This window comes from Marisediminitalea sp., assembly GCF_984433645.1.
Window position 1 is genome coordinate 1 of sequence record NZ_CFIDRX010000001.1, and the last position, 57,671, is coordinate 57,671.

Genomic DNA, 57,671 nt, shown 5'->3' on the forward strand with positions numbered 1-57,671 from the left:
TTATCGAATACAGTGCGGCTGCTTCCAGCGCCTGTTCATGTGTAAGTGGCGGAAGCAACTGCACTAATCGGCTAGCCAGCAGGCTTTTACCTGTCCCAGCGGGCCCTACCATCAGAAGATTATGCTTTCCGGCTGCGGCAATAGTGAGTGCGCGCTTAGCTTGTTGCTGACCAATAATGTCATCCCATTTGGGGGACACGCGCGTAAAAGCGACGTCGCACTGTGCAATACTAACCTGAAGAGGCTTTTGTTTGCTGAAATGCAGGAACGCCTGCATCAGCGACTCAACCGCAATATATTTCAGGCCATCAACAAGCTGGATGTTGTCGCGGTTGCCTTCAGGTAACAACATCAATTGCTCGTCTTCGGCGCAGCGCATAGCGGCGGGCAGCAGGCCCGATACGGTGCGCAGCTGGCCGTTTAACCCTAGTTCGCCGATGACTTCGTAGTTGTCTACGGCTTGCTGGGGCAATAATCCAAGGGCAATCAGTAATCCCAAAGCGATAGCCAGGTCATAGCGGCCGCCGGTTTTGGGAATGTCGGCGGGCGCGAGATTAACCGTAATGCGCCGCCCGGGAAATTCAAAGCCGCAGTTTATCAGTGCACTGCGCACGCGTTCGCGCGCTTCCTGAACCGCTGTTTCGGCGAGGCCGACGAGCTTAAACGACGGCAAACCGTTCGACAGGTGCACTTCCACTTTGATACGTGGAGAGTCAATGCCCGTTGCGGCGCGGGTGTACACTATACCTAACCCCATAGGGTATGTTCCTGTTAAAGCCGTTAGTCCATATGCGCAGTGTAAAATGCTCTGCATGGTGAACCTACTGCGCCAAAGGCCAGTTATTCGTGTTTGCGAGCGTTTCAACATAACGCTTTGACACACCGACAGTTAGCCTTCGACATCAGTATAAAATTGCGTCGCCCGGCCTGATTTGGCTTGATCATGCACGTCGATCCGTGATATTTCTTACGCCTCGCAGCAATTGTGTTCCTTAGCCAGACGCCTTTGTTGCCTTCAGCCAATACTTTCCGAACTCGCGTCACCTCGCCAATGCATTGCACCCTGATTCGGTGCTTGTAACGTATTTGCGTGCTCCAAAAACAATTTATTCGCGCACCTTGCCGACTTTACACAGAAATTGTGTGAAAAACGGCTTATCGCATTGGGTCAATTGCTGTGCTCATGTATCATTTGACGCGGTATTAATTTGAGCGGTTTGCCCCGTGCAGACTGCGCTTACAGAGTGAAGACAACACTCGTATTTTTTTAAGGAAACGTCATGGCTAAGCAACTTGCTGAACTTATTTGGTTTAACGGTAAACTCATTCCGTGGAAAGAAGCTACTGTGCATGTAATGTCACATGCAATCCACTACGGCTCATCGGTATTTGAAGGTATTCGTGCCTACAACACGCCGGATCAGGGTACCTGTGTTTTCCGCCTGAACGAGCACAACCAACGTCTGTTTGATTCAGCAAAAATCTATCGCATGACGATTCCGTTTACCCTTGATGAAATCAATCAGGCGACCATCGACACAATTGCTAAGAACAACCTGAAGTCTGCCTATATCCGTCCTATCGCGTTTTATGGCGATATTGGTATGGGTTTGCAGGTGCCATTTGGTCAGGAAACTGAAGTCACTATCGCGGCGTTTGAGTGGGGTGCGTACCTGGGTGAAGAAGCACTGAAAAACGGTGTGAACGCGGGTATCTCTTCATGGAACCGTTTGGCAGCCAACACCATGCCTACTGGTGCGAAAGCCGGTGGTAACTACCTGTCTTCGCAGCTGATTTCAATGGAAGCGCGTCGTCACGGCTACGGTGAAGGTATTGCACTGGACCGCAACGGTTACATCAGTGAAGGTGCGGGTGAAAATATCTTTGTTATCCGCAATGGCGTGATCAGCACCACACCTAAAACAGCGGCTATTTTGCCGGGTATCACGCGTGACACCGTGATCACACTGGCGAAAGATCTGGGTTATGAAATCCGCGAAGAAAACATTCCGCGTGAAGCCATGTACCTGGCCGACGAAATCTTAATGTGCGGTACAGCCGCGGAAGTGACCCCTGTGAGCAGTGTAGACGGCATCACAGTGGGCAAAGGCGGTCGTGGGCCAATCACGAAAGAAATCCAGGACATGTTCTTTGGTCTGTTCAACGGAACTACCGAAGACAAATGGAACTGGTTAACACCGGTTTATAAATAATTACCCCAACGGGACGAAACGCTATGCCTAAATTACGATCTGCAACCACAACTCAAGGCCGCAACATGGCGGGTGCGCGCGCGCTTTGGCGTGCTACCGGCATGAAAGATGGAGACTTTGGTAAGCCTATTATTGCCATTGCGAACTCTTTCACTCAGTTTGTGCCTGGCCACGTTCACCTTAAAGACATGGGTCAACTGGTCGCTCGCAGTGTCGAAGCTGCCGGGGGCGTTGCAAAAGAATTTAATACTATTGCGGTCGATGACGGTATCGCAATGGGGCATAGCGGTATGCTTTACAGCCTGCCGTCCCGTGAAATTATTGCTGACTCGGTTGAGTACATGGTAAATGCCCACTGCGCAGATGCGATTGTGTGTATTTCTAACTGCGACAAGATCACCCCGGGAATGCTAATGGCGTCAATGCGCCTGAATATTCCGGTGGTGTTTGTGTCGGGTGGTCCCATGGAAGCCGGTAAAACCAAGCTGTCAGATCAGCTAATCAAACTGGATCTGGTCGATGCCATGGTGGCGGCAGCCGACGACAAAGTGTCTGACGCCGATACCGACGAAATTGAACGCTCTGCGTGCCCTACCTGTGGTTCATGTTCAGGTATGTTTACCGCCAATTCCATGAACTGCTTAACGGAAGCGCTGGGCTTGTCACTACCGGGCAATGGCTCAATGCTGGCCACGCACGCTGATCGTGAGCAACTGTTCAAGAAAGCCGGTGAGCTGGTAGTGGAACTGTGTGAGCGTTGGTATAAAAACGACGACGCCAGTGCGTTGCCGCGCAACATTGCGAATTTCAGCGCGTTTGAAAATGCCATGAGCCTGGACATTGCCATGGGCGGCTCTACCAATACCATTCTGCACTTACTGGCTGCAGCAATGGAAGGCGAAGTGCCATTCACGATGGACGACATTGATCGCTTGTCTCGAAAAGTACCGCACTTGTGTAAAGTGGCCCCTTCAACGCAGAAGTACCACATGGAAGATGTTCACCGTGCCGGTGGCGTACTGGGTATTTTGGGTGAACTGAATAAAGCGGGCTTATTGCACGGCGACTGTTCTCACGTGTTAGGTAAAACTATTAGTGAAGTGATCAGTGACTGGGATATAACGAACCCTGAAAACGCCGATGCGATTAAGTTTTATCGCGCAGGTCCAGCGGGTATCCGCACTACCAAAGCGTTTAGTCAGGATTGCCGTTGGGATGAGGCTGACGCCGATCGCAGTGAAGGCTGTATTCGTGATTTAGAACACGCTTACAGTAAAGACGGTGGACTGGCTGTACTGTATGGCAACCTGGCAGAAAATGGCTGTATCGTGAAAACGGCGGGGGTCGATGAGTCCATTCTGAAATTCACCGGTCGCGCGCGTATTTTTGAAAGTCAGGACGATGCGGTTGCCGGTATTCTGAATGATCAAATTGAAGCGGGTGATGCGGTCATCATTCGCTACGAAGGGCCGAAGGGTGGCCCGGGTATGCAGGAAATGCTGTATCCCACTTCCTACTTAAAGTCTAAGGGCTTAGGTAAAGCTTGTGCGTTGATCACCGATGGCCGTTTCTCTGGCGGTACGTCAGGCCTATCGATTGGCCACTGTTCGCCGGAAGCAGCGAGTGGCGGAGGTATTGGTTTGGTGCAAGAAGGCGATACCATTGAAATTGATATCCCTAATCGCACTATCAACATTGCCATTACCGATGTTGAGCTGGATGCGCGAAGAGCCGCAATGGAAGCCAGCGAGCGTCCATGGCGCCCTGTGAGCCGTCAGCGTGAAGTGTCCCTGTCGCTGAAAACCTTTGCTATGTTAGCCACCAGTGCCGATAAAGGCGCAGTGCGCGACCCGTCGAAACTGGAAGATCTATGACCGTCAGTGATATCGACTATCTGAAAAAGATCCTGCTGGCACCGGTATACGATGTCGCGGTAAACAGCGACCTGGTGTTGTTGTCGCGATTAACCGCCGAGCTGGGCAACGAGGTATTCCTGAAGCGGGAAGATCAGCAACCAGTTAAGTCGTTTAAATTGCGCGGTGCTTATAATCGTATCGCCAATTTAACCGAAGCGCAGTTGAACGCCGGCGTGGTAGCGGCCTCCGCAGGTAACCATGCCCAGGGCGTTGCGTACTCGGCGAACATGAAAGGCGTTAAGGCAACGATTGTCATGCCGGAAACTACACCGGATATTAAAATTGAGGCGGTGCGCCGTTTTGGTGGTCAGCACGTTAATATCGTACTGCACGGTACTAACTTCGACACCGCCAGCCAACATGCTCGTACGCTTAGTGCTGAGCATGGCTACACGCTTATCCCGCCTTTCGATGACCCGGATGTGATAGCGGGACAGGGCACAGTTGCCAGAGAGTTGCTTGAGCAAAACCCTAACATCGATACCTTGTTTATCGCTGTTGGTGGTGGTGGTCTGGCAGCCGGCATTGCGGTGTACCTGAAGCAACTAAAACCAGACATTAAATTGATTGCGGTCGAGTCAGAAGAGTCGGCGTGTTTTGCTGCAGCAAAAGCAGCAGGCGAGCCGGTCAGTTTACCTACGGTGGGTATTTTTGCCGACGGTGTCGCGGTAAAACTCATGGGCAGCGAAACCTTCCGCCTGTGTAATCAGTACATCGACGAAGTGATGACGGTCACCAATGACGAAATCTGTGCGGCGATCAAAGATATTTTTGATGACACCCGTGTGATTGCAGAACCTGCTGGCGCAATGTCGATTGCAGCTATTCGCAAATACGTGAATGAGCACAATATTTCCGGCCAGAAGCTGGGCGGTATCCTGTGTGGTGCTAATACTAATTTCCATACGCTGCGTTATGTGTCAGAACGGTGTGAATTAGGTGAACAAAAAGAAGCGGTGTTTGCGGTGAAAATCCCGGAACGCCAGGGCGCGTTCAAGCAGTTCTGCGAATACCTGGGCGGCCGCACGATCACAGAATTCAACTACCGATATGCCAGCGAAACGGAGGCTCATATTTTTGTGGGTATTAAGTTGCGCGGTGGCCGCAAAGAATTCGAAGCACTTTCTGCTGACTTAACCAGCAAGGGCTACGAGTGTTTTGATCTGTCAGACAACGAACTGGCAAAACTGCACGTACGTCACATGGTGGGTGGTCGTCCGCCAACGATTCTGAACGAGGTTGTATTCAGCTTTGAGTTCCCGGAATACCCTGGTGCCCTGCTTAACTTCCTGAATACGCTGGGTGAGCGCTGGAACATTACCTTGTTCCATTATCGCAATCACGGTGCGGCTGAAGGCTTGGTGTTAGCAGGATTCGATATTCCACCAGAGAGCCGCGAAGCGTTCGACGAACATGTTGCGGCACTCAACTACGAGTATCAGGACGTCACCGCTAACCCAGCATACCGGTTTTTCTTGTCTGAGCCTGAGAAAGCATAATCAGGACGGGCCTGGTAAATCATACGCCTATCTTTATTACCGAACAGTGAAGTATTGCTTCCTGTTCGGTAACTTCAATCAACATTCACGCTGCTTATAGTCAACTTAAATCACATCTGTTCATTTCTGAAACAAACTTATTATTAGTTTTGACAACTTTGTTAAATACGTAAAAATATTGCTATATTTAATTGTATTACAAATTGTTCAAGGACAGGTATGGGGCGCGGTTGTAATAGCGGTTGTATTAAAGGAATCAGTAAGTTACCTGGCATAGGCCTGGCTATGCTGTGTTGGTGCTTGTTAACAGCTTGCGGTTCGTCCGACAAACACACGGTCAGTTCCACCGATGACGAGGTACTGATATTTGCGTCCTTTCGCGGTAATGGTCAGGACGGTCTGCATCTGGCTGTGAGCGAAGATGGCCTGAATTGGCAGGCTCTCAATCAGGACGAAAGCGTCCTGACGCCCACGGTTGGCACGAAACTGATGCGCGATCCTGTCATTATTCAAGGCCCGGATGAACAGTACCATATGGTATGGACCTCAGGGTGGGAAGACCCAGGCATTGGTATTGCGCATTCTGCTGATTTGAAAAACTGGAGTGAGCAACAATTCTTGCCTGTTATGGCGGATTTCCCGTCGGCAAAGAACGCCTGGGCACCTGAAATATTCTACGACGAGCCAACCCAACGTTATTGGATCTACTGGGCTTCAACGCTGCCTGGTCAATATCCCGATACAGAAAAACAGGCAGACAAAGGTTGGGATCATCGCATTTACGCAACCAGCACCAAAGACTTCAAAACCTATACCCCTACCCAGCTGTTTTATGAACCCGGTTTTAATGTGATTGATGCGGCAATTGTGCGAGCCAACGATGAGTACGTCATGGTCGCGAAAGAAGAAACCCGGTACCCGCCAGCGAAGAATCTGTTTGTGACCCGAGCCGATGGCATAGAACGTCCATGGCAACCCCGCTCTGCGCCTTTTACCCCGGACGGCGTATGGGTGGAAGGGCCTGCCATTGTGTTCTGGCAGGGCTGGTTTTACGTGTACTTCGACCAATACATTGATCATAGCTTTGGTGTCATGCGAACTCAGGATTTTTCAGAGTGGGAGAACCTGACACCTCAACTCAACTTGCCAACGGGTACCCGTCACGGATCCGTGCTGGCGGTACCCCGACGTTTGGTGAACAACCTGTAACCCCACAGGTGCGCTTTCAGTTTGTTTCAAATACGGGACATTTTTTTGATATGTGGAGCTTAACGCCGTGACGGTATTTGAGGGTTTTCGCCCGGGTGTTAAGGTTTTTACATCTTGTTAATTAGGGTTTTACATGATGTGGCGAAAACCGCTTCAATTTTCAGCTTCTTTGGTCGCAATTGTCAGCAGTCTTACGGCATGCAGCACGGGAACCAAAGCGCCTTCTGAGCTAACAATGAATTACAATGCCGCTGAGTTGCAGGCTATGTGTTTGCCGGCGTCGGGTGATACGCCTCTGGCATGCCATTTTCCGGAATTGGGGACTGACAATGCGCCACTCCACTACGCATTTAAAATTACCCACAGCAACGTGAACGATTTATCGGTGTACGCGGAATCACGTCGTCTAATGTTCGATAGTGAACTTAGCGGTGCAGCAGTGAACCGTGGGTCACAGGTACTTAGCTTTACAGTCAACACGCGCCAGCCTGACGGTCAGCCTATCCAGCATGACACCTACGAAGGCTTGCCGGGTGCCACGTTGTGGCTACCCAATGGACTGGATGGCATCGAAAACATTGAGGTTACTCCGGTCACCCCCATTCAGCAGGTGTTTGTAATTGGTGATTCTACGGTGTGTGACCAAAACCCTCAGTGGGACAAGCCTGCCATGAATCGCTTTAGCGGTTGGGGACAAGTACTGCCAGCGTATTTCAACGACACGGTATCGATTGTTAATTATGCCGATTCTGGTGAAGGCACTGAAGCGTTCAATACCCTTGATGGCGAGTTACTCAAGCCAATTGCTAATCAGCTAACCCGCAACGATGTGGTACTGATACAGCTGGGTCACAACGACAAGAAAACACCCCAAAACGTGTATGAGCAGCGCCTTGAAGACCTTATACACTTCATTCGTTCAAGGGATGCGCAGCCGATACTGATTTCGCCAATGATCCGCAATCATGGGATTGCCCTGGAAAAACAGCATCAGTGGCCTCAACTGGATATTCCCGCCGCGCTGGCTGGTATAGCGAAGCGTGAAAATGTGCCCTACATCGATTTGCTTACCCTGTCCAACCGCTGGGCAGCGCCACTGGGTCAGGCGAAGGCGCAGGCCTATTTCGTTTCCAAAGACCGCACGCATACCAACGAAGCAGGTGCGCGGGTGTTTGCTGATCTAATCATTGATGCAATTAAGCAACAGGACTTACCGCTTGCGCAGGCGTTGCGCTAGAGCGGCAGGAAAAAGGACAACAATCATTATGAAGTCAATGTTAATTAAGGCGCTGTTTCTGCCTTTGTTATTCATCAGTGGCGTAAGCGTGGCAAAAGAACACGCAGAACTGAAGCCTGCCACTATTTTCATCGCGGGAGACTCCACAGCCGCAAGCTATAGCAACGCCGATCATCAGGGTTGGGGTGAACCCTTTAAAGCTTACTTTGATAGCAAAACGGTAACGGTGGATAACCGCGCTCGTGGCGGACGAAGTACGCGTACGTTCATGGCGGAAGGCTTGTGGCAGGCGTTGATTGACGACGTGCGCGCAGGAGATGTGGTAATTATTCAATTTGGCCATAACGATGGCAGTCCGGTAAACGACAACCGCCGTGCGCGAGGCACGCTGCCTGGTATTGGTGACGACTTCGTTGATATCGTTAATCAGCTAACAGGTAAGCAGGAACGTGTATTCTCTTTTGGTCATTACATTCGTCAAATGGTGGCTGAAGTACAGGCGAAACAAGCGACACCCGTGTTAGCGTCTCTGACAGTGCGAAACCTGTGGCAGGGTCACAGAATTGAGCGTGGCTCGGGCCAGTACGGGTATTGGACATATCAATTGGCCTGGGAACTGGGTACACCCTTTATCGATTTAACCAATGCAGCTGCAGACGAACTGGAGTTACTCGGTAAAACGGCAGCCGCGGCATTGTATCCCAAAGATCATACTCACTATCACAATGAGGGTGCTGACTTGCACGCCCGTTTGGTCGTGGCCGCACTCAAAGGCATGCGCCCTACCCTGGCAGACGACTTGTATTCAGACAAAGGCAGGGCGGTTAATGCCTATGACTGGACGTTTGTACGCTTGCCTGTAGTACCTGATGCCCGTCGCCGCAGCGTATTTATGGTCGGGGATTCCACCGTGCGCAACGGCTGGGGTGATGGTCGCGATGGCCAATGGGGCTGGGGCGATTTTGTTGCCGACTGGCTGGGTCATCCGCCTGTTAATTTTGTAAATCGCGCGGTCGGTGGGTTGTCCAGCCGCACCTTCATTACCCAGGGGCATTGGCAACGGGCCCTGAATATGATGAATCCCGGCGACATCGTGTTAATTCAGTTTGGTCACAACGACGCAGGGGCTTTAAATGACGATAGTCGCGCCCGCGGCACAATTAAAGGCATTGGTCACGAGCAGCAAACCATCGACAACATGCTGACGGGCCAACGCGAAACCGTGTATTCCTACGGTGCTTACCTACGCAAAATGGTTGGAGAAGCCCGAGCCAGAGGCGTTATCCCGGTTATTTGCTCTCCGGTTCCCCGCAAGGTTTGGGTGGACGATAGCAAGCGCATTGCAAGGGCTGAAAACAGCTATCCCCAATGGGCTGCGCAGGTAGCCCGACAAAGTCAGACTCCATTCATTGATTTACATGCGCTGGTTGCAGCGCGCTATGACGAACTCGGTCCGGAAGCAGTGGATGAAATGTTTGGCGATGCACGCACACATACCAGCAAAGCCGGGGCGATAGACACGGCTGGCATTGTTGCGCGTCAACTGGCGCCCATGCTTGGCCTTGATGTAGTAGAGGCTGTATCGGTGGAGGCAAAATGAGTCAGATCAATATTGGGGTGCGCGCCCATGACTACGGCCAAGGCAGCGTGAAAGAGATTGCTGAGCGCATTGGCCAATTCCCGGTTAACTGTGTGCAGTTGGCACTGCCAAAATCATTTCCGTTCATTTTAGAGCAGCCCGGTCAAATCAGTCCGGGGTTCGGCAACTATGTTCGTGATGTGTTCGCCGAGCAGGACATTAATATTGCCGTACTGGGGTGCTATATCAACCCTATTCATCCTGACCCGGTAGAGCGCGAGTTGTCTCTTCAACGTTTTGAAGAACATCTCCAGTTTGCGCGGGACTTTGGTTGCGCCATCGTTGGCACCGAAACCGGTTCGCGCAATGCTGATTGCACCTATCATCCTGACAATCACACCCAGGCCGCATTCGACGAATTGGTCGTTAGCGTAAAGCGTCTGGCAAGCGTTGCTGAGCGTCATGGCGTCTTTGTCGGCATCGAAGGCGTAGCGCACCACCACACCATTAACACCTATGAGCGCATGACCGCCTTGCTGGATGCGGTTGACTCACCGAACGTCAAAGTCATTTATGACCCGGTGAATTTCTTTCCACTTACGGAATGCGATGAACAACAGCGTTTAATGGACGATGCCTTCGACGCGTTTGGAGACCGTATTGTTGCCATTCATTGTAAGGACTTTGTTAAAGAAGACGGCCAAAAAGCCGGCGATCTTCCGTCTGGTACCGGCGAGATGGATCACGTGCATTTATTCAGTCTGTTGAAGCAAAAAAAGCCTCATGTGCATGTGATTTTAGAGAGTACTAATCAGCAAAATGTGGGGCAAATTCTGCACTTTATCGCAGAGGCAGAGACCCAAACTGACTAATCATGCGCACAAGCCATTGGAGAAAGGTTTGTGCGTACTTCACCTGAAATGTGGCAATGGATGAAGTTAAAAATCCCCGTTTTATAAGGGGTATAGCAATATAGCCATAGTAATTTTATGGGAATACAGGAAAGCGAAATAGAACAAAAACAAGGACGAGATCAACAAATTTTACGATGAATTTACGGTTTTATCGAAGCGATAAATTCAAATATGAAATTTTTTGATTATAGGTGCTGAATCGTGACTGAATTTGATGGTTTTCGTGTTGACGGAATACACCCCCAGTCACTAGCATGCAAAACAGATGTAAACAAAAGATTAAAAATATGTTTACTCGGGTTGGTGCAAACCAGTCTTTGAATAGAGAACGAGGTCACAATGAAAAACGTCACGGAACGCAACATCACACACACGCAAGGTTCATTACCTGCAACGCGTAAGCTTATCGCGAATAGCATTTCTACTATCCTGCTTACCGGCGCTTGTTTTGCAAGCGCGCCTGTTTGGGCTCAGGAAGCGTCAACGGCTACCAAGCCTGCCGCCCAAGCCGCGGAGCAGCAAGAGAATGCAGAAGAAACGACAGAAGTTATCGAGGTTAAAGGTATTCGATTCAGTCAGCGTAGCGCTCTGGATCGTAAAAAAATGGCCGGTACTATCACTGACTCGCTGGTAGCAGAAGACATTGGTATGTTCCCAGACAAAAACGTCGGTGAAGCCTTGCAGCGTATCCCTGGTGTTCAGCTGGACCGTGATTTTGGTGAAGGTCAGCAAATCAGTATTCGTGGTGTAGAGCCAGGCCTGCTTCGCGTAGAAGTTAACAACGTTACGGCACAAGGTTTTGGTGGTAGTCGTGCGGTAGACTTCCGTGACATGGCCGCTGAGCTAATTAAATCACTGGACGTAATCAAAGGTTCAGAAGCCCGCCTTACAGAAGGGGGTATCGGTGGTACGGTTCAGGTAAACACCCGTAAGCCAAACGAATTCAAAGAAAACTTCCTGTCAGCTTCTGCTGAAGGTCAGTTTAACGATTTGATTGATGATCCAAGCAACAAATTTAACGTTACTGGCGTGTATAAATTCAACGATGATCTGGGTGTACTGGTAAACGTCACAAAGTCGACTAAAAACACAATGATCCATGCGTTGAGAAACACGGAATGGGCGAGATTTGCAGACTACGATAATTCACCAGAGAAGACTTATAACGACGCCGCTTTTGCAGATATTACCGATCAGGCAGATTGCGTTAACTCATCTGATCAAACAGCATGTGAAAGACAGTGGTATGACTTTTCTCCTCGGTTACCTCGATATGGTATCTGGGGTCGTGAAGAGGACCGCCTGAGTAGCAATGTTGTTGTTCAGTATCGATTCACCGACAACCTACAGGTTCATGCTGGTTACACTTACAACACGCGTGATAAGGAAGCCAGAGACTTAAACTTGCACCTCGAATCTCAATCTGCTGCTCGGGTCGATCCTGATTCAGTAATTGTAGATGATCAACATAATGTCACTTATTTTGAGACACGCGCTGCAGGCGTTACCAACCGTACTTTGCAGTTTGGCTGGGACCAGACGACACAAATGTACGAAACAGGTTTTGAATACGATGGTGATGCATGGCGTCTTGAAGGCCTGGTTGCGCACTCGAGTTCAGAGCAGGATATTGATTCAAAAGATACACACGTAACAGCAAGCGGTATAGCAGGTGTTCAAGTTGATCTAAATGCGAAAGGTTTGCCGGAGTGGGATTTCAACACCGGTTATTTCTATAACCCAGATGACCCGACTGATACGTCTGACAAATTCGACGTTAATGATCCGGCCAGTTATCGCTCACGTGCTCGCTATAAGTATGCACCGTCACATGACGAATCCGAAGAAACCATGGCTAAACTCGATTTCAGCTACATTCCGGATTCAGATTTTGTAACCATGATAAGAGCTGGTGTGCAGGTTCGCTCACAAGGCTATGAAAACGCAAATTATCAGTACAACATCATTCGTGATGTAGGCCGTACTTATACTAACCCGGAAACGGGTGAGAGCATGGAATGGACCATGGATGACCAAATTGCCCTTATCACAGGTAATACCTTCCAGTCTCCTCAATTGTTCGACGGCTATAGCCTGGGTGTAAATACCATTGGTACGTATCAGGCAATCAATACCTATCCGTTCATTGAAGATATTCAGGCGGTAGCAAACGACTTTACTACCCGTGAAGATTTGGATGTTCGCTCTGGTAACTACGATGTTCAGGTAGACACACAAGCGGTTTATCTGCAGGCAAACTTTGAGACTGAACTGGCTGGCATGCGTTTATGGGGTAACATAGGTGCCCGTTATATCGAAACGCAAACGGCAGCGAACGGTGATGTTTTTGAACGTATTATTGTTGACCAGGTAGATGAAGACGGCAACGTCTTGGTTGATGAAGTAACTGGCGAGCCATTGCCAGGCGTGGAAGATACCGATCACCCTGATACGTTCAACGGCCGTAAAACCGTTGAGGAAGACTACAATGACTTCCTGCCAAGTTTGAACCTGAACTTAGGCATTATTGAGGATGAATTAGTACTATACATGGGTACTGCCAAGGTAATGTCGCGTCCTAAAATCACCGACCTGAACGTGAATGCGAGCTGTACTATTTACCGTACTTCGCGTAACGAGCTGGACGATTTACGCGATTACTGTACAGCGGGCAACCCTGCACTGCAGCCATACCGTGCAAATCAGTTCGACGTAGCGCTGAACTGGTACCCGGATGAGAACTCCATTATCTCTGGCGCGTACTTCATAAAAGACATCACCAGTTGGGTAATTAACGCGGAAACCCGCTTTGACATTGATTTCTTTAACGACGGTCGCAACTTCGACGTTCGTCAGAAAATCAATGGTTCAGGGGTCACCACTAAAGGGATTGAGCTGCAAGCGTCAACCATCTTCACCTGGTTGCCTGAACCGTTCAATGGTCTGGGTGGTGCAATCAACTATACCCGCATGAGTGCAGATGATGTTGGCCTATTCAACGCGTTAACTGGCGAAGAGTTGCCGTTCCCGTCGCAGTCTGAAAACAGTTATAACCTGACTGCGTTCTACGAAACTGACGACTGGAGTTTCCGTATGGCTTACAACTACCGCGACGAGTATCTGGTTCGCGCAGCGGATAATTCGGGTAACCCGGTATTTGTAGAAGACTCAGGTTATTTGGATGCCAAGTTTATCTATAACTTCAACGAAAACTTCCGTGCCTATGTGGATGGTCGCAACCTGACAGGTGAAGTGAAAGCTTACACCGCTGGCCCGCGCCGTCTGTCTGACCTGCAATGGTCTGGTCGTGAGTACTCAGTGGGTGTGATTTACCAGTTCTAACAAGTAAATCCGATACCAACGATTTGTCGGCAACGACAAGTTAGTAAGCAGGGGTGCGATGTCGGCACCCCTTTTGTTTTTGAAAGGATATCTTCATGTCATCAATTTCCCGACGAGGGCTATTTTCTTTAGCAGGTAAAAGTGCTGCGCTGGGAGCAGTCAGCCTGCATCTTGGCAGTCTTGCCGGGCCAGTAAATGCCGCTGAGCCTGCGCCTTATTATCGTCAGAACAAACTGATTCACGGTGTCGCCTATTATCCTGAACTCTGGCCTGACGCCGATATTGACGCCGACATTGCAGAAATGCAGTCACTGGGCATTAATGTGGTGCGCATGGCCGAATTTGCCTGGTCCACTATGGAGCCTACACAAGGCAATTTTGATTTCTCGGTGTTCAAAAACGTCATGGACAAAATGCATGCCGCGGGTATTCAGGTTGTGTTGTGCACCCCAACCGCTACCCCGCCTGTCTGGCTAACTCACGGGCATCCGGAACGATGTCATAAGAACGACAAAGGGGAAATCATGAGTCATGGCGCGCGTCAGCATGCCAGCTATGAACATCCGGTCGTGCGCAAAGCCTGTTTTACCATTATTGAACGAATGTCGCGTGAATTAGGGCGTCATCCGTCGGTGATTGCCTGGCAGCTCGATAACGAAATGAAAGCGCATGTTAGTGAAGACTACAGCGATGCAGCCATTGCTAACTGGCATAAGTGGTTGAAGAAGCGGTTTAAGCATATCGACGCGTTGAATAAAGCCTGGGGCACGCATATCTGGAGTCAGTACTACACGGCGTTTGAACAAGTCCCTGCGTCAGTCACTACACCGTTTTTGCACAACGCATCGCTTATCACCGCGTATAAAATGTTCTGCCGGGAAAGCGTGGCTGACTTTATGGTGGCCCAGCGTGAATCTATTCGTAAGTATTCTGACTTACCGATTACGCACAACGATAACCCGGCGTTTAATATCCATCATGAGCGCTCTATGTTGGCTCAGGACTTTGCGTCTTATGATGCTTATCCGACGGCGGCACAGTGGTCTGCTCTGGCCTTTCGTTCAGACTTATACCGCGCGGCTATTCCGGGTAAACCCTTTTGGCTAATGGAAACCAGTGTCGCCCACAACGGTTGGCTGGGCAACCATCAACCCATGCACCCGGAAGGCTTCCTGGCAGCGGAAGCAAGCCTGATCTACGCGTTGGGCGGTGAAGGCTTCTGTTATTGGTTGTGGCGACAACAGCGCACCGGTGCTGAGCTGCCCCACAGTGCAGTAAAAAGTGCCTGGAATGCGCCTTCTATTGGTTACGGTGAAGTGAAAAAAGTCGCCGCTGCCAAAGATCGCCTTGAGCCTATTTTACTGGACACAACCCTCGATACACCGCCAATTGCCATTACCTATTCAGATCACGCCAGGGCCATGATTGAAACTGAAGGATTGGATAAGCGCAGTGGTTTTCCGTCACGCTATCGAGGTGTGATTGAAATGTGGCACAAACAGGTGCTGGATTTGGGCTATCATCGCGAGGTGCGCTTTGAAAACGCTGAGCTGGACGGCCTGAAGTTATTGATAACCCCTGCTATGCCCTATGTTAGCGATAGCTTTCTGCTAAGGGCAAAGGACTTTATCGAGCAAGGCGGTGTATGGATAGCCGGACCGGTTACCGGTACGCGGGGCAAAGAACATACGGTGCCTACCGATGCTGGATTGGGCTTACTGGAAAAACTGGCCGGTGTAACCACACAGTATGTCATGCCGCTCACGGGCACCGGCGCAACTGGCGAATTGTTAGGTGTAAGCAGTGAACTAAGTGGCTGGTGTGCCGCTATGACTGCCCACGAAGGTACACAAGTAGTCGGAACCCTTAACGCAGGTCGCGGCAAAGGGCTGGCTTTTGTCACCGAGCGCAGAATTGGCAAGGGTAAGCTGGTATTGCTCGGCGCAATGCCACACGGCGACAACAAAGACGACATGCTCAATACCCTGATTCATCATTATGCCGGCGAGGCTGGTATTTCGCGCCTTGCAGATACGCCGTCAGGCGTAGTGATTGTGCCGCGCACTAATAATCGGGGGCAAAAGATCTGGATCGTTCTGAATATGCTGGCAGACAAACGCAGCGTATCGCTACCAAAGGAGGCCATTGATGTGTTCACGGGCAAGTCACTTGGCGGAACATTGAGTTTGGACGGTTATACACAGCATGTCATTCAGGTAACAGGAGTCTGACAATGGAAAAAATCGCGTTTGTAATGCAGTTAAATCCCGGTTGTGAAGCCGAGTACGAAAAACGCCATGATGAAATTTGGCCAGAGCTGGTCGATGAGCTAAAAAAAGCGGGTATCGAAGACTATTCTATTTTCCTGCATCCAGACACATTACAGCTCTTCGCCGTACTGTGGCGCAAAGATGATCACACTATGGATGCGCTGCCCGCTACAGCGGTAATGCAAAAATGGTGGGCTTATATGGGCGACATTATGGCGCACAACCCGGATAACAGCCCGGTGGTAACACCACTCACAAAGGTTTTTCATCTCGAATAACCCTTGTATAAATAATAAACAGTATGCGCTACAATCCGGGTATAACCCATATGGAGTGTGGCGCATGAAAAGTCTGACTAACCCTTTTTCGTTTAATCCGTTTATCTGGCACTGGCCACTCAGTGGCGATGTAAAAGACATCTCTCCAACAACGACCTGGTTTTCCCCGCAATACGAAATTAACCTGGCTGGCGACTCTGCAATTGAGAAAGCCGTGGTTACCCAGGTGGCCAGCTATGGCAAGCAACTGGGTAAGATCACACAGGCGGTACTGGAACTGGCCGACGGTGAGCCGGGCGACGCGATTGCATCTTTGCGTAAAATGGCTGACGACATCAATGCCATCAAGCAGCACACCCTGGCCGAGAAAATTGAAGTTGACCTGATGCGATTAAAGCAGCAGGACAACGCCGCTTACGAGGCGCTGCTTAAGCGTCTGTAAGCGTCCAGATGCGGAGTGACCGATACTGAAAGTCAGTCCATTTCATTTGCCTGAATCCAAGCCAGCCGTTGGTTAAGGCGGGGCCGGTATCAACCCCGTCAACAACCGGTTGATTGTCTGTGTAATCGATTACCAGGCGGTCATCAACGTACAGCTGAATATGGGCCCGACGCTTAATCAAACGAATCTGATGTACTTTCGTTGAGTCGGTTGGGATCCCTACCTGCCCCTGCTGTAGCAGGCTAAACGTATTGTTTTTACGCAGGTTAGCATGTCCCCTATCCGGGTTGTGCGCCGCATTGGCGTAATAGGAAATGTGGTAGCTGCGTATAGCGCCCTCGGTGTACTGGGTAAACGTCCCGTCTCTGGCAGGCAAAGCCGGGTCGAAGATGTTTTCCCCGTTCTCTCCTTTTGCCGCAAAGAACACAATCACCAGCCCGGCTTCGTCATTGAGTGACTGTGCCTGCCACTCGGCAACAAAGCTGTCTGGTAGTTGCACTGGCGCCCAAAAAACGTGATGCATGGCCTGATCAGGCGAATACATACGCATCCAGCCATCACTAAATGTAACTTCACCCGGCCCTTCCATTATCCAGTCGGCAACGGCCTCAGGTGCATTCATTGGGTTGTGATATATCAACCTGCCTTTGTGCGGATTGTTCTCAGCGCTGGCCATTGCATTGGTCGACGCAGACTGACAACCAGCCAGGCTACCGATTAATAAAAATGCAGAAAATAGACGGCTAATAGGTTGTCGCATTTGGAATATCCCGTTGTTGTTTTTGGGCACTGTGAGCCAGTTTCATATCTGAATCAATCAAACCAATTTATTCATCGCAAAATACCGTTGTTTGATTCTTTTATGGTACAAATTAATCATAAATTAACAAATATTTAAAAAGTCGCTCAACTTCATTCATAGTGTCAATCACAGAATGACGATTTAAGTCGATAACCAAGAACAAGCAGTTGGAGAACAAATATGGATAGACGTGCCTTTTTGAAGCAAAGCGGTATTGCTGCGTCTTTGCCGTTGGCGTTATCGGCCACAGGGTGTGCGGTAACCTCTGTAAATGACATGCCACTGCCAACAGTTAAGCGTATACCTGGCACACTGAGCTGGGTAGACGGCAACGCGCCGGATTATCAAGGCGGTGCCACCTGGGGTCATCCCTGGGCAGAAGGTGAATTGAAAAAGGGCGAACCTTTAACGCTAATTAGCGAACAGGGGACTCCCATTCCGCTGCAGAGCTGGCCGACGGCATATTGGCCGGATGGCAGTATTAAGTGGACGGCCCACGCTATACCCGCTGGCAGTCAGCCAGGGGAACAGTTCAAAATTATTAAAGGCAAGCCGGCTAGCCCCAAAGCCGCAGTGAGTGTTGTAGAGCAGGCTGGCAACGTCGTGGTGAATACCGGTGTGATTAGCCTGCAAATCGCCAAATCCGGCCAGGACATCATTAGCGAGATGCACCGCAATGGCAACGTCATAGGCCGGTCTGCCCGACTGGTTGGCCTGGTACAGGACGCACCGGAAAATACACCGGAATCACCAGCCAGTGTTACGGCGTTTACGTCTTCTGTTGATGCCGTCACGATTGAACAGCAAGGGCCAGTGCGCTCAGTCATTAAAATCGAAGGTAAGCAAACTACCGAGTCAGGCCGAAGCTGGTTGCCGTTTACGTTGCGAATTTATGCGTATGCCGGTGCGGAAACCGTAAAAATCAGCCACACATTTATTTATGATGGCGATGATCACAAAGACTTTATTCGCGGCCTGGGCCTGCGTTTTAACGTGGTACAGCGCGATGAATTGTATAACCGCCACATTCGTTTTGTGGGTCAGAATGATGGCTTGTGGGGCGAAGGTGTAAAAGGCATCACTGGTCTGCGTCGTGACCCGGGGCAATCAGTACGCGATGCGCAAATTGCGGGTGTAGCTACCCCGCCGCTCAGCGAATGGGATGAACGGGTTAGCAGTCGAATGCACTACATTCCGGTGTGGAACGACTTTACGCTCTCGCAACTGTCGGCCAATGGTTTTGCCATTCGTAAACGCACTAAACCCGGTCATGCCTGGATTGACTCCGATCAGGGGCAACGTGCCAACGGCACAACTTATATTGGCGGTACCTCTGGTGGCGTATTATTTGGTATGCGAGATTTCTGGCAGCTTCACCCGGTACAGGTGGATGTGCGTAACGCGGGCTCCGACCTGGCTGAAGCGACCCTGTGGTTCTGGTCGCCGGAAGCCCCTGCAATGGATGTGCGTTTCTACCACGATGGCATGGGCCAGGATACTTACGACAAACAGCTTGATGCCCTGAACATTATTTATGAAGACTATGAGCCGGGTTTTGGTTCGGCTTATGGGGTAGCGCGCACAACTGACTTCACGCTTGGCATCATGGACAGTACGCCTTCTCGCGAGCAAACCGTCGCCATGGCAAGGTATATCAGCCAGGCGCCTCAGGTGGTTGCAGCGCCGCAAGATTACCTGAATGCCGGTGTGTTTGGCGGTCTTTGGACCCTGCCCGACCGCTCGTCACCAGCGAAAGCAGCCATTGAAGACCGCTTGGATTTTCAGGTGAAGTATTACTGCTCACAGGTCGACCAACGTCATTGGTACGGGTTCTGGAATTTCGGCGATGTGATGCACACCTACGATACTGATCGTCACGTGTGGCGCTATGACATAGGGGGTTACGCCTGGGATAACTCTGAGCTATCGCCTGATTTATGGCTGTGGTATTCGTTCTTGCGAACCGGCGACCCAACTACCTTCCACCTAGCAGAAAATATGACCCGTCACAACCGTGACGTGGATATTTATCACGCGGGTGAATTCAAAGGCTTAGGGACACGCCACAACGTACAGCATTGGGGCTGCAGCGCCAAACAGTTGCGTATTAGTACCGCAGCATACCGCCGCTTCCACTACTACATTACCGGTGATGACCGCACCGGGGATGTGTTAAATGAAGTCATTAATGCAGACAAGGCGCTGGGCGTATTAAATCCTACCCGTAAGGTAGCCCGGGAAAATCCTATGCCGGGTATGGCCAAGATTGGTGTGGGTACCGACTGGGGATCAACGGCAGCAAACTGGCTGACAGCCTGGGAGCGCACCGGTGATACGCAGTATCGCGATCGTCTGGTGGCCGCTATGAAGGAAATCGGTGAACACCCGCTAGGCTTCTTTGCCGGGGCTTTTGGCTATGATGTCGATGCGCAAAAACTGCTGTCCTACGACCTGGATAAACCGTCTATATCGCACTTGAGCTCGGTTTTCGGACTCATGGAAATAAACACTGAACTCAATCAGCTCATTGATATGCCTGCTTACAAACAAGCCTGGATGGAGTATGGCCGTTTGTACAACGCCGATGCGCAAACTCAGGAAGCAGAGTTGGGCATGTCCAAGCGACCTAACCTTAAAGCGGCGCATTCCCGCTTGACGGCTTACACCGCGTACCATTCTGGTGATAAGCAACTCGCGAAGCGCGCCTGGAAAGAGTTTGACGCCAAGCAGGAGTTTGCAGGAAAAACGGGTATTTCCAGCCGCTTGCAAACAGCTCACGTAGCAGGGCCGGATGTGCTCAATCCCATCGATGAGGCGCCGTGGATTTCTACCAATGATGCATCACAATGGGGGCTGGCTGCCATTCAGAACTTAGCCCTGGTTGGCGATGCACTGGACTAGCGTTGTGCCCGCTGCAGGCGCTGTTCTATATGAACAGTTAGCCTGTGGCTTACCTGCGTTTTGCAGGGCTTACGCAGTCACTACGTTTATCGAAAAGTTCAATCAAGAAAAAGAATTTCGCATATGAAACAAAAACGTTAAACGACGTTAACAATATGTGAATTCGTGTAGAGTTAACTTATTGAAACAGATTCACCCTATTTGAAACTTTTAGGTGACGTGTCGCTTGTTCTCTCTTCTTCCGACACTGACCCTGATACGCATTAACACTTTGTAAGGTAAAGGATTCAACATGCCAGCAACAGCCCACGATATTGCCTACGCAACGGTTCGTCAAAGCATAGATAAACTCATCGACAACCTGGTAAATATTACCGATGAAACCGGCGAGTTTCTGTTAAAACTGGAAGACGGTCGGGTTATCGATACCAAAGGCTGGAACGACTGGGAATGGACCCATGGCGTTGGTTTATACGGCCTTTTGAAGTACTGGGATATCACCGGTGACGACAAGGCCCGCGAGATCATTGAAGAATGGTTCAAGAACCGTTTCGCAGAAGGTACTCCAACCAAAAATGTGAACACCATGTCGCCGTTTTTAACCCTGGCTTACATGCAGGAACGCAGCGGTAACCGCAGCTATTTGCCGTACCTTGACGTGTGGGCGGAGTGGATCATGGACGGTATTCCGCGTACCGAAGAAAACGGTATTCAACATATCGTGTTCAACTCTGAAAATTATCAGCAAATGTGGGATGACACGCTAATGATGAGCGTGCTGCCTCTGGCTAAAATTGGCTTGTTGTTAGACCGCCCTCACTATGTTGAAGAAGCTAAACGCCAGTTCATGCTGCACATCAAATACCTGGCCGATCGCAAAACGGGCCTGTGGTTCCATGGCTGGACCTTCGATGGCCGCCATAACTTCGCCGACGCTTTGTGGGCGCGAGGTAACTGCTGGGTCACTATCGCTATCCCTGAATTTATTGAATTGCTGGATCTGCCAGAGACAGATGGTCTGCGTATGTTCCTGATTGAAACACTGGAAGCCCAGGTTAAAGCGTTGGTGGAAACGCAGCACGAGGGCGGCCTTTGGCACACATTGCTGGACGACCCGGACTCGTATCTGGAGGCGTCAGCGGCAGCCGGTTTTGCCTACGGCATTTTGAAAGCGGTTCGCAAGGGCTACATCAGCGACGAATACGCCCCATGTGCCATCAAAGCCATTAAAGCGGTATTGGAAAACATCGACGAAACCGGTGAATTACAGCAGGTGTCATTTGGTACTCCGGTATTTGATGATCTGCAGGGTTACCGCGATATTCCGCTGACTTCCATGCCGTATGGCCAGTCCATGGCGATCCTCGCCCTGGTTGAATTTATGAACGCCTACATTTAAAGACCGATCAGGGAGGAGCAGTCATGACCCGACGTCAGCTTAAACCGGTAAACTACGTAGCCTATGGCCTGAATGATATTTTGGGCGCCGGCTCAATGGCGGTAATCAGTGGGTGGATTTTATTCTTCTACACCACGTTTTGTGGCTTGTCAGCTGTACAGGCTGCGTCGATCTTTGCCATTGCTCGAATTTTAGATGCCGTTGCCAGCCCGTTGATTGGCCATATCTCAGATGGTCTGGGCAGCACTAAAATCGGTCGTAAATTCGGACGTCGCCGGGTCTTTTTGATTGGCTCCATTCCCCTGTTGCCCAGCTTTGCCCTGATGTGGGTAAGTGGGCAGGAATATTGGTATTACCTGGTCACTTACGTGTTCTTTGAACTGGTGTATGCGTCGGTAATTATCCCTTACGAAACCCTTGCGGCTGAAATGACCGATGACTACAAGCAAAAAGCCAAACTGGCGGGTGCGCGTATTCTTACCGGTCAAATCTCTGCGATTTTCGCCGGTATCCTGCCAAGCTGGATTGTCACGGTAGTGGGCGGTAAAGAGTCTGCTGAAACTTTCCTGATCATGGGTTCTATATTCTCTGCTGTGTTTATGCTGGTGGTCTTCACCGTGTGGTTCTTCACCTGGGAACGCGATATTAGCGAACTCAGTGAAGAAGAGGTCAAACGCGACGACAACTGGTCAGTGGCAGGCACACTGAAAACCCTGTTTAAAAATCTGTCCTCTACGCTGCGTATTCGCGCTTTCCGACTGCATTTAGGCATGTATCTGGGAGGCTATATCAGCCAGGACGTGTTTAACGCTGTCTTCACTTACTTTGTTGTCTTCGCCATAGGTGGTTCGGTTGTGATTGCGTCTGAGATGATGGCGATCACCTATATCGCCCAGCTAGTCGCTGTTGCTGCGGCTATTCCTCTGGTAATGCGCTTTGGTCCGGCATCTATGTATCGCATTGCCATTTTGCTTTATATCGCCGGTATTATCGCGCTACTCACCTTGTACCTGACCACAGAAAGCTTCAGCGCACTGTGGCTGGCTGTAGGTGTCATTGTGGCCGGACTGGGCCGTGGTGCACTTAACTATATTCCCTGGAATACCTACAACTACATGGCGGATGTTGACCAAATCGTAACGGCGCGTCGTCGTGAAGGTAGCTTCGCCGGTGTAATGACCTTTATTCGTAAGGCCACACAAGCGGTTGCGGTTATGTCTGTGGGTATCATTCTGGAGGCCGGAGGCTTTGTTTCAGGGGCAGATGTACAGGACCCGCAGGCTATCACCACCATTATGGTCATGTTGGTAGCAGGTCCGTTGGTAGTGCTGCTATTCGGATTCTACGTGTCGACCAAGTTTAAGCTGAACAAAGAAACTCATGAAGTACTGATGACCGAGATTGAACGCTTTAAGTGTGGTCAGGAAACACCGCCAACGGCTGAACACAAAGCCATTGTTGAAGATCTCTCAGGTTGGTCTTACGACCAGCTGTGGGGCAAAAACCCGGTGGGCCGTTAAGATGAAGCCAGCACGTATGAAGTATTCCTGGTTGGCTGCGCTGGTAGCAGGAGTTGCACTGGCAGGTTGCCAGCCAGCGGCTGAAACGACTGTTGCTTCCACGGTTACCGCGGAAAAAGCCACACTGGAAGGCGAAACGACGCCTATTCCCAAAGACTGGGTTGACCCTGATACCGGGCATCGCATTGTGCGCCTGTCAGAAGAGCCGGGCTCTCGTTCACTGTATTTTCACCAGAACGCCTATACGGCGGAAGGCGATAAAATGGTGATCTCGGTAGACAACCCTCGCGGTGTGGCCGTGGTGGATTTAACCGACCTGTCAGTAAGGCGTATTTATGAGCACCCGGATGCAGGCATTCTGTTTGTAGGTAAACGAACCCGCAGTGTCTACCTGACCCAAATTGCCCGTCAAAACGGCGAAGTGGTGCACCCTAAAAATGAGTTACAGACGCCAACGCAGTTGTTGCGCGTGAGTCTGGATACCGGCGAAGTCACTGAGTTGGGGGCCATTCCAAAAGGCAAAATTCACTCTATCAATAGTGATGAAACATTACTGATTGGGGCATTTGCAGAACAAGCCTACAACATGGAGGCGGGCCCACGCGACAGCCGTTTTGAAGCCCGCTACGAAGCCGTAGGCCCTGATGGTAAGCCGCTGACCTTTGCTGAGGCAAAAGAAGTGCGTATCAACGAGCGCCTGGAAGCCCGTATTCCCATGGAAATGTTTACCTTTAACATTGAAACCGGTGAGCAGAAAACCATTCACAAAGCCACAGACTGGCTGAATCATATTCAGTTTTCGCCCAATGATCCGGAACAAATCATGTATTGCCATGAAGGGCCCTGGCACAAAGTTGATCGCATCTGGACTATTCGCGCAGATGGTACGGGTCAGCAAAAAGTCCATCACCGCAGCATGAATATGGAAATTGCCGGGCACGAGTTTTTTGATGCCAGCGGCGAGCGTATTTTTTATGACTTACAAACCCCTCGCGGTGAAGTGTTCTGGCTGGCGAGTTACGACCTGAAAACCGGTGAGCGCGTTTGGCGTCATATGCCCCGCGATTATTGGTCGGTGCACTTTAATATTTCACCAGATGGCAGCGTATTTGCCGGTGACGGTGGCGATCATGAAATGGTCGCCCGCGCTGAAGACGGTAAGTGGATTTACCTGTTTCGCGATGAACCTATCAACGATGTTGCGGGCATTAGTGCGCCCAATGCCGCGGAGTTAATTAAGCCTGCGGTGTTAAAAGCAGAGCGCTTGGTGAATATGCAGCAGCACGATTATCGATTAGAGCCCAATGTCACCTTTACGCCAGATGGAAAATGGGTGGTATTCCGTTCGAATATGCATGGGCCGGTACACGTGTACGCGGTAGAAGTTGGCGTGGCAAATTAAGTTTCACATTTGAACATTATTGCCGGTTTTGGCGTGTTCAATAGCGGTTTTCTTGCTTCACATTTGGAGCAGCGACCACACTATCACCACTCACAATACGGTAAAGAAAGGAGTGTGCATCAATGAGTAAGCCAGACTTTGGTTTAGTCGACAAGGTAGCCCTGGTAACAGGAGCCAGCCGAGGTATTGGACAAGCATTAGCGATGGGACTGGCAGCCGCCGGTGCCAAAGTAGTATGTGCAGCCAGCCGTGTTGGAGGGTGTCAGGAAACAGTGAGTAAGATTGAGCAGGCAGGTGGCACTGCAACCGAGTTGGCAGCTGATTTGTCAGACGCCAGTGCAGTGGTTGCCCTGGCTGAACAGGCACAAGCGGCCTTTGGTGAGATTGATATTTTGGTAAACAACGGCGGCACAATATACCGTAGCCCGGCCGTAGAGTATCCGCTGGAAGCCTGGCAAAACGTATTACAGGTAAACCTGGATGCGACCTTCATTTTATGCCAGCAAATTGGCAAATCCATGGTCGCGCGCCAGCAAGGAAAGATCATCAATATTGCGTCTATGCTGAGTTACAGCGGCGGTATTACCGTACCGGCTTACACAGCCAGTAAACACGCAGTAGCAGGACTCACCAAGGCGTTGGCGAATGAGTGGGGACAGCACAATGTGCAGGTCAACGCGATTGCGCCGGGCTATATCCGAACCGACAACACCCAGGCCCTGCAGGACGATCCTGAGCGTAGCACGGAGATTCTGAAGCGAATCCCGGCCGCACGTTGGGGAGAGACTGCGGATTTGCAAGGGGCTGCTGTATTCCTGGCAAGCAGTGCAAGTAATTACATCAATGGCCATATTCTCGCCGTAGACGGCGGATTCCTGGCCCGATAAACCATTTGAGGAACCGACATTATGTCAAACAAAACTGAGTACGAAGTCAGGTATGCAGTAGGACAGCGTGAAGTAAAAGGCTATGACACCACTGAACTACGCGATACCTTTCTGGCCGACAAACTCATGCAGCCAGGTAAAGTGTATTGGATCTACAGTCACTATGAGCGTTTTATGGTAGGCAGTGCCGTACCTACAGACAGCCCGCTGGCGCTGGAAACACTGGATGCATTGAAAGCTGAACATTTCCTGGATCGTCGCGAGCTGGGTATCATTAACGTGGGTGGCGACGGCACCGTGGTAGCCGATGGCGAAGAGTTTGCGTTAGCTGCTGAAGAAGCCTTGTATCTGGCAAAAGGCAATAAGTCAGTCACGTTTTACTCCAATGACCCGGCTAAGCCTGCGAAGTTCTACCTGAACTCGGCACCGGCACATCATGCCTTTACCAATAAAAAGATTGGTCGTGAAGACGCTAAGGTCCTTCACCTGGGCAGTCAGGAAACCTCTAACGAGCGTGATATAAACCAGCTGATGATCAACACCGTGGTTGAAACCTGTCAGCTGCAAATGGGCCTGACCCGTCTGAATCCGGGCAGTGTGTGGAACACCATGCCGGCTCACCAGCACGATCGTCGCAATGAAGTATACTTTTACTTTGACTTAGATGACGGTCAGGCGGTGTGTCACTTTATGGGTGAGCCTCAAGAGACCCGTCATATCTTTGTACAAAACGAGCAGGCAGTGCTGTCTCCGCCGTGGTCAATCCACTGTGGTGTGGGCACGTCGAACTACGCATTTATTTGGGGAATGGCCGGGGAAAACCTGGACTATGGCGACATGGATAGCTTCCCGCCGAATGAATTGCGATAGTGAAACTGTTAAAAATATAATACAATATTAACAATTGTGTAACCCTGGAAGTGATTATGGAACGTTACCTGATACCGAGTGTTAACCATGCCTGTCAGATTTTCCGCTTGCTGGCCAACAGCGAAAACGGAATGACAATGCATGACCTGGAAGTGGCACTGGATTTACCGCGTACAACGCTTTTCAGGCTATTGCGAACCCTGTGTAACGAGCAAATGCTGGAAAAGCGTGGAAAGCGTTACTACTGTGGTACCGACCTCATGAAACTGGGGTTACACATTATTAATTCTGATCGTATGCACCAGCTTGCGATCCCTCACATTCAGCGCCTGGCGTTGAAAAGTGGCCATACTGCTCACCTCGCTGTACCCAACAATGGCAGTATTTTAATTGTAGAAGTCGTCGACAGCCCTAACCCCCTGATGGTGTCAAAGCGACCAGGCGTGCAGGCACAACTGCACTGCTCCGCCGGCGGTAAAGTGTTCCTGGCTTTCCTGTATTACGACAATCTTGAATTGTTATTGCAGGAACACCCAATGGAAAAACACACTGAGTACACCATTACCGACATTGATGATTTACGCGAAGAGCTCAAGCGGGTTGAAGCGCTTGGGTACGCAGTAGACGAGCGCGAATACAATAAAGATGTGCGTTGTCTTGCGGTGCCGGTTCGCGACAATCGCGGTGTGGTGGTGGCGTCCGTGGGAGTAACTGCGCCCGCAGTGACCTTCCCTAAATCACAAATTCCGGTGGTTGCTGAGTTTGCGAAAGAGGCTGCTCGCGGCATTTATCGCGATACCTATCAGCTCAAAGAAAGTCGACTGAAAGCCTAAGCGGAAACCCGTTATGCCAAGTTGTTTAATCATTGGTGAGTGCATGGTAGAGCTCTCGCCACTGGATGCGAATACCCTGAATAAACGCTTTGCCGGTGATACCTTTAATACCGCGGTGTATTTGAAGCGTAATCTGCCCGACTGTGTGGTGACCTATGTCACTGCGGTGGGTGCCGATGCCTTGAGTCAGCAAATGCTCGATGTCATGCAACTGGAAGGACTGGATACCCGCTATGTGGCAAAGAGTCAGACGCATACGGTTGGTATGTATCTGGTGACTACCGATGCCAGTGGTGAACGCAGCTTTGCTTACTGGCGCAATAATTCTGCAGCCCGTAACGTGATGGCGTTGGTGACACTGCCGGAAACCTGTTTTGATGTAGTGTATGTATCGGGGATCACGGTTGCGATTCTGGATGTGACGCAACGCGAGCAATTGTTAAGGGCGTTAGCGAGTTATCGGGAACGTGGGGCGACTATCGTGTTTGACCCAAATTACCGCCCGTTATTGTGGTCATCGAGACAGGAAGCAAGGGACTGGACTACGCGGTTTTACGCTGCCTGTGACATTGCGTTCCCCGGGGGTGACGACCATGCAGCACTCTATTTGCACAAAGACGAAGGCGCGATTGTTGGTTTTCTGCAGTCAATGAATATAGGCGAAATTGTACTGAAGCGCGGCGCAGACAATGTTGAGATTTACCGCAATAACGAGCACGTCAGTGTAGCAGTCACGCCGGTGCAAACCGTGGTAGATACCACCTCGGCAGGTGATGCGTTTATTGGTGGGTATCTGGCGGCAAAGCTGGCGGGTTTCACGAGTGCCGATGCGGCTGCAATGGGCGCTGAAGTGGCCGGTGTGGTAATCGGCGCAAAGGGCGCCATTGTGCCGGCCGACTATTATCAATCCCGTCTGGCAAACCGCACTCACCGCAATGCGCTGGGGGAAGTGTTACCTGTAGAGTAACCGTTCAGGCTTGCTGAGCGAGAGTAGACATACGCTCTCCCGGGCGCAATAGCTTAAGCTCAGCTAAAAACGCAGGTACCTCGTCGGTGTTTTCTGCCGGTGCCCATTGAGCAAAATCCTTATCATCACTGATTTCGTATGGGCCTTGCTTCACTTCTACAAACGTCACTGGCGCATGACACACTGTGGCGTGCCAGGTATTCGGTGGAATTTCGACGCCGAAACAATCGCTATTCGGGCTCAACGCTATACGTTCAGTGAGTTCGCCCTGCTCATCAAAAAATAGCAGCTCTAACATGCCGTCGATTACCAGAAAGAATTCCCATTTGGTTGGCTGGCTGTGACGGTGCGGGCGCACATAGGAGTCTGGCAGCATACTGACAAACAGTCTCTGAACAGGTTGTTGGTAATCAGAATGAATATTCTTGTGTGCTCGGCGGCGCGGGCTGGCTTCTGCCTGGGCCCGCATTTCGGCGATCATTTCCTGATCAAAGCGTTGAACTGTCACTGTCTGCCTCCTTGGCATCGGCGTGCAAAATGTCCTTCTCCAAATGCTGTGCGATTTCTGGCCACACTAACGCAATAATATCGCGGCGCAGTGCCGATGCTTCTTCCGAATACTTCAGGCTACCGCCGTCGCCACTGTCCAGCCAGTGATTGTCGCGTAGTGCGCTAATGAAGCTCGACAGTACGTTTTTGTCGTAAAATTCCGGTGAGTGCATGCCATAGAGTTTAGACAACCGCTCAGCAACGGTTTTACTCTCGCGTTCCAGTTCGCCCCGGCTAATGACCTTTTCGCGTTTAAGTAGTGTGAGCACCACCGCATAACGCTGGAAAGTTTCCTGCATGCAGCGGCTTAACAACCAGCTTGAGTGGAAATGATCGCTGTTGGCATCGGGCGGCGTTAAATAGCGGCCGCGTTGCACCAGCATACCGGACTGTTTAAACGCATCAATGAGTGTTGAAGTGTAAGCCAGGGCTTCGTCTTGCGAGAAATGCAGAAACAGCTCGCGCTGCAGCAATGGGTAAAGCGCAGCCATTAATTGAAGAATAGCTGTTCTTTCCATTTTTTGGTTCGCGAAGACAGCGGTCATGATCACGCCGGGTAGTGCAAACAAATGAATAATGTTGTTGCGGTAGTAAGTCAGGTATACCGCGTTACCCGGCTGGGGACCAATTAGCGTGCCATAGCTGTCTTCAGTGACCTGCAAACGGTCGAGTTTTAAGGTATTGGCGAGCAGGGCTGTAGCGTCTTCTTCCGGCAAGGTTGCATCGCTGCTGTACGGTGCGTTGGCAAACAGCGTCAGGTAGTCCCGCATGGCTTGTTCCAGCTCTTGTTTGCTCATAGTCTGGGTTTTTGAGGCCAGTAAGCATAGCGCCGTCAGTGTCATCCCGTTAATCGCCGCAGCGCTGTTGATCCGGGTCATTAATTCTGAGGCCAAGCCATTTACGGTAGGGGTTAACCAGGCTGGCTTTTTGTCCGGGTTATCCAGCTGGCTTTTACGCCATTCCGGGGCCTGGGAGTCCAGAAACTGAGTCAGGCTCAGGGGCTCCCCAAAGTTCACAAAGCCGTGGCCGTAGTTTTTCAGCTTACGGATGGCTGAAAACACCTGCAGGTTGGATTCTTTCTTCTTAGAGCTACCTTTTAATTCATTCAGATAACTCTTCACTTCCATGACGTTTTCGTAGCCGATATACACAGGTACCAGACTAACCGGGCGGTTTACGCCTTTTACCGCGGCCTGAATGGTCATGGCCAGCATGCCGGTTTTAGGCGGGATCAACCGACCCGTTCGGCTACGACCGCCTTCCGGGTAGTATTTCACGGCATAGCCTTTTTTAAACAGCAATTCCAAATATTCACGGAAGACGGCTGTGTAGAGTTTGTTGCCGGCAAAGCTGCGTCGTAAAAAGAATGCGCCGCCGCGACGGAAAATCCCGCCAACCGGCCAGAAGTTCAGGTTGATACCTGCCGCAATGTGCGGTGTCACCAACCCTTCGTGATAAATCACGTAAGTCAGTAGCAAATAATCCATGTGGCTGCGGTGACACGGCACGTAAATGATTTCGTGGCCATTATTCGCTAGCTCCCGAATACGATTGGCGTGGCCGACGTTAATCCCGTTGTATATCTTATTCCAGATACGGGTGAGCAGGCGGTCACCAAAACGAATTAAGCCTTCTCGGTAATCCGCGGCAATTTCCTGTACGTAGCCACTGGCCAGTGACTTTGATTGGTCGGCAGACAGGTTTTTACTGCGACACTCTTCAGCCATCGCTCGCTTAACGCTTTCTGAACCCAGTATGGCGTTGTTCAGCTGCTGACGGTCCAGCAGGGTCGGCCCGGTCATCGACTGTCGCTTGCGTTGGAAATGCGTGCTGGCGACGCGAACCAGTTTGTGGGCGACGGATTCGTCACTGCCATGCTGATTCGCCATAACACGAGAGGACACGGCTTTGCTGTAGCTGATAAAGTTGTCGCGACCCAAAAACAGTACGATGAAGAACTTTCTGAACCAGCTCGGGGCAGCGACATGCGTGATCAGGTCGGCAAAGCCCGGTTTGCCTTTGTCTGGCGCACGGCCCCAGGACACAAACACTGGCACTACCTGAACGTCTATCTCGTCGTGTTCCCGGTGTATATGAAACAATTCAGCAAACACATGCTCGATGTCCGTTTCTTTGGCGTGCTTGCGGAACAAAGGATCTGTGCGGCGCAAAAATAAACTGGCGGGGTAGTCCTTGCCAGCAAGCGTGACTTGCCCCATTGGATTGGGCAGCCCTAATTTTTCCGCCGACATTTGCAGCGCCAACTGATCGGTAATGGAATTCGTTGGCAGTAAATAAATGATTGGCCGTGATTTGTCTATGCCCAGCTCCGCTTCAACATTGGCGGGGGTACTTTTTGTGCTAACCAGCCATTTTACCGGTAAGCGAAACACGTTAAGCAAAGCCTGACGCATCCAAGACATGAACAATTAATCCTGTGCAATAAAAAACCGAATTATTGTATCACGAATTCATTCGGCAATGCGCCACCGGTTCGCTTACCGGTCAGGCGGGCATTTGAACTGTAAGCCCTGTGCTCAACAGGCAGCTGGATCACCACGTGGGCAGAGTGCAGTGAAGAACGGGCTGATGGATTTTTGAACTAATTTATTGATTTATTTGACTATGATGAAGGGGCTCGATAACAATGACGCCTTGCTTTAAGTGGTCCGCCCACTAAGGGCAGCGTGTTAACAGGCGCCAGTTTGACTAACAAGGAGGTGTATCCAGAAGACGTTAATTTCAATTTTCTCGGAGCAGGACTGCCCGATATGCTTAATTTTTGGATTTAAAAAAGTAGTAATGGACCAACAATGAAAAAATATATCCCACTCTTACTCTGCGCAATCAGCTTCCATACAATGGCCCTCGGCGGGTTTGAGTCATTGACAGAAACCCAACAGAACGTCACTAAGTCAATTGTAAATCAGCTGGGTGTGGACGACCCGGATAACACCATCAAAAAAGAAATTTACGACACGTCTTCCTGGGCGTTTGATGGCCAGTGGGGCTCTTACTGGACAGGTTTGAATGAGCTGGCTTCTTCGAAGTACAAAGATGGCAAAGAGAAAGGCGTCATTGAGATCTCGTTGAACAATGCGAAAAGCGGCACTATTTTTCTGACCTACGTCTATAAACCAGAGGCGCGTCAAATTGTGATCTTCCAAAAGCAGATCCGCCATGGCAGCAAAAAGCTTCTGTTAGATGAGTTTGCCAAACGCAAGGCAGACAAAGAAAAATATGAATTGCGTCACGAGGAAGACAACTACGGTTTGCTACAGGAAACAGGCAAGGTAGAGTTTGAGTTTTACCATGTCTCAGGTGATACAGGGTCACTGGTGTATTCAAACCAGCGAATCATCAACTTGTAAAGCGATTCAAACAAGTGGGTGCGGGTTGTGTGAGCCGGCACCGCTTATCTTTCTTTACTAAAAGCTAACTTTAGCGATGAAGGGGCGGCGCGCGAACGCTATCTGTCAGGAGTCAGTGTAGCGAAATGTCATGGCGCCGGATATGCTTACCAGGGCTGTTGCCGTTGTACCCCACATCCAGTCAATCAGCGTAATGGGCATTGGCCAGTCGGCGATAATTGAATAGCAGGTAAGGTTGTACGCCCCGTAAGCCGCGGCCCCTAGTACTGCACCACGAACAAAAGCGGTCAAGCGGTAACGCTGGCTAGGGATCACTGCCAGATACAGAATGGCGCCGCAATACCCCAAGTAAAACAGCACCCATGGCCAGACTATAAACTGGTCTCTCAGCAGGCCAGATAAGCTATACGTATACAGGTTTTTTGCAACCAAACCGAGCCAAATTCCATCTAAAACAGCAAAGGTCAGTAACATTACGCCATACGCCATTAAAAAGCGCTGAGAAGGCTTGTTCATCCAACATTCCTTATTTGAGCCGAGGCAAGATTGTGTAGAAAGTATTCACTGAGTGAATTGACTGGCAAATCTTTATCAGAATATAGCCAAAATACCTGATTATTGGGAGATTTTAAACGGTTAGTGTCGTTGAATGTTCGGTAAATGTAAATTATTATCGTTCCTGTTTTTGTCTGGTGAGTCAAGGTGTGTATGGCTGGTGTAAGTAAACTACGCGCTCTCCGATTTTGAGCTGGCACCAGTTGGCCAGTGTTACCGATGTACATCACGCCACCACCGTATTGTGTTCACAGGTCTATAGAGAATTTATGACTACAACGATTATCATATCCAGCGCGCTCACCGTGCTGGCGTGCTATGCCATTTATCTTGGTTGGGCAACACAAAATCGGCGCTTGTCTTATGTGGGCTGGGCGGGAGTACTGCTTAGTATCGTGACCTGGTGTTTAGCGTTAGGTGTCGAGTTTGGCGTGCTGATTGGATTGTCTTTACCCGCCATCGCAGTGTGGATTGGCATTGCCCGGCATGCTAAGTCTGAAAAAGTAAAATCAGTGATCATCAAGCCGCAACATATATGGCGCTGGCAGGGCAAGACCGTTGTACAGCAAGTCTGGCACATACTGTTTGTACTGCTAATCCAACTGTTTGCATTCAGTGTGATTGTGGTTGCAGCGAAGTATCAACTGCCGGTCTCGGAGCCCAAGCAAATGGCAACGGGGGCTATTTTGTTGCCGTTGGTTTGGGGCGTCTTTGCGTATTGGTACATGATGTCTGAACGCAAAGTTTGGCATGTGGTTGCGCTGGTTGCCTCGGCAACGATTGCCGGACTGTATTTATTTGGAGTAACCCATGGCTAAATCCCCTGTCTCGCAAAGTCTGAGTAAACGTTCGCTGGCTTCTCATGCCTGGTTGGGGTTGGTAGTCAGCGGGTTTATGTACCTGATCTGTTTGTCTGGCACCATTGCCGTGCTGCACCTTGAATTTGAACGTTGGGAGCAGCCGTATGTTGAAGAGACCACTGCGTTTTCAATTGAACAAGTAGAAAAAGCCTACACGCAGTTTACCGAGCAGTATGACAATGACACGCATCACTACTACTTTGTGTTCCCCGGCTCAGGTATTCCCCGGTTAGTAATGGAGGACGACAACAACGCACACTTTGTGGATGCGGAAGGGAATTTGGGGGCAAAAGAATCGGTAACCTGGACCCGCATGCTGGGCGACCTGCATATGTTTCTGCACTTGCCCATGTCGTTTGGCATGATTGTAGTGAGTGCCTTTGGCGCATTGCTGTGCGCACTCATTGTGTCTGGCCTGTTGGCGCATCCGCGTATTGTAAAAGATGCATTTCGTTTCAGAGCCGGCGGTGATGGCCTGAAAAGCAATATTGATTTACACAACCGACTGAGTGTTTGGGGTACGCCTTTTCACCTAATGATTGCCATAACGGGTGCGTACTTCGGCTTAGCCGGCATTTTGGTAACTATTATTTCCCAGGCATTTTACGGCGGGGATGATCAGGCGGTTTACGACAAGGTATTTGCCCCCGAGCCCGTACTGGAACAAGCGGTTGTTCGGCCTGAAATTGGCAAAGCAATGACGGACTTGTTTACCCGGATTGACCCGGAAAATCTGATTTTTTTCACGATCCACGAACCAGATTCGCCCCAACAGTTCATTGAGTTTTACGTGAGGACCCCCGCTCATTTCACGTATTCTGAAAATTACCGCTATAACGCGTCAGGCGAATTTCTGGAAACCGCAGGCTATGTAGGAGGCGATGGTGGCAAGCAGATCCTATGGTCTGTATACCGGCTTCATTTCGGTGATTTTCTTGGCATGCCAGGTAAAGTCCTGTTTGTTGTGCTGGGTATGATGCTCACCATTATTTCAGCAACCGGTATGAATATTTGGCTGAAAAAGCGCAAAACACAGGATGCCCTGAACCGCCTCTGGCCCGGATTAGTGTGGGGAACACCGAGTGCACTGGTTGTCAGTGCTATAGGGTATTTCGCCTTTGGGTTGTCGCCAACAGCGTGTTTCTGGGTCGCGTTATTGGGGATCACGCTGGCAGCGCTGAAAGCCACAACCCAGGAGCAGGTTGTAGGTAAATTGAAGTACGTCTTTACCCTTGTGACTGGTGCCTTCTTCATTGTGTACTTTGTTGAGTTCGGCAGTGCAGCGCTGAGCTTTGCGGCACTGCAAATTAACGTGCCTTTGTTACTTGTTGCGATTTGGGCTGGTTATTCAGGGATGCGCACGCAAATAAGTCCTGCCACAGCCCAAACATAGCGAAAAAATCATTGGGTAAGCCGCACTTCAATCCAGTTATTATGACTGATACACTTTTCTGCAATGCAGAGACAGGGACGTTGATATGTACATTGTGATGTTTGAATTTGTGGTAAAGCGAGGTAAAACCGAAGCATTTCTGGCGGCATGGCCAAAAGTAACCCAGGGGATTTACCTGTTTAAGGGGAGTCTGGGTTCACGGCTGCATAAATCCGATGAGGGCAAGTGGATTGCTTACGCACAATGGCCCAGTAAGCAAGTCTACGAACAGGCTGCCAGTATCACTATGAGTGAAGATTACGAAGCGCAGCGTGCAGCGATGCATGACGCCCTGAATCTGGAGGAAACAAAGACCCTCTATCAAATGGACGTTGAGGTCGATTACCTTCAGCGCAGACCTTTCGCCGTAGCATAGCCACAAAATAACCGGCAAATTTGCTGAATCGGCGCTACAATTCAAAGCGCTGATACAGTGAAACTCAACATAACCAGGCAAGGATGTCATACCTTATTTGCAGTGGTATAGCGCCTGATACAACAGTACCAAGGAGGCGACTATGCTTTTTGCAACCAACCGCACCCCGAAGGGGTCATCCCGCACCAAAGTAAACCGTAAAATTGCGTTTGACCGTCAGGTTACCCGACCAGGCTCCGATATGTATTTTTGTGAGCGCCTGGGGAAAAATGATTATCGGGAAGTTGGCAGCAAAACGTTCTTTCAACGGTTAAAAGAATTGGATAGTGACACTCAAATCCTGCTGTATATTCACGGTTTTAATAACAACATGGAACCGGAAATTTTTGAGCGGGCTGAGGATCTACAGCGCCTGATCAATCAAGGCAAAAATAAAAAACTGGCTTTGGTTGTGCCGTTGATCTGGCCGTGCGACGACGACCCAATTATCAGTGTGCTCGACGACTACTGGGACGACCAGAAGGCCGCAGATTTCAGTGCTAATGCGTTTTCCAGAATGTTGTCGAAATTCGATACCTGGCGCAAAGCCGAGGCTGCCAGACCAGATCCGTGTATGCGGCGCATTAACGTGCTGGCCCATTCCATGGGTAACCGGGTGCTGCGCAATGCCATCCACTACTGGGGCCGCAATGATCACGCCGGAATGGTGCCGCTCCTGTTCAGAAATGTGTTCATGGTGGCTGCAGATGTGGTGAATCACTGCCTTGAGCCCGGACGAAGCGGTGCATTGTTACCCAGAGTCACCAGAAACTTAGTGGTGTATTTCGCGAACGATGATCTCGCGATGCCGGCGAGTAAAGTGGCCAATCTGAAAAACCGTCAGCTATCCAAACGTCTCGGTATGACGGGGGTAGAAGAACTGAGTAAGGTGCCCAGAAACGTTTACGAGGTAGACTGCGACAACTTCAACAACACCTTTGATAAGCCGAAAGGACACAGTTATTTTACTGAAGTCAAAGGGGTTATCAGTCCGGCATTACAGCATATGATGGAGGCTATGGACGGAGGTCGGGTACAGCCGGCATTACGCACGCATGTACTGGACAACCCTTTCAAAAAACAATAACAATGCAATGAACAGGTATGCCTGGAGGATAACCCCAGGTATAACCTAATCGCAATTTGCGCAGTAGGAGGCGGCATGCAGCATGCGTTTTGGCACGACAAATGGGAGCGGGGGGAAATTGGTTTCCACCAAAAAGACATCAATGCGTTTTTAGTTCGATTTGCTGAAACTGCTGGTCTAACCGACGGCAAGCGCGTGTTAGTGCCATTGTGCGGTAAATCTCAGGATATGACCTGGTTGTTGCAACGGGGTTGTGAGGTGATAGGCGTTGAGCTGAATGAATCTGCTGTTCAACAGTACTTTGCTGAATTGGGTATTACGCCTACGGTGTCTGACGTTGATGATTTTACTTGTTACCAGGCCCCCGATATTACACTGTATTGTGGCGACATCTTATCGATAACCCCCGAATTACTGGGTGACATAGACGGAGTTTATGATCGTGCTGCGCTGGTGGCCTTGCCCGAGGACATGCGCCGTGCCTACGTTAAGACGTTGAAAGCCGCGGCCCCAAAAGCACAACACCTGCTAATCACATTTGAGTATGATCAGGCACTGCACAGCGGCCCGCCTTTTTCGGTAACAGAAGCCGAATTAATTGAGCTCTATGGCAGTGACAGGCTGCAGCCAGGACTGGCGAGTGAACCACTTGAAGGCGGCTTGAAAGGCAAAGTACCGGCAGTAGAGTCGGCGTGGCTGGTGAAATAAATGACAGCGCGTATTTCTACCATAGAAACCTTTATTACGCGTGCTGACTTGGTGAGATTCAACGTCTGGTTCCTTGCCACTGCGCCGTTTACCTACAAATACATGCTGTGTATCGCCTTGGGCGTCCTGAGTTACCTGGTGTATGACCGCGGCATGCCGGATGATGTCGTTGTCTGGATGGTCATGGTTACAGGGTCATTATTGACCGGCTTTGTGGCGACACTGGTCTATTTTCTCTGGTGTATTGCGACGGTACTCATGGTATCCAAAGTATCGAATGGGATATTGGGAAAGCACGAATACCAGTGCCAACAAGACGGCCTGTTTGAAAAAACCATAGCCAATGAAACACTGCATAAGTGGGGCGCGCTGGGGCATGTTCGGCAGGTCGGATCGTTTTTATTGCTGCAGGTGTCAGGCTATCAGTATCACGTATTTCCCCGCCATAGTTTCGAGAATCAGGCGCAGATGGATGCGTTCAGGCAACAGTTGCTCAATCAGGTGAACCAAGCAAAGCAACTGGCATAAACTGCCGTTTAACGGAGAATTTATACAAAACCCGGTTGTCATTTGTGTAAACCTGTATATACTCACAGTTAACTGTATGGAAAAACAGGCTGTTTATGCGTCCATTAACTCCCCGACAACAAGAAGTACTCGACCTCATTAAGTCAACCATGACGGACACCGGCATGCCGCCAACGCGTGCTGAGATTGCCCGTGAACTGGGATTCCGCTCCGCAAACGCAGCGGAGGAGCACTTAAAAGCGCTGGCCAAAAAGGGTGTGATCGACATTCTGCCGGGCACATCCCGCGGGATTAAATTAAATATTCCGTTGGACGATGAAGTCGAAGAAGAAGGCCTGCCGTTGATTGGTCGGGTTGCTGCGGGTGAACCCATCCTGGCGCAGGAACACGTTGAAATGCATTACAAAGTGGATCCCGCTTTGTTCCATCCAAAAGCCGACTTTTTGCTGCGCGTTAACGGTATGAGTATGAAGGATATTGGCATTTTGGACGGTGACTTGCTTGCCGTTCATCGCACAACCGATGTGCACAATGGTCAGGTGGTTGTCGCGCGTGTTGACGAAGACGTTACCGTAAAGCGCCTTGAAAAGCGTGGGCGTGAAGTGTTGTTACACGCTGAAAATGAAGAGTTTTCACCTATTAAGGTCGATCTTGCTAATCAGCCCTTCAACATCGAAGGTATCGCAGTAGGTGTCATTCGGAACGCAGACTGGATGTAATCAACTGCACCATAATAACGCATTTAAAAACCGGCTTAGCGCCGGTTTTTTTGTATTTGAAGAGCATAATCCTATCAAACCGCTCTTTTACCTTGCTAAATCTCTCTCATCACCATCAATTTTAGTTAATAAACACTCACTCACATGAATGCAGTATTTTTTGCCTGATTGGACGAAAAATAGCCAGTAATCCAGATTTTAGCGAAAAAGGACTGGACGCAAAACACACAATGAGTAATTCTTATACAGTGCTTAACAAATAAATAACATAAGAAGCACAAAATATTAAAAGGCTAGTTCAAAAAACAACCATAAAGGGCCTGGAAGCTTATTCTCGCAATGGGGCGTTCTGTGAGACGCTGGCGGGCCTTAACGGAGGTGTTGAGTGAAGCAACTCGAGAGATGCGTACTGAAAGCCTGTACTGCATTGGTTCTGTTAGTAGTCGGAACGACAGCGATTGCTGCGGGAAGTAACGACGTATCGTCATTAAATTTACGACGCGGCGCGACGGAAATCAGTGGACAGGTATACGATCTCCACATGCTGATGTTCTCTATTTGCGTAGGGATAGCAGTAGTGGTGTTCGGAGTCATGTTTGTTTCAATGTACCTGCACAGAAAATCCCGCGGTGCCAAACCCGCGAATTTTCATGAAAACGTGAAGGTGGAAATTGCCTGGACGGTAATTCCTTTTCTCATTCTTATATTCATGGCAGTGCCTGCCGCGAAAACCCTGATAGCCATGGAAGATACCACGGAAGCGGATCTTACGGTGCTGGTTACCGGGTCGCAGTGGAAGTGGCACTACAAGTACATGGACCGTGAGGTAGAGTATTACTCCCTGCTCGCCACACAGCGTGAACAAATCAATAACCGCTACAACAAAGGCGAAAACTATTTGCTCGAGGTTGACCGCCCACTGGTGATCCCGACCGGGCAAAAGGTCCGTTTCCTGATCACTTCTGACGACGTTATCCACTCCTGGTGGGTTCCTGATTTCGCGGTGAAGAAAGACGCAAACCCCGGTTTTATTAATGAAGCCTGGACCAAGGTTGACGAGCCGGGTATTTACCGCGGCCAGTGCGCAGAGCTATGCGGTAAGGACCACGGATTTATGCCTGTAGTCGTTATAGCCAAAGAGCCTGCTGACTACGAGGCCTGGGTGAGTGAGCAAGAATCTATTCAGCGCCAAGCGCGCGAGGAAGAGCAACGTTTGCTGGCGATGAGCATGAGCAAAGAAGAGCTCATGTCTGAAGGCGAGCGCGTCTACAACGCCGCGTGTGCCGCCTGTCATATGCCAAACGGTGAAGGTTTACCCGGTGTGTTTCCTGCCCTCAAAGGCAGCGTGCTGGCTACCCAGAATGACCCCACCGCACATATCGAGATTGTGTTAAACGGTAAAACCGGCACCGCAATGCAGGCATTCGGCAAAATGCTTAGTCTGAAAGAAATTGCAGCAGTAGTGACTTACGAGCGAAACGCCTGGGGCAATAATACGGGCCAGTTAATTCAACCTAAAGACGTCAATGCCGTCGCAACGGGTCAATAGGAGCGGATCATGAGTAAAGCAACCGACATTGTCAGCCCTGATCACGCAGCGGCAGACCATGATGATCATCACGATCATCACATACCCAAAGGCTTAATGCGTTGGGTTCTTACCACTAACCACAAAGACATTGGTACTTTGTACCTGTGGTTCGCCTTCATCATGTTTTTAACCGGTGGTGCAATGGCGATGGTGATTCGGGCTGAATTGTTCCAGCCGGGATTACAAATTGTCGACCCTAACTTCTTTAACCAGATGACCACGGTTCATGGGTTAATTATGGTATTCGGTGCCGTCATGCCCGCCTTTACCGGACTGGCCAACTGGCTGGTGCCAATGATGATTGGTGCACCGGATATGGCGCTGCCACGCATGAACAACTGGAGCTTCTGGATCCTGCCATTTGCTTTCAGCATTTTGTTGGCATCACTGTTCCTTGAAGGTGGCGGTCCGGCTTTCGGCTGGACGTTCTATGCACCGCTTTCAACGACCTACAGTGGTGACAGTACCGCATTGTTTGTGTTCTCGGTGCACATTATGGGTATCTCTTCCATTATGGGGGCCATTAACGTGATTGTGACCATCTTCAACATGCGTGCGCCTGGCATGACGTGGATGAAGATGCCGCTGTTTGTGTGGACCTGGCTGATCACGGCGTTCTTGTTGATTGCCGTTATGCCGGTGCTCGCAGGGGCCGTTACCATGGTGTTAACCGACAAGTTCTTTGGTACCAGTTTCTTCGACGCCGCAGGCGGTGGTGATCCGGTAATGTTCCAGCACATCTTCTGGTTCTTCGGACACCCTGAGGTGTACATCATGATACTGCCCGCGTTTGGTATTATTTCGCAGATTGTACCTACCTTTGCGCGTAAGCCGCTGTTTGGTTATGCCTCCATGGTCTATGCCACGGCTTCAATAGCACTGCTGAGCTTTATTGTGTGGGCCCACCACATGTTCACAACCGGTATGCCGGTGGCCGCTGAAATGTTCTTTATGTTCGCCACCATGCTGATATCGGTGCCAACCGGGGTAAAAGTCTTTAACTGGGTGGCCACGATGTGGCGAGGGTCCATGACCTTTGAAATACCCATGATGTTCGCACTTGCCTTTATTGTGCTGTTTACCATTGGCGGGCTCTCGGGATTAATGCTGGCCATCACGCCGGTGGATTTCCAGTACCACGATACTTACTTTGTGGTGGCGCACTTCCATTACGTGTTAGTAACGGGGGCGGTGTTCTCCATTATGGCGGCGGTGTATTACTGGCTGCCGAAATGGACTGGCCGCATGTTTGATATCACGTTGGCTAAATGGCACTTCTGGTGTTCGCTGATCTCGGTCAATCTGCTGTTCTTCCCCATGCACTTTGTTGGATTGGCGGGTATGCCGCGTCGTATTCCGGACTATGCGTTGCAGTTTGCCGACTTCAACAAGTGGATCAGTATCGGCGGTTTTGCGTTTGGGTTGTCTCAGCTGATCTTCCTTTGGGTGATGATCAAAGCTTGCCGTAAACAGGGTGAGCCGGTCAGCAGTCAGGTGTGGGAAGGTGCTGAAGGTCTGGAGTGGGAAATCCCGTCACCAGCACCTTACCATTCGTTTGAAACACCACCTGTAGTGAAATAGGCAGAACGTTATGGCAACGACTTCCCACACCGCACTGGTAGGAAAGTTAGTCCTGGTCGTGGTGGCTATGTTTGGATTTGGTTTTGCACTTGTGCCTTTGTATGACGTGTTTTGCGACATTACCGGCATCAACGGCAAAACCAACGAAACCGCCGCCACGGTTTATGCTGGTGAGGTTGATGAATCCCGCACGGTAACAGTGGAATTCATTACCCGCACACATACAGGTATGCCATGGGAGTTTCGGGCGCAGACGCACAGGGTAAAAGTACACCCTGGCGAACTAAACACCGTGGAGTTTTATGTCAGGAATCCGGCTTCAAAAGGCATGGTGGCACAGGCAATTCCGTCTGTGACGCCGGGTCAGGCTGCGCTGTTTCTGAATAAAACAGAGTGTTTTTGCTTCAACAGTCAACCGCTCAATGCGGGGGCGGAAGCATTCATGCCCATGCAGTTTTACGTTGACCCGCAAATTCCGGACGACATTCATTTTTTCACTGTGCAGTACACGCTATTTGACGTGACCGGCGGCAACGACGGTGACAAAAAAACTAACCCTTTCCTGACCTCGTTTGTTGAGAACTGAGGTCGAAGGAGAACACTATGCAACATCAAGAGTATCAAAAGTACTATGTTCCTGCGCAAAGCGTGTGGCCCATTGTGGGCGCGGTTGCGCTGTTTTTGATTGCCGTCGGTGCCGGCAACTTTGTCATTGAAACTACGCGCGGCGAGAGTGGCTACGGCGACAACATTCTGGCTGTGGGGATTGTGGTGTTACTGGTCATGCTATTTGGCTGGTTCCGCGATCAAATCAATGAATCGATGAGCGGACTTTACAGCGACCAGCTGGGTCGTTCCTACCGTCAGGGGATGAGCTGGTTTATCTTCTCTGAAGTCATGTTCTTCGCGGCCTTTTTTGGCGCGTTGTTTTACGCCAGAGTGATTGCGCTGCCCTGGTTATCGGGAGAGTCAAACAACGCCATGACCAACGAAGTGTTGTGGCCGGGTTTTGAAGCCATGTGGCCATTGATTGAAACCCCGGGAGGCGTAAGCACGACCGCCATGAGTTGGGCTGGTCTGCCTACCATCAATACCGTGATCCTGCTTATTTCGTCAGTCACCCTGCACTTCGCACATGTGGGTCTGGAACAAGGTAAACGCAAGCAGCTCACCGCCATGTTGGGGGTCACTATCCTGCTGGGTTGTGGCTTCCTGTTTTTGCAGGTTGAAGAATATGTGCACGCTTATCAGGATCTGGGTCTGACCCTGCAATCCGGTATCTATGGCAACACATTCTTCTTGTTAACCGGTTTCCACGGCATGCACGTAACGCTGGGGACAATCATACTGATAGTGTTGTTCCTGCGCGTGCTGAAGGGGCACTTCACCCACGACAACCACTTCGCCTTTCAGGCTGGCAGCTGGTACTGGCATTTCGTAGACGTGGTGTGGGTCATGCTCTACGTGTTTGTTTACGTCCTGTAAGCGTTAATACGGGCGCGGGTTAGGTGTAATGAGACCGGTAGAAATTGCCAGCAAAATGATCACCACAATGAGTGCTGACGTCATTACCCTGCGCCCAATGTATTTGCTCATGGGTTGGTTTTTCGGGCTGTTGCCTAACATGGCTTTCATCGCCAGGAACAGGTTAAACACCATAAACAGCAACAATCCAACAATGATGATTTTGACTAACATGCAACTTACTCCTGCCAACGACAAATCCGAGCGCGTATCAGGGTCATCCTGGCCGGTTTTGGCAACCCTCATTACCCTGGTGGCGGTAGCCGTCATGGTGTCATTGGGTTGTTGGCAGCTTGCGCGTATGGATCAGAAACAACAACGTTTACACAGCATAGCGCAAAAAGAGGCACAGGCGCCAATGCAGGTGTTTGAGGCGTTACAATCGTTTAGTGAAGTCCGGGATGTCCCGGTGCGGTTTGTGGGTCAGGTCGACGCTACGCGGGTCATTTTGTTAGATAACCAAATTTACCAGGGAAAACCCGGTTACGCTGTTATTGTGCCGGTTCGCTCGGAAGGCCAACAGTTCCTAACCAACCTCGGGTGGGTTGCAGCACCAACCCAACGAGATCAACTCCCGGTTATTCAGCTTCCTTCACAGCCTGTTACGGTTGATGGGGTCATATCTGTACCGGGCAACAACCGATTAATTTCCGAAACCGCAACGCAGTTCAATACATTTCCGTTGCGACTGCAGCAAATTGATATAGCAAAGCTCAATCTTCAATGGGGCACATCCATGCCCAATATTCTCGTTCAGCGAATAGCGTCCACACCAGACCTTGCAGGGTTTACACCCAACTGGCAGGCGGTGGTAATGCCACCTGAAAAGCATCTTGGTTATGCGATTCAATGGTTTGGCCTGGCACTTGCCGCTGTCGTTATCTTTTTTTCAGTGTTACTGCGGAGAGTAAAAAATAATGACAACCATGGTACAAACACAAGAAAGACCTAAGCGCTCCCTTTTAATTATTTTTGCGGTATTCGTATTGCCCGTTGTGCTTGCCAAACTGGCGCTTGACGGGAACTGGTTTGAACGTGGTGCAACTAACCGGGGTGAATTATTACAACCGGTTGTGTCATTAACCAACATGCTGGACCAGCAGACGCCAAGCTGGCGGGTTATGTATGTCGTTCCCGCTACCTGCAACGCCGAATGTGAAAACGCATTGTATGCCATTCAACAGGTGTGGATTGCGTTGGGTAAAGAGTCTGATCGAGCCAGACCTGCCGTATTTATGGCACCTGACAGCGACCCCGGAGCCGCAGCGGTACTGGCTGAATATACCCATATCGAGGCGCTGGCTGTGTCGGAAGAACAGGCAAGTACGCTAAACAAAAGCACATTGGCTAACCATCTATTTATTGTGGATACCCAAGGCAATGCCATGCTGCGTTACCCGGTTTATGCCTTACGCCAGGATGCCGTGATGGGTAGCCGGGATGTACTGGCTGATCTACGAAAGCTTCTGAAACTATCACGTATTGGTTAAGGAGTGGTTATGCGAAAACTGGTTGGTTTCAGCATCATACTTGCCGTTGTGGTGATTGTACTGGGCGCATACACACGATTGACCGACGCGGGCCTGGGTTGCCCGGACTGGCCGGGTTGTTACGGGCACTTAACCGTGCCGGAAGCCGAGCATCACGTTGAGGCGGCTAACGAAGCATACCCGGAGCGTCCGGTTGAGGCGCAAAAAGCCTGGAATGAAATGATTCACCGTTACTTTGCGGGATCGTTGGGGCTTTGTATTCTGGCGATTGCCATCATTGCCCTGATAAAACGGGAGCCAGACAGACCGCTCAAGTTACCCATGTTGTTACTGGGGCTGGTAATTTTTCAGGCGTTACTTGGCATGTGGACAGTGACTCTGAACTTATTGCCTGTGGTGGTCATGGGGCACCTGCTGGGGGGCTTTAGCGTGCTCACCTGTTTGTTTCTGCTATACCTCAGGCTGTCGGCATTCCGCATTGGCTATGTTAATGAACGCGTGAAGCGCTACGCAGGCTTTGCGGCCCTTGGCGTTGTAGTACTGGTTACTCAAATTGCGCTGGGCGGCTGGACGTCAGCAAACTACGCCGCCCTGGCTTGTACTCAGTTCCCGGTTTGCGAGGGCGACTGGATGACCAATATCGACCTCAATGGTGCTTATAGTGTGCCTGAAGCCGACAACTACGAATTTGGCGCTCACAGTTATCCTGAACGCATGACGATGCATATAGTGCATCGCTTCGGGGCTATTGTAACCCTGCTGTACCTGAGCTGGCTTGCATTTACGTTGTACCGCCGTTCTGGTTCACGTGTGATCAGACAAGCGGTTACTGTAATGAGTCTGGTACTGGCGTTACAGGTAGGGCTGGGCGTGAGCAATGTGGTTTTCAGTCTGCCACTGAGTGTTGCGGTGTTGCACAACGCAATTGCCGCCTGTCTGTTAATGGTGTTGGTGATGATCACCTATACCTTGTATCGAAAAGTGTAGGAGGCTGTTATGGCTAAATCCACAACTCTGTCCAACAGTAGTTCATCTGTAAAGCCTGCCTCTACCGGGTGGCGCGCATCCTGGCGTAACTATTATGAAATGACCAAACCCAGAGTCGTTATGCTGTTACTACTCACCGCATTGGTGGGAATGTGTCTGGCTACGCCCGGATGGGTGCCGCTGAGCACGCTAATCGCCGGCCTGGGAGGTATTGGGCTGTTGGCGAGCGCTGCGGCGGTCATTAATCACGTGGTCGACCATAAAATTGACAGCCAGATGGCGCGCACGTTTAACCGTCCTGTGGCGAAAGGCAAAGTCAGCGTCAATAATGCCCTGTTGTTCTCATTTGTACTCGCTGCGGTGGGTTATGTTGCGCTGGAATTATGGGTTAACCGTTTAACTGCCCTGCTTACCCTGGCTAGTCTGGTTGGTTACGCAGTGGTGTATACCATGTTTCTTAAACGCGCCACACCACAAAATATAGTGATTGGCGGCCTCGCAGGCGCAGCACCGCCCTTATTGGGGTGGACAGCAGTAACCGGACAAGTCGATGCCTATGCACTGCTGCTGGTGCTGATTGTATTTACCTGGACGCCGCCTCATTTCTGGGCGCTGGCAATACACCGGGAAAAGGACTACGCCAAAGCTAAAGTGCCTATGTTGCCAGTGACTCACGGCGTAGAATTCACCAAAACATGTGTGCTGCTGTATACGGTACTGCTGTGCCTGGTGTGTTTGTTGCCGTATCTGATTGGTGAAGCGCAATTGTTGTACCTGGTAGGTTCATCGGCGCTGAATGCGGGCTTTATGTATTATGCACTTAAGCTGAAATACGCGGCGGATCAACACACTGCAATGGCAACATTTAAGTTTTCAATTATTCATCTCATGGTATTGTTTGTGGTATTACTGGCTGATCACTACATACCGCTAACACTATGAGTCAAAAAATTTGGATCGTACTTGCAGGCATCGTTGCCTTGTCTGCAGGTGCGTTCGTTGCTGTTGTAAAACCCTTTCAACCTTCCACCCCCACCCCGGAATACTTTCAGTATTTCCCTGAACCACGGAACCTCGCGGAAATAAGCCTGGTTGATCAAACAAATACGTCAGTTGATAACACAGTATTCAATGGGCACTGGAGTTTGCTGTTTTTAGGCTATACTTACTGTCCGGATATCTGTCCTACAACCATGGCGTCGCTTGGCAGGGTTTATCCGGAATTAAAAAAAATTGATTCTGATAACGCAGTTCAGGTAGTGTTTGTGTCAGTGGATCCGAATCGGGATACACCCGAACGACTGGCTTCTTACGTTGAGTATTTTAACGCTGAGTTTGTGGCCCTGACCGGTGAGCACGCTCAGTTGTTTCCGTTTGTACGTTCCCTTGGCCTTATGTATGCCATTGCCGAAAGTACAGACAATCCTAATTACCTGGTAGACCACAGTGCATCTGTGGTGGTCGTTGATCCACAGGGGCGGGCTTTGGGACGATTTAAACCAAAGTATACTCCCGGTGAGCTTGCTGTCAGTGATAGCATGCAAATTGCTAAAGATTTGCCTTTAATAATAGGTAATTACAAGAACAATTAATGCCATGTCATAGTGTTGTACGTAACGCCAGATTGGATGATGGCGGCGTTACCGTTCCACTTCTGTTTGCTGCAGGTAAGCGCTTACTTACAGAGGTGTTTGGTCTGGGTGACCCCCAAGTCGCTCTGGACTACCTTGCTTTTGCCTGGCAAAAAGGTGGGGGACAGTACGGTTGTGACAATCACTGGGTAGCAGAAACCGATGGCGAAGTGACCGGTCTCATCAGCTGTTGGCACAGCCACCTTCCCGAAGAGTTTGACCGCGTTACCCTCCAGTCTATAGTCGACTTCTACGGTATTGATACCGCGTTGGATGTCGTCCTGAAATCGCAGATGTACATGGCTGTTATCGAACCTCCAATGTTTTTAGAGATGGGGGTGGGCCACATTGCTGTCGTTGAATCCGCACGGCGCAAAGGCGTTGGCGCGGCGTTGATTAAATTTATGGAAGAAAAGGCCCGTGAACTGAAAAAGAACGCCGTGGTGCTCAATTGCGAGATCGATAATCACGGTGCCATTCAGTTTTACCAGAAGCTGGGATATGCGGAGCATCGCGTTAACGACAGCTTCATGCAATTGATCCGCGCTATCCCTCTCAACCGCTCTTCGTTGTAGTCCTGCTCATTAATCCGGGTATTTGCCGTTTTTGTCAGCTCTGAAAAATGGGATTGAATACCAAAAGTAACGGCCCGCCATCGTTTTCGAAGGCGCTGTGCAGTTCACTCTGGAACGGCCTACCGGCAAGGCGTTTTTCAATTCCACACTAAACTGACTTCCGTTTGACTCGACCGGCAATGTGTCACCCTGGTAATAACAGGTTACCTGGTTGATGCGCAGCTGATTTGCCACGGTCGCATCCAGTGTCACTGTAATGGGTGCCGATAGGGTTGGACTGGATAGCTCGGGGTTGGGCAACGACATGTTTACCACCGGCATGGCAAAACTGGCCATTTTGGTTTTCAGTGTAGAGAGTTTTGCGTAAGGGCCTGCAGCAGGAAAGCGCGGAATAGCAGCCAGATTTGAAAACGGCCCAACGGCACCAGAGTGCTGACCGAATCCAATGTAGCCATGCTCTTGCAGCTTGTTAGCCAGTACTTCGTTGTACTCGCCAAAAGGGTATGCAAGGTACTTTAATGATTCACCTACCTGGGCGGTAATTTGCGCCTCGGCGTCCGTGACGTTTTGCCACACCCGGTTTAGCCACTGCTTCTCGCTTTCGCCATTGCGTTTTTCCAACATATGAAGGTGATCCAGCGTGTGGTTGGCAAACGTCACCCCTTCGTTGTGCATGGCCTTCACCGTGTCCCAACTTAGCTGGTTAGACTGAACGCCAATCACCGACGGATTGATAAACACGGTATAAGGAAAGCCGTATTCTTTTAGTAAAGGATGGGCGTTTTCATAAATATTGTTGTAACCATCATCGAATGTGATCGCAAGCGCATTGTCGGGCAACGGCGTATTGTGTTTGGCGGCCTCTACAATGTCTTTTAGGGGAAAGACAACATAGTTTGCTTTGATAAAAGCAAGGTGCTCAGCAAACTCGTCCGGTGTAACAGACGTGCTGCGCGGCGTGTTTTCTGCAACGTGATGGTAAAGCAGTATCACCGCACCGACATTCTTCATTTCTTTTGCCGGTGCTACGTTGAGAGCGGCGGTAAAACCCCATATCAACATCGAGATAACCAAGGCTCTCATGATAGACTGCATGCATTCTCCTTACTATTGTGGACTGTCGTGACCCGCGCAGCGTATTTACAACGGGGCTTGCCCGCACATTTCACTCTGCTGACCTTAGCGGTGCCGATGATTCTGGCTAACATTACCACGCCCTTGTTGGGTTTGGTAGACACGGCCGTAATGGGGCATATGGCGGTGTCTGCGCCGCTGGCCGGGGCCGCAATAGGTGGCTTGATTCTCACTCAAATCTACTGGGTTTGCGGTTTTTTACGCATGTCTGCGACAGGGCTGAGTGCACAGGCCAGAGGCAAGCAAAGCAGTGAAGAAATCGCAAAAACTTTTTACCAGACGGCATTTGTCGGCTTGGTGATTGGCCTGCTATTGCTGATTTTGCAGCAACCCGTATTGTGGGCTGGGCTGACACTCACCGCCCCCTCTGAGGTGGTCTCCGGGTTTGCGGAAACCTATTTTAACGTGAGAGTGTGGGGCGCACCGGCGGCGTTGAGCAATATTGCATTAATTGGCTGGTTGGTAGGGCAGCAGAAAACCCGTGCAGTGCTGTTCATTCAGGTAGTTGGCAACCTGCTCAATGCCGGGCTAGACCTGCTGTTTGTCTGGTCATTTGGTATGGGCGTTGAGGGGGTGGCACTGGCCAGCGTGATAGCAGAATATACCATGGCTGTAATGGGGTTCTGTGTCGCTATTCAGCATGTTGATGGGGTGAAGCCAGTCTGGCAATGGTTTAGTCGCAGTGCCCAAAAAGTACTGATGAAGCTCAATGGCGACATGTTGCTACGCAATCTCGCTTTGCAGGGTTGCCTTGCGTTCCTGACCATACAGGGAGCGCGTTATGGAGAGACCGCCACGGCAGTTAACGCCATACTCATGCAGTTTTTTGTATTAATTGCGCTGGGGTTGGACGGCATTGCTTATGCGGTAGAGGCCACAGTGGGCGAAGCGGCGGGTGCAAAAAGCAAGGAAGGCGTTGTGACACAAACGCACCGGGGGTTGATTTGGTCGAGCGTTGTTGCCATTGGCTATGCCCTGGCGTTTTACGGGGTTGGAGACAACATTGTGAGGATGCTCACAGATATTAACGCCTTGCAAACCGCCGCCATGCCCTATTTGCCACTGATGGTATTACTGCCATTATTGGCGCACTGGTGTTTTCTGTTCGATGGCGTATTTGTAGGTCTCACCAAGGCAAAATCAATGCGTAACACCATGATAATCAGTGCTTTGGTAGTGTATTTCCCGGTGTGGTTTGTACTGCGTGAGGCGGGTAATGAAGCCCTGTGGTGGGCGCTACTGGCTTTCCTGCTGGCACGAGGCATTACGCTGGGAGGCAGTTTCTATCTGTACTATGTCAGAGCCGACGACCAGGGTTAATGTTTTTTGTCAGTCTGAACCATAACAGTGCCAGGTAGCCTGACATGGCCCAGATAAAACCGCAAAGAAGTGTGGCGATACCGACATAGTAAAGTGGCAGCCACCACCAGGCACCGATTAGCATCATGCCAAACCCCAGAGCGAATATGAGTAACCCCCGGGTAAATCGGTGCCAACCTTTGGGTGGCGTTACCGTATCCATTGCCCAGCTATCGCTGATGCATTAGTAGTATGAATGCTCGCCCGCAGTGTGCTCAGTGGCATCGCGTACGCCTTTGATTTCACCTGCAAACTGGTCGAGCATTTGCTTCTCGATCCCCTCTTTCAAGGTAACGTCTACCATTGAGCAACCGTTACAGCCGCCGCCGAATTGCAGAATAACATACCCTTCTTCAGTGACTTCCAGCAGCACGACTTTTCCGCCGTGATTGGCAAGCTGAGGATTGATTTCTGATTCGATCATGTAATTGATACGTTCAACCAATGGGGCGTCATCGGCGACCTTACGTGCTTTTGCGTTCGGTGCCTTTAGCGTGAGTTGCGAGCCCATCTGATCCGTGACATAGTCAATTTCGGCCTCTTCCAGGTACGGTGCGCTTTCTTCGTCAACAACGGCATCAAAGCCATCGAAGGGTAAACGCATGTCAGTAGGTTCAACAGCATCTGGTGGGCAGTAAGATACGCCACACTCTGCGGTAGACGTACCTGGATTGACCACAAACACCCGAATATTTGTGCCAGACTCCTGGTTAGCCAGTAGCTTAACAAAGTGAGCCTGTGCCTCTGTAGATATTGAGATCATGATAGAGTCCTGCATAATCATAGAATTGACGGTATGATAACAAATTTACCTGAGTAAAACACTCGGGTATTAAAATAATCAGCCCAAATACACGACAGATAGTACAAGGCTAAGTATTACAATGATGAAAGTCTTTCGAACCGGTTTCTGGATGGGTATTCAGAAGGCAGTCCGGTGTGTAGTCACTCGTGATCGCGCACAGGATACATACGTATTAACAGGCAAGAAGTCTCTAAAACAGCATAGTTCCCGACACCTGGCGCTGGCCATGCTGTTAATTTGCAGTAGCCCGTTTAGCTTCGCAGCGGGTAAGCCCGCGACGGATTACCTGCCGGTAAACAGTGCCCTTAATCCGGATATCCCCACGCCTGAGTCAGTGTTAGGTTACGATGTGGGTACCTGGCATGTCCGTCATGATCAGCTTGTGCGATACATGCAGGTGTTAGCGGAGTCGTCTGACCGTATCAGCCTCGAGGTGACTGGCTACACCCATGAACAGCGCCCGTTATTGTTGTTGACGATTACCGCTCCCCAGAATCGTGACAAATTGCCGCAGTGGCAAAAAGCCCACGTCGAGAATGTAACCCAAGGCACACGCGCAGAAGATGGCGCGCCATTGGTGCTATACATGGGATACAGTGTGCATGGTAATGAGCCTTCCGGGGCGAATACATCGCTGTTGGTCGCCTACTACCTGGCGGCGTCGAACGACGCTCGGGTTACCTCGTTGTTAAGCGATAATGTAGTTTTGCTGGACCCTTCGTTCAATCCGGACGGGCTGTCACGCTTTGCGCAATGGGCAAATATGCATAAAGGTCAGGTGCTCTCGTCCGACCCGGAACATCGCGAGCACACGGAAGGCTGGCCAAACGGGCGAACAAACCATTATTGGTTTGACTTGAACCGCGATTGGCTGATGCTCATTCACCCTGAATCCCAGGCTCGCATCAAACAATTCCAGAAGTGGCGGCCTCATGTGCTCACCGATTTCCACGAGATGGGTACCGATAGTACGTATTTTTTCCAGCCTGGCGTGCCAAGTCGTAAGAACCCCTTCACGCCAGAAGGGAATGTGCGGTTAACCGAAGCCCTGGCAGACAGTTTTATTCAGGCCTTCGATGATCAAAAAAATCTCTACTTCAGTGAAGAAGGCTTTGACGATTTTTACTACGGCAAAGGTTCTACTTACCCGGATGCACAAGGCAGTATCGGAATTTTATTTGAGCAAGCCAGTAGCCGCGGGCATCTGCAGGATTCCATTAATGGGCCGGTGGCGTTCGCGCAAACCATTCAAAATCAATTTACGATGTCGTTGGCCGTGTTCGACGGTGCGTTAAAGAACAAAGCGGCACTTACAGAGTACCCCCGCCGCTTTTACAACGAAACGCAGTCGCTCATTAAAGACGACGATATTGCGGCTTATGTGCTACACGAACCTAAAGATGCCTGGCGCTTAAAGCGGGCGAAATGGGTATTTGAACAGCACGGCATTGATTTTATTGTGCCTGAAAACGATGTATCGGCAGACGATAAAACGTTTGCTGCGGCGCATACGCTGGTTGTGCCACTGAACCAGCAAAAATACCGACTGATCAAATCGCTGTTCTCAACGCAGCAGCAATTCCCGGACAATACGTTTTACGACGTGTCCAACTGGAATTTACCGCTGGCGTTTGATCTTGGGTTTAGCTCGCTTACTGCACGTGAGTTGAAACGGGTAAAACGCGGTGAATTGCATCAGAACGAATTGCCTGCAGTTGCCAGCGACGCCTATGGATATGCGTTTGAATGGCATCACTTTACATCACCGGCGTTATTACAAGCGTTGCTCTCTGCGGGTGTCGATGCGCGCATTGCCACTACGTCGTTCAACGCCATGACAACCCAAGGCGAGAGAGCGTTTGAATTGGGCAGCATCGTGGTGCCAGCTGGCGTTGTGCAGCCTGAAAATGTTGGTGCCCTGATTGCTTCGGCCAGTGCTAAGCATCAGGTGCCTGTGTATTCCATTACCAGTGGTTCAACGTCGGTAGGCAGTGATTTAGGTAGCCGCAGCATGGTGCCCGCCAGAGCGCCCAAAGTACTGGTAATATGCGGCGAAGGTACTAACCCTTATCAGGTGGGAGAAATCTGGCATCATCTGGATACCCAAATCGGTATGCCTGTGACACTGATTGAGCAGGAACGCCTTGGGCGAATTACCCTGGCGGACTATTCTCACATCGTATTCGCCTCCGGCCGTTATGATCTTAACGACAAACAAAGTAACGCGATCAGTGAGTGGGTGAAAGCTGGCGGTACCCTGATAGGACAGATGTCGGCCCTTTCTTTGTTTAGTAAGGAAAAGTGGCTGTCTGTGCAGGTATCCGACCGGAATGATGTCGACAGGCTGTTTGATGAGTCTGGGTTAACGTATGCAGATCGCTCTGCGCTTGCGGCTAAAAAGCTTATTGCTGGTGCGGTATACATAGCGAATATCGATGTCACACACCCGCTGTTTTACGGGTTTGATGAACCCTACTTGCATGTGTTTAAAACAACCAACACGGTAATTAGCAGCTCTCAGTCTCCATTTAATGTGCCTGCCCGTTATACGCGATCGCCGCTGGTGGCGGGTTACAGTGCCGATGTCTTGGCTGAAAAAATTGCCGGCAGTGCCGCTGTTGTGGCGCAACCAATGGGACGTGGCCGGGTAATTGGTTTTACCGATAACCCACAGTTTCGTGGCTATTGGTATGGCACCAGTAAACTAATGAGCAATGCATTACTGCTGTCCGAAGCAATCCGTTAATCACCCTTCAGCACTGCGCTTTACCACCCTGGGTGAGGCGCAGTGTCATTTATCCCAATGCATACACACGGCCCTAAAAATAGGGACTAATATTGCTGCAGCAACACACGTTGCTGACGGATCTGGCCGGATACCAGCGCACCAGGGTCGGCTTTGGCTGGTGTAATGGCAAGGACCCACAGTGCTACTGAGGTTTCGGGGTAGGCTGAATAGATCATATTGCTTAACGCAGCGGCAGTTGCCCCGGTTGTCACTACATCATCCAGAATCGCCACTCGCGAGGGCAAAGGGTCCTTACTCAGGGCGAAAGCCCGTTTCAAATTGTTAAGTCGTTCCCGCCTTCCCAATGATTGCTGTTTACGTTGAAAGCTGCGTCTGGACGCCCAGTTGGCATGCACCGGAATGGATAAACGGCGTCCTATTGCATTCGCTAACAATAAGGTCTGGTGGTAGCGCCGTCTGGCAAAGCGCCAGGAAGAGGTGGGTACTGGCAGTATGCAGTCCGGCAGGAATGGCTCCGAGGGCAGTGCATAAGCGACAAACCAGTCAGCCAGCGTCTGGGTTAGCTGCGGGTGACCGTTTTTATACTGGTTGATAAGATGATCCGTTGGCCACTGATAGTAACTACAGGCATGCACTGAAGTGTAGCGCCCTGATACCAAGCCTTTTTTGATTGGCGGCCAGAGCAGCAAATTATCAGGGAGTACCGGCGTATTAAAGAACAAACAGTCTTGTTCGCATACTTCACATATCAGCCTTTGTGTGGGCTGCTGGCACAGATAGCAATGGCTGTCCGGCAAGCACTGCGGAATGCGCTGAACCGATGAAGTGAAATCTTTTATTCCGCTTTTTAATTTGCTCAGGTACACTTTTCTAAACCTTCAAGAGGAAGCCATTGCGTGGTTGAGAATAACACTAATGTGAGGCTTGAAAGCCTGTCCCAGGGATCGGGAAAAGAACTGGTTTTTATACACGGTTGGGGTATGAACAGTGCCGTATTTACGGAGTTCTTGCCCTATTTCGAAAATCAATTTCGTATTACCCGTATCTGTCTACCGGGCTTTGGTACGAATGCCAACACATTGCCCAGTGAGTACACCCTGGAGCAGCTAGCAGATGCCGTGGCCCCTGCACTTCCTGACGATGCCGTTGTCGTGGGTTGGTCGCTCGGTGGGCTAGTAGCGCAACAACTTGCACTCCATCACAGTGAACGGGTAGCCGGACTTGTGACGCTAGCCTCTACCCCTTATTTTGTTGCTGATAAGTGCTGGCCAGGTATAGCGCCTGAGGTACTGGCGATGTTTCGTCAACAGCTGGCCAGAGATTACGACAAGACCCTTGATCGCTTTCTGGCGATCCAGGCCATGGGCAGCGCCACCGCAAAACAGGATGTAAAAACCATTCGTCAGCAGGTTAAAACACTGCCGAATCCGTCGGTGGATGCGCTGGAGGCTGGTCTTCAGCTCCTGCAAAGCGTTGACTTGCGCGCCGATATTGGGCGCATCAGCCAGCCTACCTTGCGCCTGTATGGTCGGTTGGACAGTTTGGTACCCACCAGTGGTATTGATCGTATCCACGAGCTACAACCTTCTGCAGATACCGTTGTTATGCCGCATGCTGCACATGCCCCGTTTATTAGTCATCCCACGCAAACTGCAGATATTATTAGTAATTTTGTACATAACCTGGCGAGAATAGACAAACGCTGCAGTTAGCGCAGATCATCGGGGCTGCACTGTTGTAAAGAATACGCTGCATTCAGTGCAGTTTTACGCTCGATAAACAGACATAAAACTTTTCAAATGGCCAAAATTGATTAATAATTAGCCATGAGAGAGTAGAGGTAGTGTATGTCTGGGGTAATTGCGAATAATTTTAATTCGGCCATCATTTCTGGCCAGTTTGGATTGCAGCGGTCGTTTGACGGCATGACGCAGTCTGCGCTTAATATTGCCCAGCGTTCGGCTCAGCAGGATGTGGCCGCCAACGGTCCTACTGAATTATTAGCCAATGCGGCAGTGCAGAGTCTGTCGAATACATCCCGCTTGTTGCCTTCTGGCGGCGATAGCCTCACCTCTGATTTATTGTCGATGCAGTTGTACAGTAAAAATGCGTTGGCGTCAGCCAAGGTGATTGATGTTGCAAACGACACCGTGGGTAAAATTATCGACACGCTGGCCTGATTATCATGAATATTGTCACGCCAATTCCTTCTACCTTTGCCATTCCTACGGCAAATCTGAATACCGAGGCAGCCCGGCGGGATAATCTCACCCGCGAGACCATTCCTCAGGCGTCTGATTCGAAACAAGGCAGTGCTGAGCAGGGCCTCGGCTCTGAGTCGGATAAATTAAAATCGTCGGTAAAAATAGCGCAGCCGCTCACGTATGAAAGACCGCAGCCTAATCAGGCTGCGCAAAGCCAAAACACAGCAGAGCAACAATTCGACAATGCGGATGATGAGAGTGCTGGTAAGGACGATGCACGCGATCGTCAGCAGCAACAAGCTGAACAACGCGAAATTGAATCACTCAAGCAGCGCGACCAGGAAGTGCGTGCGCACGAGCAGGCTCATGCCACCACTGGTGGCCAGTATGCGGGTTCACCGCAATACGAATTTCAACGAGGCCCAGATGGACAGCGCTACGCGGTAGAAGGTCAGGTTTCTATTGATATTTCTGCCGAATCAACACCAGAACAAACGATCCGCAAAATGCAGCAGGTGCGTGCTGCGGCATTAGCGCCAGCTGAGCCGTCACCGCAGGACTTACAGGTTGCTGCTGAAGCATCGCGACTGGCGTTTGAAGCCCGGGCTGAAGCGGCAAAAGAGCGCAATGACGAGGTTAGCAGTGATAGCGATGCTGCAATGGAGCCCCCCAGCCTTGAGGACATTGTGGATGTTGCTCCGGCTGACATTCCGACTCGTAAGCTGGATGAATTAGCGGTCGATAACGACATCGATCCGCGCAGTGCCGGCGGCAGACGTTCCTTAGACATAGAAAGCGTGAACGTGTCGCAGATGCAGCAACGCAATCAGGTTATCGCCGGTTTCTATAAATCGGTGTCTTCACCGATGACTGAAGGCTTCTCTGCCACAGCGTAATAGTGAATTTTGAACAAAAAAAAACGGGCCGTATTTACGGCCCGTTTTTGGTTTATGTGTAACTATTTCTGTTTTGCTTTGGCAAACGCATCGGCAAAAGCATTACCCATCGCGCTATTACCTTGCGAGGACGGTTTGCCCTGTCCGCGGTTGTTACTGGCTCTTGGCTTAGCGCCTGATTTGGCTGGTTTGCCACCTGGCTTGTTGCCTTTTGCCTGTGGGGCCGGCGTGTCATCCATTCGCATGGTAAAAGAAATACGTTTGCGCTGCGTGTCGACTTCCAGCACCTTCACTTTAACAATGTCACCCGCTTTCACCACTTCTCGCGGATCCGAGATAAACTTGTTGGTCAGCGCTGATATGTGTACCAGACCGTCCTGATGCACTCCGACATCAACGAACGCACCAAAGTTAGCGACATTGCTTACCACACCTTCCAGA

Annotated in this window: 53 protein-coding genes (1 of these 53 running past the window's edge); 42 read left to right on the forward strand and 11 right to left on the reverse strand. The window is 50.4% G+C overall.

Features of this window, described 5'->3' with window-relative positions; all coding sequences use genetic code 11:
* Positions 1-757: magnesium chelatase domain-containing protein (locus tag AC4MRN_RS00005; protein WP_491202142.1), on the reverse strand; the 757-nt coding region annotated here is incomplete at its 3' end.
* Between the two features lie 523 nt (positions 758-1,280).
* On the opposite strand from AC4MRN_RS00005, the gene AC4MRN_RS00010 reads away from it, so the two are divergent.
* From AC4MRN_RS00010 to AC4MRN_RS00060, 11 genes are all read left to right on the forward strand, one after another.
* Positions 1,281-2,213: a branched-chain amino acid transaminase gene (locus AC4MRN_RS00010; protein WP_073318179.1), complete on the forward strand. Its 933-nt coding sequence runs from the start codon at positions 1,281-1,283 to the stop codon at positions 2,211-2,213.
* 23 nt (positions 2,214-2,236) lie between these two features.
* Entirely contained in the window at positions 2,237-4,087 is a 1,851-nt protein-coding gene (gene ilvD / locus AC4MRN_RS00015) for a dihydroxy-acid dehydratase (RefSeq protein ID WP_073318176.1), read from the forward strand.
* The gene (ilvA, locus tag AC4MRN_RS00020; protein WP_073318173.1) at positions 4,084-5,628 is read left to right on the forward strand and encodes a threonine ammonia-lyase, biosynthetic; all 1,545 of its coding nucleotides are present in this window, start codon (positions 4,084-4,086) and stop codon (positions 5,626-5,628) included. The genes ilvD and ilvA overlap by 4 nt, the downstream gene beginning before the upstream one ends.
* Positions 5,629-5,847: 219 nt before the next feature.
* The gene (locus AC4MRN_RS00025) at positions 5,848-6,837 is read left to right on the forward strand and encodes a glycoside hydrolase family 43 protein (protein ID WP_491202143.1); all 990 of its coding nucleotides are present in this window, start codon (positions 5,848-5,850) and stop codon (positions 6,835-6,837) included.
* Positions 6,838-7,072: 235 nt separating this feature from the next.
* Complete coding sequence (locus AC4MRN_RS00030) at positions 7,073-8,074, forward strand: GDSL-type esterase/lipase family protein (protein ID WP_491202144.1); 1,002 nt, start codon at positions 7,073-7,075, stop codon at positions 8,072-8,074.
* Between the two features lie 28 nt (positions 8,075-8,102).
* Entirely contained in the window at positions 8,103-9,674 is a 1,572-nt protein-coding gene (locus tag AC4MRN_RS00035; RefSeq protein ID WP_491202145.1) for a rhamnogalacturonan acetylesterase, read from the forward strand.
* Positions 9,671-10,525, forward strand: a complete 855-nt coding sequence (locus tag AC4MRN_RS00040) for a sugar phosphate isomerase/epimerase family protein (protein ID WP_491202146.1) — start codon at positions 9,671-9,673, stop codon at positions 10,523-10,525. Before AC4MRN_RS00035 ends, AC4MRN_RS00040 begins: the two co-directional genes overlap by 4 nt.
* A 381-nt stretch (positions 10,526-10,906) precedes the next feature.
* The gene (locus AC4MRN_RS00045; protein ID WP_255051856.1) at positions 10,907-13,909 is read left to right on the forward strand and encodes a TonB-dependent receptor; all 3,003 of its coding nucleotides are present in this window, start codon (positions 10,907-10,909) and stop codon (positions 13,907-13,909) included.
* Between the two features lie 95 nt (positions 13,910-14,004).
* Entirely contained in the window at positions 14,005-16,140 is a 2,136-nt protein-coding gene (locus AC4MRN_RS00050) for a beta-galactosidase (RefSeq protein ID WP_491202147.1), read from the forward strand.
* 2 nt (positions 16,141-16,142) lie between these two features.
* Positions 16,143-16,457 carry an L-rhamnose mutarotase gene (gene rhaM, locus AC4MRN_RS00055; RefSeq protein WP_073318145.1) on the forward strand — a complete coding sequence of 105 codons (315 nt, stop codon included), beginning with the start codon at positions 16,143-16,145 and terminating at the stop codon, positions 16,455-16,457.
* Between the two features lie 64 nt (positions 16,458-16,521).
* On the forward strand, positions 16,522-16,899 hold the full coding sequence (locus AC4MRN_RS00060) for a hypothetical protein (RefSeq protein ID WP_491202148.1): 378 nt from the start codon (positions 16,522-16,524) through the stop codon (positions 16,897-16,899).
* Here AC4MRN_RS00060 and AC4MRN_RS00065 read toward each other — a convergent pair.
* Complete coding sequence (locus tag AC4MRN_RS00065) at positions 16,886-17,659, reverse strand: DUF1961 family protein (protein WP_491202149.1); 774 nt, start codon at positions 17,657-17,659, stop codon at positions 16,886-16,888. The two genes, AC4MRN_RS00060 and AC4MRN_RS00065, sit on opposite strands and share 14 nt — an antisense overlap.
* A 222-nt stretch (positions 17,660-17,881) precedes the next feature.
* Between AC4MRN_RS00065 and AC4MRN_RS00070 the strand changes: the two genes are divergently transcribed.
* From AC4MRN_RS00070 to AC4MRN_RS00105, 8 genes are all read left to right on the forward strand, one after another.
* Positions 17,882-20,602, forward strand: a complete 2,721-nt coding sequence (locus AC4MRN_RS00070) for an exo-rhamnogalacturonan lyase family protein (protein WP_491202150.1) — start codon at positions 17,882-17,884, stop codon at positions 20,600-20,602.
* 292 nt (positions 20,603-20,894) lie between these two features.
* Positions 20,895-22,001 carry a beta-galactosidase BglB gene (gene bglB, locus AC4MRN_RS00075; RefSeq protein ID WP_073318134.1) on the forward strand — a complete coding sequence of 369 codons (1,107 nt, stop codon included), beginning with the start codon at positions 20,895-20,897 and terminating at the stop codon, positions 21,999-22,001.
* Positions 22,002-22,024: 23 nt separating this feature from the next.
* On the forward strand, positions 22,025-23,521 hold the full coding sequence (locus AC4MRN_RS00080) for an MFS transporter (protein WP_073318131.1): 1,497 nt from the start codon (positions 22,025-22,027) through the stop codon (positions 23,519-23,521).
* Between the two features lies 1 nt (position 23,522).
* On the forward strand, positions 23,523-24,923 hold the full coding sequence (locus AC4MRN_RS00085; RefSeq protein ID WP_491202151.1) for an oligogalacturonate lyase family protein: 1,401 nt from the start codon (positions 23,523-23,525) through the stop codon (positions 24,921-24,923).
* Positions 24,924-25,045: 122 nt separating this feature from the next.
* On the forward strand, positions 25,046-25,810 hold the full coding sequence (kduD, locus tag AC4MRN_RS00090) for a 2-dehydro-3-deoxy-D-gluconate 5-dehydrogenase KduD (protein ID WP_073318128.1): 765 nt from the start codon (positions 25,046-25,048) through the stop codon (positions 25,808-25,810).
* A 21-nt stretch (positions 25,811-25,831) separates the two neighbouring features.
* The gene (gene kduI / locus AC4MRN_RS00095) at positions 25,832-26,680 is read left to right on the forward strand and encodes a 5-dehydro-4-deoxy-D-glucuronate isomerase (protein WP_073318125.1); all 849 of its coding nucleotides are present in this window, start codon (positions 25,832-25,834) and stop codon (positions 26,678-26,680) included.
* A 56-nt stretch (positions 26,681-26,736) separates the two neighbouring features.
* Positions 26,737-27,513: an IclR family transcriptional regulator gene (locus AC4MRN_RS00100; protein WP_073318121.1), complete on the forward strand. Its 777-nt coding sequence runs from the start codon at positions 26,737-26,739 to the stop codon at positions 27,511-27,513.
* Between the two features lie 13 nt (positions 27,514-27,526).
* Positions 27,527-28,480, forward strand: coding sequence for a sugar kinase (locus AC4MRN_RS00105; protein WP_491202152.1), 954 nt, complete (start codon positions 27,527-27,529; stop codon positions 28,478-28,480).
* 4 nt (positions 28,481-28,484) lie between these two features.
* On the opposite strand, the gene AC4MRN_RS00110 is transcribed toward AC4MRN_RS00105, so the two are convergent.
* Both AC4MRN_RS00110 and plsB read right to left on the reverse strand, forming a co-directional pair.
* Positions 28,485-28,988 carry a WbuC family cupin fold metalloprotein gene (locus tag AC4MRN_RS00110; RefSeq protein ID WP_370241757.1) on the reverse strand — a complete coding sequence of 168 codons (504 nt, stop codon included), beginning with the start codon at positions 28,986-28,988 and terminating at the stop codon, positions 28,485-28,487.
* Positions 28,969-31,452, reverse strand: a complete 2,484-nt coding sequence (gene plsB, locus AC4MRN_RS00115) for a glycerol-3-phosphate 1-O-acyltransferase PlsB (RefSeq protein WP_491202153.1) — start codon at positions 31,450-31,452, stop codon at positions 28,969-28,971. The genes AC4MRN_RS00110 and plsB overlap by 20 nt, the downstream gene beginning before the upstream one ends.
* A gap of 390 nt (positions 31,453-31,842) precedes the next feature.
* Between plsB and AC4MRN_RS00120 the strand changes: the two genes are divergently transcribed.
* The gene (locus AC4MRN_RS00120; RefSeq protein ID WP_073318111.1) at positions 31,843-32,400 is read left to right on the forward strand and encodes a hypothetical protein; all 558 of its coding nucleotides are present in this window, start codon (positions 31,843-31,845) and stop codon (positions 32,398-32,400) included.
* A 105-nt stretch (positions 32,401-32,505) separates the two neighbouring features.
* Here the strand turns inward: AC4MRN_RS00120 and AC4MRN_RS00125 are convergent, their stop codons facing one another.
* A complete protein-coding gene (locus AC4MRN_RS00125; protein ID WP_073318109.1) occupies positions 32,506-32,916 on the reverse strand; it encodes a DUF2177 family protein in 411 nt (136 codons plus the stop codon).
* 308 nt (positions 32,917-33,224) lie between these two features.
* Here AC4MRN_RS00125 and AC4MRN_RS00130 point away from each other — a divergent pair, with 308 nt between their 5' ends.
* From AC4MRN_RS00130 to AC4MRN_RS00180, 11 genes are all read left to right on the forward strand, one after another.
* Positions 33,225-33,773: a hypothetical protein gene (locus AC4MRN_RS00130; protein WP_491202154.1), complete on the forward strand. Its 549-nt coding sequence runs from the start codon at positions 33,225-33,227 to the stop codon at positions 33,771-33,773.
* Positions 33,766-35,208: a PepSY-associated TM helix domain-containing protein gene (locus tag AC4MRN_RS00135; protein WP_491202155.1), complete on the forward strand. Its 1,443-nt coding sequence runs from the start codon at positions 33,766-33,768 to the stop codon at positions 35,206-35,208. The genes AC4MRN_RS00130 and AC4MRN_RS00135 overlap by 8 nt, the downstream gene beginning before the upstream one ends.
* 85 nt (positions 35,209-35,293) lie before the next feature.
* Entirely contained in the window at positions 35,294-35,623 is a 330-nt protein-coding gene (locus tag AC4MRN_RS00140) for an antibiotic biosynthesis monooxygenase family protein (protein WP_491202156.1), read from the forward strand.
* 142 nt (positions 35,624-35,765) lie between these two features.
* Complete coding sequence (locus AC4MRN_RS00145; RefSeq protein ID WP_490400701.1) at positions 35,766-36,749, forward strand: alpha/beta hydrolase; 984 nt, start codon at positions 35,766-35,768, stop codon at positions 36,747-36,749.
* A gap of 75 nt (positions 36,750-36,824) precedes the next feature.
* Entirely contained in the window at positions 36,825-37,457 is a 633-nt protein-coding gene (gene tmpT, locus AC4MRN_RS00150) for a thiopurine S-methyltransferase (protein ID WP_491202157.1), read from the forward strand.
* Positions 37,458-37,985, forward strand: coding sequence for a YcxB family protein (locus tag AC4MRN_RS00155; protein ID WP_370164992.1), 528 nt, complete (start codon positions 37,458-37,460; stop codon positions 37,983-37,985).
* A 95-nt stretch (positions 37,986-38,080) separates the two neighbouring features.
* On the forward strand, positions 38,081-38,704 hold the full coding sequence (gene lexA / locus AC4MRN_RS00160; protein ID WP_370164989.1) for a transcriptional repressor LexA: 624 nt from the start codon (positions 38,081-38,083) through the stop codon (positions 38,702-38,704).
* A gap of 427 nt (positions 38,705-39,131) precedes the next feature.
* Complete coding sequence (coxB, locus tag AC4MRN_RS00165; protein WP_245819116.1) at positions 39,132-40,253, forward strand: cytochrome c oxidase subunit II; 1,122 nt, start codon at positions 39,132-39,134, stop codon at positions 40,251-40,253.
* Positions 40,254-40,262: 9 nt separating this feature from the next.
* Positions 40,263-41,876 (forward strand): cytochrome c oxidase subunit I, encoded by a 1,614-nt coding sequence (gene ctaD / locus AC4MRN_RS00170; protein WP_073318087.1) that lies wholly within the window; start codon positions 40,263-40,265, stop codon positions 41,874-41,876.
* Positions 41,877-41,886: 10 nt separating this feature from the next.
* Positions 41,887-42,462, forward strand: coding sequence for a cytochrome c oxidase assembly protein (locus AC4MRN_RS00175; protein ID WP_491202158.1), 576 nt, complete (start codon positions 41,887-41,889; stop codon positions 42,460-42,462).
* Positions 42,463-42,479: 17 nt separating this feature from the next.
* On the forward strand, positions 42,480-43,361 hold the full coding sequence (locus AC4MRN_RS00180) for a cytochrome c oxidase subunit 3 (protein ID WP_491202159.1): 882 nt from the start codon (positions 42,480-42,482) through the stop codon (positions 43,359-43,361).
* Between the two features lie 3 nt (positions 43,362-43,364).
* On the opposite strand, the gene AC4MRN_RS00185 is transcribed toward AC4MRN_RS00180, so the two are convergent.
* The gene (locus tag AC4MRN_RS00185) at positions 43,365-43,574 is read right to left on the reverse strand and encodes a DUF2909 domain-containing protein (protein WP_491202160.1); all 210 of its coding nucleotides are present in this window, start codon (positions 43,572-43,574) and stop codon (positions 43,365-43,367) included.
* Between AC4MRN_RS00185 and AC4MRN_RS00190 the strand changes: the two genes are divergently transcribed.
* From AC4MRN_RS00190 to AC4MRN_RS00215, 6 genes are read left to right on the forward strand one after another with little or no spacing between them, the layout of a single operon-like run.
* A complete protein-coding gene (locus AC4MRN_RS00190; RefSeq protein ID WP_491202161.1) occupies positions 43,573-44,352 on the forward strand; it encodes an SURF1 family protein in 780 nt (259 codons plus the stop codon). The two genes, AC4MRN_RS00185 and AC4MRN_RS00190, sit on opposite strands and share 2 nt — an antisense overlap.
* A complete protein-coding gene (locus AC4MRN_RS00195) occupies positions 44,318-44,890 on the forward strand; it encodes a redox-active disulfide-containing membrane protein (RefSeq protein ID WP_370241770.1) in 573 nt (190 codons plus the stop codon). The genes AC4MRN_RS00190 and AC4MRN_RS00195 overlap by 35 nt, the downstream gene beginning before the upstream one ends.
* Positions 44,891-44,899: 9 nt before the next feature.
* Positions 44,900-45,877: a COX15/CtaA family protein gene (locus AC4MRN_RS00200; RefSeq protein WP_155016428.1), complete on the forward strand. Its 978-nt coding sequence runs from the start codon at positions 44,900-44,902 to the stop codon at positions 45,875-45,877.
* A gap of 9 nt (positions 45,878-45,886) precedes the next feature.
* Positions 45,887-46,819 (forward strand): heme o synthase, encoded by a 933-nt coding sequence (gene cyoE / locus AC4MRN_RS00205; RefSeq protein WP_084526174.1) that lies wholly within the window; start codon positions 45,887-45,889, stop codon positions 46,817-46,819.
* Positions 46,816-47,469 carry an SCO family protein gene (locus AC4MRN_RS00210; RefSeq protein WP_490402376.1) on the forward strand — a complete coding sequence of 218 codons (654 nt, stop codon included), beginning with the start codon at positions 46,816-46,818 and terminating at the stop codon, positions 47,467-47,469. The genes cyoE and AC4MRN_RS00210 overlap by 4 nt, the downstream gene beginning before the upstream one ends.
* Entirely contained in the window at positions 47,469-48,083 is a 615-nt protein-coding gene (locus tag AC4MRN_RS00215) for a GNAT family N-acetyltransferase (protein ID WP_491202162.1), read from the forward strand. Before AC4MRN_RS00210 ends, AC4MRN_RS00215 begins: the two co-directional genes overlap by 1 nt.
* A 9-nt stretch (positions 48,084-48,092) precedes the next feature.
* On the opposite strand, the gene AC4MRN_RS00220 is transcribed toward AC4MRN_RS00215, so the two are convergent.
* Complete coding sequence (locus AC4MRN_RS00220; RefSeq protein ID WP_491202163.1) at positions 48,093-49,178, reverse strand: polysaccharide deacetylase family protein; 1,086 nt, start codon at positions 49,176-49,178, stop codon at positions 48,093-48,095.
* A 96-nt stretch (positions 49,179-49,274) separates the two neighbouring features.
* Here AC4MRN_RS00220 and AC4MRN_RS00225 point away from each other — a divergent pair, with 96 nt between their 5' ends.
* On the forward strand, positions 49,275-50,537 hold the full coding sequence (locus AC4MRN_RS00225; protein ID WP_491202179.1) for an MATE family efflux transporter: 1,263 nt from the start codon (positions 49,275-49,277) through the stop codon (positions 50,535-50,537).
* Here the strand turns inward: AC4MRN_RS00225 and AC4MRN_RS00230 are convergent.
* Positions 50,515-50,739 carry a hypothetical protein gene (locus AC4MRN_RS00230; protein ID WP_491202164.1) on the reverse strand — a complete coding sequence of 75 codons (225 nt, stop codon included), beginning with the start codon at positions 50,737-50,739 and terminating at the stop codon, positions 50,515-50,517. The two genes, AC4MRN_RS00225 and AC4MRN_RS00230, sit on opposite strands and share 23 nt — an antisense overlap.
* A 21-nt stretch (positions 50,740-50,760) precedes the next feature.
* Positions 50,761-51,339 carry a Fe-S biogenesis protein NfuA gene (nfuA, locus tag AC4MRN_RS00235; RefSeq protein WP_073318724.1) on the reverse strand — a complete coding sequence of 193 codons (579 nt, stop codon included), beginning with the start codon at positions 51,337-51,339 and terminating at the stop codon, positions 50,761-50,763.
* Between the two features lie 121 nt (positions 51,340-51,460).
* Here nfuA and AC4MRN_RS00240 point away from each other — a divergent pair, with 121 nt between their 5' ends.
* Positions 51,461-54,127, forward strand: coding sequence for a M14 family zinc carboxypeptidase (locus AC4MRN_RS00240; RefSeq protein WP_491202165.1), 2,667 nt, complete (start codon positions 51,461-51,463; stop codon positions 54,125-54,127).
* An 86-nt stretch (positions 54,128-54,213) separates the two neighbouring features.
* On the opposite strand, the gene AC4MRN_RS00245 is transcribed toward AC4MRN_RS00240, so the two are convergent.
* Entirely contained in the window at positions 54,214-54,996 is a 783-nt protein-coding gene (locus AC4MRN_RS00245; RefSeq protein ID WP_491202166.1) for a ComF family protein, read from the reverse strand.
* 51 nt (positions 54,997-55,047) lie between these two features.
* Between AC4MRN_RS00245 and bioH the strand changes: the two genes are divergently transcribed.
* From bioH to AC4MRN_RS00260, 3 genes are all read left to right on the forward strand, one after another.
* Entirely contained in the window at positions 55,048-55,842 is a 795-nt protein-coding gene (bioH, locus tag AC4MRN_RS00250) for a pimeloyl-ACP methyl ester esterase BioH (protein WP_370246114.1), read from the forward strand.
* A 135-nt stretch (positions 55,843-55,977) separates the two neighbouring features.
* Positions 55,978-56,310, forward strand: coding sequence for a hypothetical protein (locus AC4MRN_RS00255; protein ID WP_491202167.1), 333 nt, complete (start codon positions 55,978-55,980; stop codon positions 56,308-56,310).
* A 5-nt stretch (positions 56,311-56,315) separates the two neighbouring features.
* Positions 56,316-57,230, forward strand: a complete 915-nt coding sequence (locus AC4MRN_RS00260) for a putative metalloprotease CJM1_0395 family protein (protein ID WP_073318050.1) — start codon at positions 56,316-56,318, stop codon at positions 57,228-57,230.
* A 62-nt stretch (positions 57,231-57,292) separates the two neighbouring features.
* Here AC4MRN_RS00260 and AC4MRN_RS00265 read toward each other — a convergent pair whose 3' ends face one another.
* Positions 57,293-57,671, reverse strand: the 3' end of a protein-coding gene (locus AC4MRN_RS00265) for a Tex family protein (RefSeq protein WP_073318719.1). The gene runs 1,955 nt beyond the window's last position; only the last 379 of its 2,334 coding nucleotides appear in the window; its start codon lies beyond the right edge, outside the window; the stop codon is at positions 57,293-57,295.

Bases quoted from the DNA above. Each gene is read 5' to 3' on its own strand.
- AC4MRN_RS00135 (WP_491202155.1), top strand. From the start codon at position 33,766: ATGGCTAAATCCCCTGTCTCGCAAAGTCTGAGTAAACGTTCGCTGGCT.
- nfuA (WP_073318724.1), bottom strand. From the start codon at position 51,339: ATGATCTCAATATCTACAGAGGCACAGGCTCACTTTGTTAAGCTACTG.
- AC4MRN_RS00240 (WP_491202165.1), top strand. From the start codon at position 51,461: ATGATGAAAGTCTTTCGAACCGGTTTCTGGATGGGTATTCAGAAGGCA.
- AC4MRN_RS00120 (WP_073318111.1), top strand. From the start codon at position 31,843: ATGAAAAAATATATCCCACTCTTACTCTGCGCAATCAGCTTCCATACA.
- AC4MRN_RS00185 (WP_491202160.1), bottom strand. From the start codon at position 43,574: ATGTTAGTCAAAATCATCATTGTTGGATTGTTGCTGTTTATGGTGTTT.
- AC4MRN_RS00220 (WP_491202163.1), bottom strand. From the start codon at position 49,178: ATGCAGTCTATCATGAGAGCCTTGGTTATCTCGATGTTGATATGGGGT.
- AC4MRN_RS00155 (WP_370164992.1), top strand. From the start codon at position 37,458: ATGACAGCGCGTATTTCTACCATAGAAACCTTTATTACGCGTGCTGAC.
- AC4MRN_RS00210 (WP_490402376.1), top strand. From the start codon at position 46,816: ATGAGTCAAAAAATTTGGATCGTACTTGCAGGCATCGTTGCCTTGTCT.
- AC4MRN_RS00180 (WP_491202159.1), top strand. From the start codon at position 42,480: ATGCAACATCAAGAGTATCAAAAGTACTATGTTCCTGCGCAAAGCGTG.
- AC4MRN_RS00040 (WP_491202146.1), top strand. From the start codon at position 9,671: ATGAGTCAGATCAATATTGGGGTGCGCGCCCATGACTACGGCCAAGGC.
- AC4MRN_RS00035 (WP_491202145.1), top strand. From the start codon at position 8,103: ATGAAGTCAATGTTAATTAAGGCGCTGTTTCTGCCTTTGTTATTCATC.
- AC4MRN_RS00195 (WP_370241770.1), top strand. From the start codon at position 44,318: ATGACAACCATGGTACAAACACAAGAAAGACCTAAGCGCTCCCTTTTA.
- AC4MRN_RS00130 (WP_491202154.1), top strand. From the start codon at position 33,225: ATGACTACAACGATTATCATATCCAGCGCGCTCACCGTGCTGGCGTGC.
- AC4MRN_RS00050 (WP_491202147.1), top strand. From the start codon at position 14,005: ATGTCATCAATTTCCCGACGAGGGCTATTTTCTTTAGCAGGTAAAAGT.
- lexA (WP_370164989.1), top strand. From the start codon at position 38,081: ATGCGTCCATTAACTCCCCGACAACAAGAAGTACTCGACCTCATTAAG.
- AC4MRN_RS00200 (WP_155016428.1), top strand. From the start codon at position 44,900: ATGCGAAAACTGGTTGGTTTCAGCATCATACTTGCCGTTGTGGTGATT.
- AC4MRN_RS00010 (WP_073318179.1), top strand. From the start codon at position 1,281: ATGGCTAAGCAACTTGCTGAACTTATTTGGTTTAACGGTAAACTCATT.
- AC4MRN_RS00125 (WP_073318109.1), bottom strand. From the start codon at position 32,916: ATGAACAAGCCTTCTCAGCGCTTTTTAATGGCGTATGGCGTAATGTTA.
- cyoE (WP_084526174.1), top strand. From the start codon at position 45,887: ATGGCTAAATCCACAACTCTGTCCAACAGTAGTTCATCTGTAAAGCCT.
- AC4MRN_RS00140 (WP_491202156.1), top strand. From the start codon at position 35,294: ATGTACATTGTGATGTTTGAATTTGTGGTAAAGCGAGGTAAAACCGAA.
- AC4MRN_RS00225 (WP_491202179.1), top strand. From the start codon at position 49,275: ATGATTCTGGCTAACATTACCACGCCCTTGTTGGGTTTGGTAGACACG.
- AC4MRN_RS00025 (WP_491202143.1), top strand. From the start codon at position 5,848: ATGGGGCGCGGTTGTAATAGCGGTTGTATTAAAGGAATCAGTAAGTTA.
- ctaD (WP_073318087.1), top strand. From the start codon at position 40,263: ATGAGTAAAGCAACCGACATTGTCAGCCCTGATCACGCAGCGGCAGAC.
- AC4MRN_RS00145 (WP_490400701.1), top strand. From the start codon at position 35,766: ATGCTTTTTGCAACCAACCGCACCCCGAAGGGGTCATCCCGCACCAAA.
- plsB (WP_491202153.1), bottom strand. From the start codon at position 31,452: ATGTCTTGGATGCGTCAGGCTTTGCTTAACGTGTTTCGCTTACCGGTA.
- tmpT (WP_491202157.1), top strand. From the start codon at position 36,825: ATGCAGCATGCGTTTTGGCACGACAAATGGGAGCGGGGGGAAATTGGT.
- AC4MRN_RS00260 (WP_073318050.1), top strand. From the start codon at position 56,316: ATGAATATTGTCACGCCAATTCCTTCTACCTTTGCCATTCCTACGGCA.
- AC4MRN_RS00105 (WP_491202152.1), top strand. From the start codon at position 27,527: ATGCCAAGTTGTTTAATCATTGGTGAGTGCATGGTAGAGCTCTCGCCA.
- AC4MRN_RS00100 (WP_073318121.1), top strand. From the start codon at position 26,737: ATGGAACGTTACCTGATACCGAGTGTTAACCATGCCTGTCAGATTTTC.
- AC4MRN_RS00230 (WP_491202164.1), bottom strand. From the start codon at position 50,739: ATGGATACGGTAACGCCACCCAAAGGTTGGCACCGATTTACCCGGGGG.
- AC4MRN_RS00060 (WP_491202148.1), top strand. From the start codon at position 16,522: ATGAAAAGTCTGACTAACCCTTTTTCGTTTAATCCGTTTATCTGGCAC.
- AC4MRN_RS00030 (WP_491202144.1), top strand. From the start codon at position 7,073: ATGAATTACAATGCCGCTGAGTTGCAGGCTATGTGTTTGCCGGCGTCG.
- AC4MRN_RS00190 (WP_491202161.1), top strand. From the start codon at position 43,573: ATGCAACTTACTCCTGCCAACGACAAATCCGAGCGCGTATCAGGGTCA.
- AC4MRN_RS00085 (WP_491202151.1), top strand. From the start codon at position 23,523: ATGAAGCCAGCACGTATGAAGTATTCCTGGTTGGCTGCGCTGGTAGCA.
- kduD (WP_073318128.1), top strand. From the start codon at position 25,046: ATGAGTAAGCCAGACTTTGGTTTAGTCGACAAGGTAGCCCTGGTAACA.
- AC4MRN_RS00175 (WP_491202158.1), top strand. From the start codon at position 41,887: ATGGCAACGACTTCCCACACCGCACTGGTAGGAAAGTTAGTCCTGGTC.
- AC4MRN_RS00255 (WP_491202167.1), top strand. From the start codon at position 55,978: ATGTCTGGGGTAATTGCGAATAATTTTAATTCGGCCATCATTTCTGGC.
- ilvD (WP_073318176.1), top strand. From the start codon at position 2,237: ATGCCTAAATTACGATCTGCAACCACAACTCAAGGCCGCAACATGGCG.
- ilvA (WP_073318173.1), top strand. From the start codon at position 4,084: ATGACCGTCAGTGATATCGACTATCTGAAAAAGATCCTGCTGGCACCG.
- AC4MRN_RS00070 (WP_491202150.1), top strand. From the start codon at position 17,882: ATGGATAGACGTGCCTTTTTGAAGCAAAGCGGTATTGCTGCGTCTTTG.
- bglB (WP_073318134.1), top strand. From the start codon at position 20,895: ATGCCAGCAACAGCCCACGATATTGCCTACGCAACGGTTCGTCAAAGC.
- AC4MRN_RS00080 (WP_073318131.1), top strand. From the start codon at position 22,025: ATGACCCGACGTCAGCTTAAACCGGTAAACTACGTAGCCTATGGCCTG.
- AC4MRN_RS00065 (WP_491202149.1), bottom strand. From the start codon at position 17,659: ATGCGACAACCTATTAGCCGTCTATTTTCTGCATTTTTATTAATCGGT.
- AC4MRN_RS00215 (WP_491202162.1), top strand. From the start codon at position 47,469: ATGCCATGTCATAGTGTTGTACGTAACGCCAGATTGGATGATGGCGGC.
- AC4MRN_RS00045 (WP_255051856.1), top strand. From the start codon at position 10,907: ATGAAAAACGTCACGGAACGCAACATCACACACACGCAAGGTTCATTA.
- kduI (WP_073318125.1), top strand. From the start codon at position 25,832: ATGTCAAACAAAACTGAGTACGAAGTCAGGTATGCAGTAGGACAGCGT.
- rhaM (WP_073318145.1), top strand. From the start codon at position 16,143: ATGGAAAAAATCGCGTTTGTAATGCAGTTAAATCCCGGTTGTGAAGCC.